A 57,671-nucleotide genomic window follows, 5' to 3' on the forward strand; every position below is an offset into this window, starting at 1 on the left:
CACGCCGCCAGCGTTCGTCCTGAGCCAGGATCAAACTCTCCAAACAAAACCTCAAAAAGGCAATCAGGAAAATCCGACCACAACCAGAAACAACATCTCTGGCAAAAAACAACCACACCCCTAAACGGGAAAAAGAGGCATGGCACAACAAAAAAACAACAAACAAAAACCACCAAACACACTATTGAGTTCTCAAACAACACACCCACCCGACCCGCGCAGCGATACCGCGGCGAAAAGCCGCGTCATCGTAGTGCGGACGGTCAGGAACCCACCGAAGTGAGTTTCCCTCTGGGAGTCTGCCGCGCTCCCCGGCCCGGAGGCCGTGTCGCGGCGACGTGGAATAAGTTACGTCAGTGGAAACTCGGAGTCAAATCCCCAGCTAGAAGCGGGTTTTCGGCTGTTTTCGGCGAGCCCACAGTCGTACGACCGTGCCAGATCACCCAACGCGCTGCACGCCGGCGATATTCCGCTTGCCGCGCCGCAGCACCAGCCACCTGCCGTGCAGAAAGTCCGACGCCTGCGGCGCCCACTCGTCGCTGTCGATCTTGACGTTGTTGACCGACACCCCGCCCTCGGCGATCGTCCGGCGCGCGGCGCCCTTGCTCGCCGACAAACCGGTGGCCACCAGCAGGTCCGTGATCAGCTCCGGCCCACTCGGGGTGAGTTCGGCCACCGAGGCCTCACGCAACGCGGCGGCGAGGGTCGGCTCATCGAGTGCGGTGAGCTCGCCGCGGCCGAACAGCGCCTGACTGGCGTGCTCCACCGATTCCGTCGCCTTCTCACCGTGGACCAGCGTGGTCAACTCGCGGGCCAAGCGCCGCTGCGCGGTGCGCTGGTGAGGTCGGTCACGCGTCGCCTCCTCCAACTCCGTCAACTCCTCGGCCTCGAGGAACGTGAACCACCGCAGGTAATTCACCACGTCGGCATCGGCGGTGTTGATGAAGTACTGGTACCAGGCGTACGGGGTCGTCATCTCGGGGTCGAGCCAGAGGTTCCCGCCACCGGTGGACTTCCCGAACTTCTTGCCTTCCGAGTCGGTCACCAGCGGCGTCGTCATCGCATGCACGGTGTCGCCGAGCTTCTGGCGCACCAACCGGACCCCGGCGACGATGTTGCCCCACTGATCGGAGCCGCCGATCTGCAGCGCGCAGCCGTGCCGCTTGCGCAGCTCCACGTAGTCGTTGGCCTGCAACAGCATGTAGCTGAACTCGGTGTAGGAGATCCCCTCCCCTTCCAGGCGCCGCCGCACGGTGTCCCGATCGAGCATCACGTTCACGGAGAAGTACTTGCCCACGTCACGCAGGAACTCGATGGTCGACAGCGGGCCGGTCCAGGAGAGGTTGTTCTCCACGATCGCGCCGGTGGGCGACTGGTCGAACTCCACGAACCGCTCGAGCTGACCGCGGATCCGGCCCGCCCAGTCCGCGACCGTGTCCGCGGTCTGCAGGGTGCGCTCACCCGTGTCGCGGGGGTCGCCGATCATCCCCGTCGCGCCGCCGGCCAGCACGATCGGCCGGTGTCCGGCCTGCTGGAAGCGGCGCAGCGTCAGCAACGGCACGAGATGGCCGGCGTGCAGGCTGGGAGCGGTGGGATCGAAACCGGAGTACAGCGTCATCGGACCGGCGGCGAGTTCGCCGGCCAGTGCGTCACGGTCGGTCGACTGCGCGATCAGCCCGCGCCAGTCCAACTCGTCGAGGATGCTGCTCATACCTCGATCTTTCCGTACGCGCCGAGGTCAGTCGCTGCCGCCCGGCGCCGGAGCCCGTGGGCTGCGCCGGTAGGCCGACACCTCAGGGCGGCCGGCCAGCCACAGTCGCCACGGCCGGTCGGCCGCCTTGCTCACCCCGACCCGGGGCCCCGCGACGTACGGCTGCTCCTCTCTCAGCCGGAGGTGCACGGGGCTGTCGTCGCCGAAGACGTCGATTCCGTTGTCCGCCATGGTGATCCCGAGCGCGGAGCACAGATTCCCCGGCCCGCGGGCCAGGGCCGTCTCCCGTACCGACTCCCCGCGGCGACGCTGGACGATGTCGTGGCCCGTTTCGACGGCGGCGGCGCGTAGCAGGACCGCCGCGGCCACCCCGTCGTCGGCGCAGGCCACGTTCGCGCACACGTGGATGCCGTGACTGCGGTAGGTGTAGAGCCTGCCCGCAGGCCCGAACATCACCTGGTTTCGCAGGCCGGGGCCGCGGTAGGAATGGGCGGCGGCGTCGGGCCACGGCCCGTCGGGCGGGCCGCCGTACGCCTCGACCTCCACGACCGTCGCGCTGACCCCTCGACAGGTCAGCACCGCCCCGAGTAGCCGACGGGCCGCCGTGAGCGGGTCGACCCGCAGCATCTCGACACTCACCGCCGCGATTCTGCCTTCACCCGTTGACAGCGCCCCGACCGGGGAGAACTATTCATCACATGATGACTTCATCATCCGATGAATTGATCGGTTCGCCTGCCGTCGAGACCGACCACCTCCGGGTGGTGCGGGGCGGGAGGGTCGCCCTCGACGACGTGTCGGTGTGCTTCGCGCGGGGCACCATCACCGGCATCCTCGGCCCGTCTGGGTGCGGCAAGACCACGCTGATGCGGTCGATCGTGGGCACGCAGATCATCGCGGGCGGGTCGGTCACCGTGTTGGGCCTGCCCGCCGGATCCCCCGAACTGCGCCACCGCGTCGGATACGTCACCCAGGACCCGACCATCTACCCCGACCTGCGGGTGATCGACAACGTCCGGTATTTCGCCGCCCTGTACGGCGCCGACGCCCACGCCGCCGACGAGGCTGTCGACGCGGTCGGACTCGGCGACCACCGCACCGCGCTGGCCGCCGACCTGTCCGGCGGGCAGCGCACGCGGGCATCCCTGGCCTGCGCGCTGGTCGCGTCCCCCGAGTTGTTGGTCCTCGACGAACCGACCGTCGGCCTCGACCCGGTGCTGCGGGTGGACCTGTGGGCGCGATTCGACGACCTGGCCCGTCGGGGCACGACGCTCGTGGTGTCGAGCCACGTCATGGACGAGGCCGACCACTGCGGCGAACTCCTGCTCATGCGCGAGGGCCGTGTGCTGGCCCATTCGACTCCGGACCGACTGCGGAAGGACACCTCATGCACCTCCCTCGAGGAAGCGTTTCTCTCGGTCATCAGGCACAGCACCGCGGCGTGACCGCACGTCGCCGCAGCGGCCCGCACGCCTACGTCGCCACCACCGGCCGGATCCTGCGCCAACTGGCCGCCGACCATCGCAGTGTCGCGATGATCCTCGTGGTGCCCAGCGCGGTCATCGCGTTGATGTACTTCCTGTTCGTCGACATCCCGCGCCCGCCGGGGGCACCGTCGCCGTTCAACAACGCGTGCCTGGTCATGCTGGGCGTGTTCCCGCTGATCGCGATGTTCCTCATCACCTCGATCACCATGCAGCGCGAACGGGTCTCGGGGACGCTCGAGCGGATACTGACCACTCCCCTGCGCCGGGTCGACCTGCTCGCCGCCTACGGCACCGCCTTCTCCGTCGCCGCTGCCGCCCAGGCCAGCCTGGCGTGCGTGGTCGCGTTCTGGCTTCTGGGCTTCGAGACCGCGGGCAGCCCGCTGCTGGTGATCGGGATTGCGATCATCAACGCCGTGCTCGGCGTCGGTCTGGGCCTGCTGTGCAGCGCCTTCGCCAGGACCGAGTTCCAGGCCGTCCAGTTCATGCCGCTGGTGATTGCCCCGCAGCTCCTTCTGTGCGGGATCCTCGTGCCGCGTGCGGCCCTGCCCGGGTGGCTGCAGTGGATCAGCAACGCGATGCCGGCCAGTTACGCTCTGGAGGCGCTGCGCGAGGTCGGCGCACACCCGGCGCTGACGGGAACCGCACTGCGTGACATCGCCGTCGTGGTGGTCTTCGCGGTGGCCGCACTCTGCCTGGCCGCGGCCACCCTCCGACGAAGGACCCCCTAGAAGACGTGACGACAAGCGCCGAACGCAAACGTCCCGGGCGCCCGCCCGGGACGTCCGACAATCGCGACCGCATACTGGACACCGCCCGGGAACTGTTCGCGCGCAACGGCATCGACAAGACGTCGATCCGCTCCATCGCGGCGGGTGCCGGCGTCGACCCGGCGCTGGTGCACCACTACTTCGGCACCAAACGGCAGTTGTTCGCCGCGGCGATCCGGGTACCCATCGACCCGATGACCGTCATCGGACCGCTGCGCGAGGTCCCGGTCGAGCGCATCGGGTACGTACTGCCCACCCTGCTGCTGCCGATCTGGGACTCCGAGATGGGCAGGGGTTTCATCGCCACGCTGCGGTCGCTGCTGGCCGGGTCGGACGTCACGCTGATCCGGTCGTTCCTGCAGGAGATCATCGCCGCCGAGATCGGCCCGCGGATCGACAGCCCGCGCGGAAGCGGCAGGCTGCGTGTGCAATACGTCGCCTCGCAACTTCTGGGCGTGGTGATGGCTCGCTACATCCTGGAGCTCGAACCGTTCGCGTCGCTGCCCATCGAGCAGATCGCCGAGACCATCGGCCCGACCCTGCAGCGCTACCTGACCGGCGAACTGCCCGGCCCGGCCTAGGACTGCCCGCGCTCGAGCAGGCGCTGATGCTCGGCGTCGTCGGTGACGGCGACCGCCTCGTCGATCAGCAGAACCGGGATGCCGTCGTCGATGCGATAACCCCGCCGCAACCGCGGGTTGTACAACATCTCGTCGCCCACCAGCAGCAGTGGACCCCGGTCCTGCGGGCAGACCAGTATCGCCCGCAACTTCTCGTCGAGCACGGCGTGCCGGCTAGTCGTAGGGGTTGATGTCGTATTCGGGGCCGACCCAGGGATTTTCGTCACCCGGCGGCACCCACGCGGGAGCCTTGACCGCCGGGCCGCCACCGCCCGACAGCTGCGACTGCATCTGCACCTTGCGCTGATAGGCCACGGTCGACTTGAGCGCGTCCAGCAGCCGGCTCTGGTTGGGCAGGAAATCCCAGCCCTCCTGCAGCGCGGCGAGATTCTCCTGGGAGGGCCGGAAGCCCTGCGCGCGCAGACTCAGCGACTGTTCGGCGAACACCGAGATCTGGCCGCCGCCGGCACCCTGCATGTATTTGGCGCCGATCTGGTCGAGCACGTCGGCCTGCGAGGCGGGCGCGGTAACCAGCATCGCCGCGGCCAGCGCACCGCTGGCGAGCGTGCCGGTCAGGGCGCGACGCCAGCTCGAGCGGTTCTTCCGGCTCTGCGAATTCATCAATCCTCCAGTCGAAGCGACGCCAGCGGGAGCCTATCAGTGCAACCGCGACACGGCGCGGCGTCACTGTTGGGCGCGGGGCGGCATCTGTGAGTCGTCCAGCGAAGAGTCACGGTCCTGCCCTCCGGTGATCTCGGCACGCGCGGCCACGGTCAGCCGCTTGTAACCATTGGTATCGGGATCGAGGTACCAAGAGTTACGCCGCGACGGCCGCGGCACCCCCGCCGCGCGCAGCGGACTGATCAACGGGCGGTAGGACGCGCTCAGTTCGATGTCCGGGACGACGTGGACCAGGTCGGGCGGGATGCCGACCGGCAGCTCGGCCAGCGCCTCGGACAACTCGGCCGTGGTGATGCTGCCGCCCGGGCACAATGCCAGCGCCGTGACCGCCAACTGCCTGCCGCGCGCCTCGACGCCGTAGGTGACGGCGACGTCCACCGCACCGATGCGGCCCACCGCATCGCCGATCGGCGTCGCGAAGACGGGCCCGCGTGGGGTGTGGATCACCGAACCGCGGTTGTCCACCAGCCAGTAGTCGCCGTCCTCGTCGCGGCGGAAGAGGTATTCCGAGGACACCCAGGTGTCGGCCGGCGCGAACACGCCGCGCTTCACCGACGCGGTGGGATCGACCGGTCCGCGGGGGCGGGCCAGCAGCACACCCACCTCGTTCTCGGCCGCGCGGCGCACAAAGCCCCGGTTGTCCTCGAGGATCAGGTCGTCGTCCGCGTCGTAGGCGGCCAGTTCCACCTGGCCACCGCCGGGCAGCGCACGGCCCTTGCTGCCGACCTTGGCGCCGGAGACGTTGGCCAGCACGGCCTGACCGTCGGTGGTCGCGAAGAACTCGACGACATGGGCCGGCGCGAAGATGTCGATCACGCGCTCCCACAGTCCGGTGGGCATGCCGGATCCGATGAACAGCCGCACCGGGTGGCCACCGGACAGCCGGAACGACGGGTCGTCGATGACCTCGCGCAGCATCGCCCAGGTGTAGGAGACCACCGAGACGCCGTACTGACGGATCTCCTGCAGGAAGCGGTCCGGACGCAGTCCGCGGGACAGGGCGATGCGGGTGCCACCGACGACCGCGCCGCCCAGGCTGACCAGCAGGCCGGACTGATGGTGCAGCGGGGTCAGGCAGTAGACGGTGTCGGTGCGGCCGAGGTTGGCCGCCGACGCCGTCCCGAACGCCGACAGCGCCCACCGGTAGTTGGTGATCTGCCGGGCGACGAGGTCGCCGTTGACCGAACTGAACGCGATGAACGCCAGGTCGCGGGCCAGCCCGGGATTGGGGCGATACCACCCGGGCAGCGCGACCTGGTCGGGGTCGATCTGTTCCATGTCGATGACGTCGGCGTCGTCGGGCACGTGGAGGTCGCGCACGTCGCCGCCGCCGAGCACCAGGACGCGCATCGGCAGGCTGCGCGCCGCCTCGAGGTGGGTGGGGTCGGCGATGATCTCCGACACCGCGCCGAGGCGGGCCGCGGCGGCCAGGTCGACGTCGGGCGGCATCAGCACCGCCACCGCACCGAGCCGCGACAGCGCCGCGATGGCCACCAGCGCGCTGGGGCGGGTCTCCATCAGGACGCCGACGCGGGTGCCTTGGCGCACCCCGACGTCGATGAGCCCGCGCACCACGTTGTTGATGCGACGGTCGACCGCCTCGTAGGTGTGGACCCGGCCGTCGTAGAGAAGGAATTCGCCGTCCGGCGCGCCGCGGGCCTGCTCGGACAGAATCCGGCCGAGCGAGATCCTGGTGTGGTCGTTGATCTGCCCCAGCCGGGCCAGCCGCGGCAGCGTGCGGGCGGTCTCCACGGCGAGGGTCCGTGCCGACTTGTTCGCCGAGACCAGCGCACCGGCGGCCGAGCGGGCCACGCCGAACGCCATCTCGGTCGCGGCGGTGGCGCCGTGCGCGACACGCGACGTCAGCGAGACGCCGCCCTCGGCGTGCTCCTCGGGTTGCAGCGCCATCGGCTCGACGTGGTCGGGCATGTCACCGCCGCCCTCGAGCCACTTGACCCAGCCGGCGACCGTCGGCCACGTCTGCTGTGACGCCTTCGACCCGACGACCAGACCGAAATGTCCTGCGCGAATGAGGTATTCGTACACATCGGCCTGGGGTGCCGCCCGTTTGATCCCCCGCACCGACGGCGGTTGACCGATGTCGTCGACCTCACCCACGACGGCGAGCACCGGGCAGGTGATGTCCGACAGCGTGACGAGCTGACCGCGGATGGCGAAACCGCCTGTCATCATGCGGTTGTGGGCGATGAACTGTTTGAGCAGTTCGGAGATGGCCGGGCCCGACCAGGCGATCCAGCCCTCCGACGCCAGGAACCGCCGCTGCTGCTCGCGCGGTAGCAACGCCTCGCGGTCGTGCAACTGCAGCAGGAACTCGACGCGAGCTTGAGCGGTCTTGACCGGGTCGAGCATCTGAAATCCCGTGCGCGCCAACCATCCCGGGATGTCGATGCGGCTGAACACGTGGTCGGCCATGAAGTCGGCGGCGCCCACCGCGACACCGGCGGGCAGGTTCAGCGGCAGGGCCGCGAGGGTGTCGACCGGGGCGCCGAATGCGATGATGCTGGCCAGGTCACGGGACTGGCGGTAGGCGGCGGTCTGGTAGCAGAACATACCGCCCTGCGAGTAGCCGGCGAGGTGGACGTCATGGCCGGAGACCTGCTTGACGGTGTCGATCGCCTCGGACAGCGCCACCACGTGGTCGGCGAGATTGCGCTGCATCCCGCCCTCGACCTTGTCGGGCGAGCCGAAGTCGATCACCCACGGGTCCAGCCCCGCGCGGTACAGGATGCCGACGGCGCCGTCGTCGCGGGTGACGTCCCACATGTCGGCCGACATCATCATCGGGTGCACCATCAGCACCGGCGGACCCGGTGGTTTGGCGCCCGGACGGACGTCCGGCGGGAAGTACCGCCGCAGCTTGTACATCGGCACGCTCTGCACGATCTGGAACGGTGACGGCACAGCGCCGGTCTCCAGGCCGCCGTAGCGCAGGACCTCCAGACCGTTCTGCGCCGTCGCCACCAAGCGTCCGACCGGCCCGGTGATCGCCGAGAGGTCCACCACCTACTGCTCCCCTCCACGTCGACGTCGCGCCGGGCTCACCGGCTCCCCTGCCGTGATGCCTCGTCATCATGGCATAGCGTTGCTGGTCGGCCGCCATGAATGTCGGGCACCGCACCCGCATAGCCTTGAGGGGACATGGCGCATCTTCTCGGGGCTGAGGCCCTCCATCTGGAATACCCGACCAAAGTCGTGTTCGACGGGGTCTCGCTGGGCGTGAACGAGGGCGATCGCATCGGCATCGTGGGCCGCAACGGTGACGGCAAATCCAGCCTGCTGGCCATGCTCGCGGGTCGGCGCAGCCCCGACTCGGGCCGGGTGACGGTACGTGGCGGGGTGCGGATCGGGGTGCTCGAGCAGGCCGACAACCTGGACGACGAGGACACCGTCGGGCATGCGGTGGTCGGTGATCTGCCGGAACACGAGTGGGCCGGGGATCCGCGCGGCCGTGACGTGATCGCCGGCCTGCTCGGCGATCTGGCGTGGGACGCAGTGCTGGGCACCCTGTCGGGCGGACAGCGCCGCCGGGTGGCGCTGGCCGCGCTACTGGCCGGCGACCACGACGTGCTGGCCCTGGACGAGCCGACCAACCACCTCGATGTGGAGGCCATCACCTGGCTGGCCGAGCATCTCAAGCGACGCTGGTCGCCGTCGGCCGGCGGATTGCTGGTGGTGACGCACGACCGCTGGTTCCTCGACGAAGTGTGCACCGCGACGTGGGAGGTGCACGACCGGATCGTGGAACCGTTCGACGGCGGATACGCGGCCTATGTGCTCCAGCGGGTGGAGCGCGACCGCCAGGCCGCCACGATCGAAGCACGCCGCCAGAACCTGGCCCGTAAGGAGTTGGCCTGGCTGCGCCGTGGCGCCCCGGCCCGGACGTCGAAGCCCAAGTTCCGGATCGACGCAGCGAACGCCCTGATCGCCGACGTCCCCGAGATCCGCGACAAGGTGGCACTGCAGTCGTTGGCCGTGTCGCGGCTCGGAAAGCAAGTGGTCGACCTGCTCGACGTGTCGGTGTCCTACGGCGACCACGAGGTGCTCCACGGCGTCGAGTGGCGGCTCGCCCCCGGCGAACGCACCGGCATCCTCGGCGTCAACGGGGCCGGCAAGTCGACACTGCTGGGGCTCATCGACGGTTCGGTGCAGCCGACCGCGGGCCGGGTCAAACGCGGTAAGACGGTCAAGATCGCGACGCTGACGCAGACGCTCGACGAACTCGCGCCGCACCTCAACGATCCCGTCCGTATCGTCCTCGAAGGTCTGCGCACCACATACACAATCGGCGCCGGCTCCAAGGCTCAGGAACTCACACCGGGTCAACTGCTGGAGCGGCTCGGGTTCTCCAGCGCGCAGTTGTCGACTCCGGTCAAGGACCTCTCCGGCGGGCAGCAGCGTCGCCTGCAGCTGCTGCTCATCCTGCTCTCACAGCCCAACGTGCTGATCCTCGACGAGCCGACCAACGACCTCGACACCGACATGCTGGCCGCCATGGAGGATCTGCTGGACTCGTGGCCCGGCACCCTCATCGTGGTCAGTCACGACCGGTACTTCCTGGAGCGGGTCACCGATCAGCAGTACGGCATCCTCGGTGGCCGTCTCCGTCACCTCCCCGCGGGCGTCGACGAGTACCTGCGGCTGCGCGCGGCGCACGCCGCCGAGACCGGACCCGCTCCCGCCGCCCCTGCAGAGGAGTCGACGGAACTGTCCGGAGCCGAATTGCGGGCGGCGCAGAAAGAAGTCGCCGCCCTGGAACGCCGGTTGGAGAAGCTGCAGGGCCAGATCGACCGGTCCCGTACGGCGCTCGCCGATCACGACCAGTCCGATTTCCAGGGACTGGCCACCAAGGTGGCCGCCATCAGGGCGATGGAGGACGAGGTCGCCGAGGCCGAGGGCCGCTGGTTCGAACTGACCGAACAGATCGGCTAGCTGAGACAGTCCGGGAGTAGCGTCGACCCATGGCCGACCTCGCGGAGTTCACCGGACTGATCTCTCGCGACCACGGCCTGTGCGTGTTCAGCACGCTGCGGCGCGACGGCAGCATCCAATCGACAGTCGTAAACGCCGGCGTCCTGGGACATCCGGTCACGGGGACACCGGTGGTCGGGCTCGTCGCGGTCGGTGGCTCGCTCAAACTGCGCAACCTGCGAGCCGATCCGCGCGCCACCATCGCCGCGCGCGCCGGTTGGCAGTGGGCGAGCGTCGAGGGGCGTGCCGAGTTGATCGGGCCCGACGACCCGCACCCCGAGATCGACGGCGAAGGCCTGCGGATCCTGTTGCGCGACGTGTTCACCGCCGCCGGCGGCCGCCACGACGACTGGGACACCTACGACCGGGTGATGGCCGAGGAACGACGCACCGCGGTGCTCGTCGCCCCGCACCGCGTGTACTCCAATCCGGGTTAGTCAGCGGCGCAAACGCAGCCTCAACCGGTCGGCGGTGTCGCGGACGACGTTGAGCTGTTTGGCCACCTGTACCGGTGCGGTGCCGCCACGCGCGTCGCGGGAGTCGACGGACCCCTCGATCGTGAGCACCTCGCGCACCTTGCCGGTCAACTCCGGAAGGATGCCCGTCAGTTCGGCGTCCTCGAGGTCCTCGAGACCGACACCGCGGGCTTCCGCCGCGCGCACGGCGGCACCGGCGGCCTCATGTGCCACCCGGAACGGAACCCCGCGGCGCACCAGCCATTCCGCGACGTCGGTGGCCAGGGTGTATCCGAGCGGCGCCAGTTCGGCCATCCGGTCGACGTCGAAGCGCAGCGTCGACACCAGTCCCGCGACGGCGGGCAGCAGCAGTTCGAGCTGCGCCACCGAGTCGAAGACCGGTTCCTTGTCCTCCTGCAGATCGCGGTTGTACGCCAGCGGCTGGGCCTTGAGCGTCGCGAGCAGCCCGGTCAGGTTGCCGATCAGCCGGCCGGATTTTCCGCGCGCCAGTTCGGCGATGTCGGGGTTCTTCTTCTGCGGCATGATCGAGCTGCCCGTCGACCAGGCGTCGTGCAGGGTGATGTAGCCGAATTCGGTTGTGCTCCAGAGGATGATGTCCTCGGCCAGCCGGGACAGGTCGACACCGATCATCGCGAGGACGAACGACGCCTCGGCGGCGAAGTCGCGGGCGGCCGTCGCGTCGATCGAGTTGTCGGCCGCCGAGTCGAAGCCCAGTTCGGCGGCGATCGCGTCCGGGTCGAGGCCCAGCGACGAGCCGGCCAGTGCGCCGGCACCGTACGGCGACACCGCGGCCCGCTTGTCGAAGTCGGCGAGTCGCTCGACGTCGCGCAGCAGCGGGTGGGCGTGGGCGAGCAGATGGTGCGCGAGCAGCACCGGCTGCGCCGACTGCAGGTGCGTCTTGCCGGGCATGATCGCGGTCGGGTGGGCGGCGGCCTGGGTCGCCAGGGCGCCCACCACCTCGAGCACCCCGTCGGCGACGCGGCGGATCGCATCGCGCAGCCACGCCCGGAACAGGGTGGCGACCTGGTCGTTGCGGCTGCGCCCGGCACGCAGCCGGCCCCCCAGTTCGGCCCCCACGCGGTCGATCAGCCCGCGTTCGAGCGCGCCGTGCACATCCTCGTCGGTGGCCAGAGGCCCGAAGGATCCGTCGGCGACGTCGGATCCCAGGCTGTCCAGCCCGGCGAGCAGCCCGTCACGCTGCTGCTCGGTCAGCAGTCCGGCCGAGAACAGCACCCGGGCATGGGCTTTCGACGCCGCGATGTCGTACGGGGCGAGCACCCAGTCGAAATGGGTCGACTTGCTCAACGCGGCGAGCGCGTCGGCGGGGCCGTCGGCGAACCGGCCACCCCACAGCGAACCCTCGTTGGTGCCGCCCCGCTCGGTCACTTGATGCCCAGGTCGCGGCGGGCGGAGATGCTCGACGACAAGCCGTGCACGTGCACGAAGCCCTTGGCCGACGACTGGTCGAAGGTGTCGCCCTCGTCGTAGGTGGCCAGGTTGAAGTCGTACAGCGACTCCGCGCTGCGCCTGCCGTTGACGGCGATGTGACCGCCGTGCAGCACCAGCCGGACCTCGCCGCTGACGTGTTCCTGGGTCTTGGCCACGAACGACTCCAGCGCGGTCTTGAGCGGCGAGAACCACAGGCCGTCGTACACCAGCTCGCCCCACTTCTGGTCGGTGGTCCGCTTGAAGCGGCCGAGCTCGCGCTCCAGCGTGACGTGCTCGAGTTCGGTGTGCGCGGTGATCAGCACCATCGCCCCCGGCGCCTCGTAGATCTCGCGGCTCTTGATGCCGACGAGGCGGTCCTCGACGACGTCGAGCCGGCCGACGCCCTGAGCACCCGCGCGCCGGTTGAGTTCCTCGATCGCCTGCAACACCGTGACGTCCCGACCGTCGATGGATACCGGCACACCCTTGTCGAAGCCCACGATCACCTCGTCGGGGGTGCTCCAGTTGATCGTCGGGTCCTCGGTGTAGTCGTAGACGTCCTTCGTCGGCGCGTTCCACAGGTGCTCGAGGAAACCGGTCTCCACAGCGCGGCCCCACACGTTCTGGTCGATCGAGAACGGCGACCGCTTGGTGACGTTGATCGGGATGGCGTTCTCCTCGGCGAACGCGATCGCCTTCTCCCGGGTCCACGCATAGTCGCGGACGGGCGCCAGCACCTCGAGATCGGGTGCGAGCGAGGCGAATCCGACCTCGAAACGAACCTGGTCGTTGCCCTTGCCCGTGCAGCCGTGCGCGACGATACCGCCGCCGTGCTCACGCGCCGCGTCGACGAGGTGCTTGACGATCAGCGGCCGGCTCAGCGCGGAGACCAGCGGATAGCGGTCCATGTAGAGCGCGTTCGACTGGATGGCGGGCAGGCAGTACTTCTCCGCGAACTCGTCGCGGGCGTCGACGACGACCGCCTCGACGGCACCGCAGTCGAGGGCACGCTGGCGGACCACGTCCATGTCCTCGCCGCCCTGACCGAGGTCGATGGCGACGGCCACCACCTCGCGTCCGGTCTCCTTGCCGATCCAGCTGATGGCCACCGAGGTGTCCAGACCGCCGGAGTACGCCAGGATGACGCGTTCGGACATGACCAATCTCCTCTTACTTCAGGTTCTCAAGGGTGGCGGCCAGTTCGGCGCCCGTCATGGGCTCACGGGCCACCACCATGATGGTGTCGTCGCCGGCGATGGTGCCGACGACGTACGGCAGCGCGGCCCGATCGAGCGCGCTGGCGAGATAGTGTGCCGCCCCGGGCGGCGTGCGCAGGACGGCGAGGTTGCCGCTGGCGTCGGTCGACACCAGCAGATCCCCGAGCAGGCGGGTCACCCGCTCGGTGCCGCCGGACACTCCGCGCACCGGGCTGCCGTCCTCGGGGACGACGTAGACGCCGACGCCGCCGTCGGCGCCGCGGAGTTTGACCGCACCGAGTTCCTCCAGATCGCGCGAGAGCGTGGCCTGGGTGACCTCGATGCCCTCGTCGGCCAGCTTCGCGGCCAGTTCACCCTGGCTGCGCACGGAGTGCGACGACAGGATCGCCACGATGCGCGCCTGCCTGCCGGCGCGGGTCGCCGCCGAGGTCATGGGCCCGACCGCTCCATCAGCCACACCAGCAGGGCCTTCTGCGCGTGCAGCCGGTTCTCGGCCTCGTCCCACACCGCACTGTGCGGGCCGTCGATGACCTCGTCGGTGATCTCGTGTCCGCGATGGGCCGGAAGGCAGTGCAGCACAACCGCATCGCCGTCGGCACGGTCGAGCAGGCCGGAGTTGACCTGGAACGGCCGGAACGGCCGCACCCGGTCGAGTCCGTCGTTCTCCTGCCCCATCGACGTCCACGTGTCGGTGACCAGGACGTCGGCGCCGTCGGCGGCCTGATGCGGATCTGCGGTGACGGTGACCGACGCGCCGGTCTGCTGCGCGCGTTCCTTCGCCGCGGCGACGAACATCGGGTGCGGTTCGAAGCCGCGCGGCGCCGCGATGGTCACGTGCATGCCGGCGGTGGCACCGCCGAGCATCAACGAGTGCGCCATGTTGTTGGCGCCGTCGCCGAAGTAGGACATCCGCAGGCCGGGCAGGGCGCCCCGGCGTTCGATCAGGGTCTGCAGATCGGCGAGCACCTGGCAGGGGTGGAACTCGTCGGACAGCGCATTGATCACCGGCACGGTGGCCCCGGCGGCCATCGCGGTCAGCCGCTCCTGGGCGAAGGTGCGCCACACGATGGCGTCCACGTAGCGCGACAACACCTTTCCGGTGTCCTCGAGGGTCTCCTCGCGGCCCAGCTGGGTGCTGCGCCCGTCCACCACGACTGCGTGCCCGCCGAGCTGGGCGATACCGACCTCGAACGAGAACCGGGTGCGGGTCGAGTTCTTGTCGAAGATCACCGCGACGCCGCGGGGCCCGGCGAGCGGGCGGTGCAGCAGCGGATCCTTCTTCAGCTCGGCGGCCAGGGCCAGCACCTCGGCCTGCTCGTCGGGGGTGAGGTCGTCGTCGCGCAGGAAATGTCTCATGAGCCGGCCACCTCCGCGGCCGCGGTGTCGAGTACGCCGGGCAGCGCACCGAGGAAGTCGTCGATCTGGGCGTCGGTGACGATCAGCGGCGGAGCCAGCCGGATGACGTCGGGTGCGGCCGCGTTGACCAGGAATCCGGCATCGCGGGCGGCGTTCTCCGCGGACTTGGCGGCGGCGGCACGCAGCGCGATGCCGATCAGCAGACCGCGGCCGCGGACGTGGTCGACCAGCGGGTGGTCCAGCTCCTCGATCCCGTGGTGCAGCGTCTTGCCGAGCACGCCGGCGCGGGTGATGAGATCCTCCTCGGCCAGCGTCTTCAGCACGGCCAGCGCGGCGGCGGTGCAGACGGGGTTCCCGCCGAACGTGCTGCCGTGCAGGCCCGGTGTCAGCAGGTCCCCGACGGGGCCGACGGCCAGGCAGGCGCCGATCGGCAGACCGCCGCCGAGCCCCTTGGCCAGTGTCACGATGTCGGGGGTGATGCCGTCGTGCTGGTGGGCGTAGAAGATACCGGTGCGGCCCACCCCGGTCTGCACCTCGTCGACGACCAGCAGTGCACCGTGACGGCTGGTGATCTCGCGGGCGGCGACCAGGTAGCCGGCGGGCGGCACCACGACACCGCCCTCCCCCATGATCGGTTCGAGGAACACCGCCGCGGTCTCCGAATCGACGGCGCGCTCGAGTTCGTCGATGTCGCCGAACGGCACGTGGGTGACGTGGCCGGGCAGCGGTTCGAACGGCGCCTGTTTGGCCGGCTGGCCGGTCAGCGCGAGCGATCCCATCGTGCGGCCGTGAAAGGCGTTCTGCGCGGCGACGATCCGGGTGCGGCCCGTCAGCCGGGTGATCTTGAAGGCGACCTCGTTGGCTTCGGTGCCGGAGTTGCAGAAGAACGCCCGCGCGGGCGCGCCGAGATGCCCGACGAGCGCTTCGGCCAGCGCGACGCCCGGTTCGGTGGCGTACAGGTTCGAGGTGTGGCCCAGCGTGTTGAGCTGTCGCGTCACGGCCTCGATGACGGCGGGATGGCGGTGGCCCAACAGGTTGACCGCGATCCCGCCGAGCAGGTCGACGTAGGACTTGCCGTCGGCGTCGGTGACCACGGCGCCGTCACCGCTGGTGAGCGACAACGGCGGGGTGCCGTAGTTGTTCATCATCACGGCCTGCCACCGGTCCTGGAGCGTCACGTGCTCACCACCTTGGTGCCGGTCCCCTCGTCGGTGAACAGTTCGACCAGCACGCAGTGCTCGACGCGGCCGTCGATGACGTGGGCGCTGGGCACACCGTCTGTGACGGCGCGCAGGCATGCCTCGATCTTGGGGACCATACCGGCCTCCAACGTCGGCAACAGCGCCGTCAGGTCGGCGGTGTTGATCTGGCTCACCAGCGAGTTGCGGTCCGGCCAGTCCGTGTAGAGCCCTTCGATGTCGGTGAGCATCAACAGCTTCTCGGCGTGCAACGCGGCGGCCAGCGCAGCCGCGGCGGTGTCGGCGTTGATGTTGTGGACGACGCCGTTGACGTCGGGCGCGATCGTCGACACCACGGGGATGCGGCCCGCCGCGATCAGGTCGAGAACCGCTTCGGTGCTGACGTGCTCGACGTCGCCGACGAGGCCGATGTCGGTGGCCACGCCGTCGACCACGACGTCCCGGCGCACCGCGGTGAACAGATGGGCGTCCTCGCCGGTGATGCCGACGGCGTACGGGCCGTGCGCGTTGATCAGCCCGACGAGTTCGCGGCCGACCTGGCCGAACAGCACCATCCGGGCGACGTCGAGCACTTCGGGGGTGGTCACCCGGAAGCCGCCCCGGAAGTCGCCCGCGATGCCGAGGCGCTTGAGCATCGCGCTGATCTGCGGTCCACCGCCGTGGACGACGACGGGATGCACCCCGCAGTTGCGCAGGAACACCATGTCGGCGGCGAACGCGGCCTTGAGGGTGTCGTCGGTCATGGCGTTGCCGCCGTATTTGACGACGACGATCTTGCCGTGCAGTTGCTTGAGCCACGGCAGTGCGGCGGCGAGCACCTGCGCCTTGGTCGCGGTCGTGTTGGACTCGGTGCCGGCGCTCATGAGCTGTAGGCCGAGTTCTCTTCGACGTAGGCGTGCGACAGGTCGGTGGTGCGTACCGTCGCCTCTCCCCTGCCCAGCGCGAGGGCGACTGTCACGTCGATGTCCGCGCCACTGAGGTCGACGTCGCGGGCGCCGGGCGCCCCGGCGCCGTCGGCGTAGGTCGGTGAGCCGTTGAACGACACCGTGATCCGGTTCGGGTCGATGGTGAAGGGCACCATCCCGACCGCGGCGAGCACCCGGCCCCAGTTCGGGTCGGAACCGAACAGCGCGGTCTTGACCAGGCTGTCGCGGGCCAGCATGCGGGCCGCGGTGAGCGCGTCGTCCTCGGTCGGCGCACCGGTGACGGTGATGGCGATGCGTTTGGTGACGCCTTCGGCGTCGGACTGCAACTGCGCGCAGAGGTCGTCGCACACCCGCAGCACGGCGTCGTCGAGGTCCTCCTGGCTGGGCGTGATCTCGCTGGCGCCCGAGGCGAGCAGCAGCACGGTGTCGTTCGTCGAGCAGCTGCCGTCGATGTCGAGCCGGTCGAAGGTGCGCTTCGCCGCCCGGCGCAGCGCCGTGTCGAGCGCCTCGGCATCGGCCACCGCATCGGTGGTGAGCACGCAGAGCATGGTGGCCAGTGAGGGCGCCATCATGCCTGCGCCCTTCGCCATCCCGCCGACGGTCCAGTTGCCGGGATGGTGCAGCGCAACCTGTTTCGGCACGGTGTCGGTGGTCATGATGGCGCGCGCGGCCTCCTCGCCGCCCGACAGGCCGCCGGCCATCTCGTGCACCACCTCGGTGGCACCGGGCAGCACCTTGTCCATCGGCAGCCGGTCGCCGATCAGACCGGTCGAGCAGACGGCGACCTCGATGGCGCCGGTCTCCGAACCCCAGTCCGACAGTGCTGCGGCGACCGCTTCGGCGGTGGCGTGGGCGTCCTGGAATCCGAGTGGACCGGTGCAGGCGTTCGCCCCGCCGGAGTTGAGGATGACGGCACGGAGCCGCCCGGTGGTGAGCACCTGCCGGCTCCACAGCACCGGCGCCGCCTGAACCTGGTTGCGGGTGAACACTCCGGCGGCGGTGTGATCGGGACCTTCGTTGAGCACCATGGCGAGGTCGAGCGCGCCGGATGCCTTGATCCCGGCGGCGATCCCGGCGGCCCGGAAGCCGGCGGGTGCGGTGACGCCCTGGGTGCGGATCAGCGGGGCGGTCACGGGGCGACCCCCACGACCGACAGCCCCTCGGTCTCCGGCCAGCCCAGCGCGAGGTTCATCGACTGCACGGCGGCGCCACCGGTCCCCTTGGTCAGGTTGTCGATCGCGGCGATCGCGACGAACGTCTGCGCGTCGTCGTCGACGGCGATGGCGATCTGCGCGGCGTTGCTGCCGATCACCGAGCCGGTCTTGGGCAGCTGTCCTTCGGGTAGCAGGTGCACGAACGGTTCGGCGTCATAGGCCTTTTCGTAGGCGGCGCGCAGCTGCGACAGCGACGCCGACGTGCGGGCGGTGCAGGTGGCGAGAATTCCGCGCGAGGTCGGGATCAGCACCGGGGTGAACGACACCGTGACCTCTTTGTCGGTCACGGCCCGCAGGCCCTGCGCGATCTCGGGTGTGTGCCGGTGTTTGCCGCCGACGTTATAGGCGCGTGCCGATCCGATGACCTCCGCTCCGAGCAGATCGGTCTTGGCGGCCCGGCCCGCGCCGGACGTGCCGCTGACCGCGACGACGGTCACCGCCGGTTCGACGAGGTCCTCGGCGACGGCGGGCAGCAGCGCCAGCAGTGCCGCGGTCGGATAGCAGCCGGGCACGGCGATGCGCTTGGACCCGGTCAGCTTCTCCCGGGCGCCGGGCAGTTCGGGGAGGCCGTACGGCCAGCTGCCGGCGTGCTCGGAGCCGTAGAACCGCGCCCAGGCCTCGGCGTCGGTGAGCCGGAAATCCGCACCACAGTCGATGATCAGCGTGTCGTCGCCGAGTTGTTCGGCCAGCGCGGCGGAGTGCCCGTGCGGGAGGCCGAGGAAGACCACGTCATGGCCGGACAGTGTCTCGGCGTCGGTGGCGTCGAGCACGCGGCCCGCCAGCGGAAGCAGGTGCGGGTGGTGTTCACCGAGCATGGTGCCGGCGCTGCCCGCCGCGGTGAGCGCGCCGATCGTCAGCCGGCCGTCGGCGTAGGCGGGATGCCCGAGGAGCAGGCGCAGGATCTCCCCACCTGCGTATCCGCTGGCTCCGGCGACCGCGACAGAAGTCATGCGCAAATTCTGCATGTTTATGCAGTCAATTGCAAACTCATTGATCATGGGTGGCGCGAGCAGACAGAGAATCGCGTTCGGGCCGGTCCGAGCACGCGATTCTGTGTCTGCTCGCGAGAGGAAGTCAGCGGCGCTGTTCGGCGCCGACGCGTTCGAAGGCGGCCCGGACCGCTGCCTCCCGTGCGGCGCTCGCCTCGTCCTCGGTCAGGGTGCGGTCCGCGGCGCGGAAGCGCAACGCCAGTGCCAGCGACTTGCGCCCCTCTCCGATCTGCGGACCGGTGTACACGTCGAACAGCCGCACGTCCTCGAGCAGGTCCCCGGCGCCGTCGCGCACCGCGTCGACCACGCTCTGCGCGGCGACCTCGTCGTCGACGACCAGGCTGACGTCCTGGAAGACGGCGGGGAACGGCGACACGCGTGGCGCCGGCAGGCGCTCGGTGATCGGCACCGCGTCGAGGTCGAGTTCGACCGCGCACGTCCCCTTCGGCAGACCGGCCCGCTCGACGACCGCCGGATGCAGTTGTCCGGCATACCCGACGACCGTGTCGCCGAGCAGCACCTCGGCGCATCGCCCGGGATGCCACGGCAAGTGCCGGGCGGAGCGCAACACGAAATCGACCCCGGCCGCCCGGCCCACGATGCGCACCGTCTCGAACGCGTCGGCGGCCTCGACCGGCCGGCCCCGGCCCCACGGCCCGGCCGGTTCGCGCAGGCCCGTCAACACCGCGCCGACATGCTGCGGCTGACGCGGCAGCGAGGCGTCGAGGGTGGCGATCTCGTCCTCGGTCGGGCGGCGGTCGTTGGGGATCCGCTCGACGGCGCGGGTGTTCTCGGTCGGTTCGACGACCTGCGCGATGGCGAACAGCGCGGTATCGGCCGCACCGCGGGAGACGTTGCGGGCCAGCGCCTCCAGCAGTCCCGGCAGCAGGGTCGTGGCCAGATGCGGGCGGTCGGCCTCCAACGGGTTGAGCACCTGAGTGGTGGCGCGGCGGGGATCGTCGGCGTCGAGACCCCACACGTCGAAGACCCCGGCGGGCAGGAACGGGGTGGGCAGGATCTCGACATAGCCGCTGAGGGCCAGCGACTTGCCGATCGCGCGGCGACGTTTCTGGCCGGCGGTCAGGCCACGCCCGGCGGGCGCGGCGGGCAGCACCGACGGGATGCGCTCGAGACCTTCGAGCCGCAAGACCTCCTCGACCAGGTCGGCCGGCTGCCTGAGGTCGGGGCGCCAGCTCGGCGGGACGGCCGTCAGGCGGTCGCCGTCGACGCGCACCGTGGCGCCGACCTGGCGCAGCCGCCGCTCGGTGGTGCCCGGCGGGTAGTCGATGCCGGCCGTGCGGTCGGGGCGGTCGAGGGCCATCGACACCGGCGGCGGCGACCAGCCCTCGCGCGGCGGGTCGCCGCGCCAGTCGGTCAACCGGGGTTCGACGGCGCCGCCCGCGATGTCGGCGAGCAGGGTGGCGCACCGGTCGAGCGCCGCGACCGAGATGGCCGGGTCCACGGTGCGCTCGTAGCGGCGGCCGGCCTCGCTGGCCAGGCGCAGCCTGCGCTGCGTGCGCGACACCGCGGCCGGATCCCACACCGCCGCCTCCAGCAGCACATCGGTGGTCGTCTCGCGAACCTCGGTCGTGCCCGCTCCCATCACGCCGCCGATCGCGGCGGTGGCCGCGTCGTCGACGATCAACACGTCCGCGGGGTCGAGTCGGCGTTCGACGTCGTCGAGCGTGACGACCGTCTCGCCGGGTTCGGCGAAGCGCACCCGGAAGCCGCCGGTGATCAGGCCGCGGTCGTGCGCGTGCATCGGGTGACCGAATTCGAGCATCACGTAGTTGGTGACGTCGACGGCAGGTGAGATCGCGCGGATACCCGACAGCAGGAGTCGGCGCTGCAGCCACCACGGGGACACCGCGACGGGGTCGATGCCAGTGACGGGCCGCAGCCCGAACCGCAACACCCCGGTGCCCGGGTCGATCGCGACCGGCAGCGCCTCACCCTCGACCGGGAGGGCCGGCACTCGCGCCGGATCGAAGGCCGGGTCCACGAAGTCGAGGTCGTAGGCGCACGCGATCTCGCGTGCCATACCGCGCACCGACAGGCAGTAGCCGCGGTCCGGAGTGATCGCCAGGTCGAATACGACGTCGTCGAGGCCGAGCACCTCCGCGGCAGGTGCGCCGGGCGCGGCGGTCCCGGGCGGCAGCACGAGGATTCCGGAGTGGTCGGCGCCGAGGTTGAGTTCGGACGTCGAGCAGATCATCCCGTCCGAGGTGCGGCCGTAGGTCTTGCGCGTCGCGATCGTGAAGTCGCCGGGCAGGACAGTGCCGGGCAGCGCCACGACCACCAGGTCACCGACCACGAAATTGGTGGCGCCGCAGACGATGTCACGGAGTTCGGCTTCGCCGACGTCCACTTTGACCGCACGGATCGGCTTCTTGAACTCGGTGAGCTCCTCGATCTCGGCGACCCGGCCGATGGTCAGGGGTCCGGTCACCGGGCCGACAGGGTGCACGCCCTCGACCTCGTGACCGATGCGGATCAGGGTCTGCTCGAGCTCGTCGGCGGACACGCCCCAACCGGGCGAACCGGCCGCCACCACCTCGCGCAGCCAGCTGTACGGCAACCGCATCAGGCGCCCACCCCGAAGGGCAGGGAGAACCGGACGTCACCTTCGACCATGTCGCGCATATCGGGAATCCCGTTGCGGAACTGCAATGTTCGCTCCAAACCCATGCCGAACGCGAAGCCGGAGTACACGTCGGGATCGATCCCGCAGGCCCGCAACACATTCGGGTTGACCATTCCGCAACCGCCCCACTCCACCCAGCCGGGACCGCCCTTCTTGCCGGGGAACCACACGTCGACCTCGGCCGACGGCTCGGTGAACGGGAAGAAGTGCGGCCGGAACCGGGTGCCGCCCTGCGGACCGAACTGTGCGCGCGCGAACGCGTCCAGCGTGCCGCGCAGGTGCGCCATGGTCAGGCCCTTGTCGACGGCCAGCCCCTCGACCTGGTGGAACACCGGCGTGTGGGTGGCGTCGAGTTCGTCGGTGCGGAACGTGCGGCCGATCGAGATGATGTACACCGGCAGATCGCGTTCCAGCAGCGCGCGGATCTGCACCGGCGAGGTGTGCGTGCGCAGCACCTGGCGCGAACCGTCGGGTGCGACGTGGAACGTGTCCTGCTCACTGCGGGCCGGGTGGTCCGGCGGGAAGTTCAGCGCGTCGAAGTTGAACTGTTCGGTCTCGACCTCGGGCCCCTCGGCGAGTTCCCAGCCCATCGCGACGAAGGTGTCGGCGATGTTCTCCGCCAGGATCGTGATCGGGTGGCGGGCGCCGACCGGTTGGCGCGTCGACGGCAGCGTGACGTCGATGCGTTCGGCGACCAGCACCGCCGCGTCGCGTTCTGCCCGCAGCGCGGCGAGGCGCGCGTCGTAGGCGTCCTGGGCGGCCGACCGCGCCACGTTGACCCGCTTACCCGCATCGGCGCGCTCGGTCTTGGGCAGGCTCCCCAGCGACTGACGGGCCACCGCGATCGGCGACCGGTCACCGAGGTGCTCGGTCTTCGCGCGGGCCAGCGCGTCGAGATCGGCGGCCGAATCGAACGCACGGCGGGCCCCGTCGACCGCTTCGGTCAACGCCTCTTCGGACAGGTTTCCGGCCATTCCGGGCTGCTCAGCCACCCGGCGATCATAGGTGATCGCCCGACCCGGCCTCGCGGCCGTTTCCCCTAGGAGTCGTCGTCGCCGGCGTCCTCCTCCGGCGGCCTGCCCCTGCGCAACCGGTACATGGCCAGATCCGGGGGCACACCGTCGGGTTTGAGGCTGAACACCTGCCTGCGCTGACGCTTCGGGGTCACGTTCAGCGCGGCGAGATCCTCGGCGGGAATCTGATCGAGCGTGCTCTGCGAGACGATCAGCCCGCCCCGGGTGGCCCGCTCCATCACCCGCGCCGCGATGTTGACGTCCACCCCGAGCCAGTCCGAGCCGATCCGCTGCGGCCGGCCGGTGTGTACGCCCACCCGCATCCGCGGGCAGTACCCGTCGACCTCGACCGACCGGACGGCGGACATCGCGTCGAGCACCGCCCGCACCGCGGTGCCGGGGTCGGTGAACACCGCCATGGACCCGTCGCCCATCCGCTTGACGATGCGTCCACCGGCTTCGAGCAGCGGCGGTTCGTACGCCTGGGCCACGCGGCGCAGCAAGCGCAGGGTCGCGTCGTCCCCGACGGTCAGCGACCACGACGAGAAGCCGACCAGGTCGCTGAACACGAGCGTGACCTCGGCATTGGCCGGTTTGCCCGAGACCCGTTCGGTGACCGCCTGCCAGATCTGCAGCGCACCGAGGCTGACCTCGCGCGAGACGGCCTCGCGGTCGAGCAGCCGGTCCGCCACGCGCGCGGCGGCGCGTGGCCCGCCCACCCCGTCCGCGGACAGCGGGTCCCCGAAGTCCGGGTCGCCCGGCAGCGCCCGGCGGGCGCGGCGCAGGAGCTCGACCATGCCGGGACTGTGATTGGCGCTGTAGAACCAGCCGAGGGGTCCGGCCGCTCCACGCGACGGCAGGCGCTCCGCGTCGTCCGTACCGCCGGTCCGTTCACCGAAGGGCTCGACCTCCACGTCGCCAGCGTAGGCGGCGGCCCGGGGCCCGGCCAACGAGTGTCCGTGGCGCGCCGGGCGCTTCATAGACAACACCTGTTGTCATCACTATGGTGAAGATCACAGTGAGCATCGATTCAGCGAGGACCCGATGACCGCGAGGACCACCCCGACGACTCCGCCGAAGACCCTTCACTCATGCGAGACGCGGCCGGACCCGCTGGGACCGGAGTCCTTGACCTGGAAGTACTTCGGGGACCTGCGCACCGGCATGCTGGGCGTCTGGATCGGCGCGATCCAGAACATGTACCCCGAACTCGGCGCCGGCGTGGAGGACCATTCGGTGCTGTTGCGCGAACCGCTGCAACGCGTCGCGCGGTCGGTCTACCCGATCATGGGCGTCGTCTACGACGGCGATCGCGCCGCGCAGACCGGTGAGCAGATCAAGAGCTACCACACGACCATCAAGGGCACCGATAACGCCGGGCGGCGATACCACGCGCTCAACCCCGAGACGTTCTACTGGGCTCACGCCACGTTCTTCATGCTGATCATCAAGACCGCGGAGTACTTCTGCGGCGGGCTCACCGAGGCCGAGAAGCGCCAGCTGTTCGACGAGCACGTGCAGTGGTACCGGATGTACGGGATGAGCATGCGGCCCGTGCCCGAGTCGTGGGACGAGTTCTGCGAGTACTGGGACCGCAAATGCCGTGAGGAACTCGAGATCAACCAGGCGACACTGGACATCTTCTCCATCCGCATCCCCAAGCCGTGGTTCGTGTTGATGCCGACACCGGTGTGGGACCAGATGTTCAAGCCGATGGTCGGTGCTCAGAGGTGGATCGCCGCCGGACTGTTCGACCCCGCGGTGCGCGAGCGCGCCGGCATGCGGTGGACTCCGGGCGACGAGGTGGTGCTGCGGCTGTTCGGCAAACTCGTGGAGCTGGCGTTCGTCGCCGTTCCCGACGAGATCCGCCTGCACCCCCGCGCGCTGGCCGCCTATCGCCGTGCCGAAGGCAAACTCCCCGCCGACGCTCCCCTGGTCGAGGCGCCCGCGTTCATGGGCCCGCCCGCCGACCGCCGCGGCCTACCGATGCACTACGTTCCCCGCCGCAGGACGCTGCTCGACAAAGCGGGGTCGCTGGTGCACACGACGTTCTCTTTGGCGGGCCTCCGTCCGGCGCGCGGACGCGATAAGGCAGCCTGAAGGGCATGCTCGAGTGGTCTGATGTCGATCTTGCCGTGCGCGACGCCGTCCGGGAGTTCGTCGACAAAGAAATCCGTCCGCATGTCGACGCTCTGGAGAGCGGCGAGATGGAGCCCTATCCCATCATCCGAAAGCTGTTCAGCACCTTCGGGATCGACGCGATGGCCAAGGAGTCGCTGGAGAAGCGGCTGGCCCGCCTCCGCGACGGGGACACCGGCGCGGCGAAATCCTCCGGCGGCGGTGGCATGTTCGGCGGCGGCCCCGACCAGGCGGGCATGGGGTTCGTCTTGGTCAGCGAGCTCTGCCGGGTGTGCATGGGCATCGTCGCGGGGATGGGTGTCAGTCTCGGGCTGACCGTGCCGACGATCATGGGCCGCGGCACCCTCGCCCAGCAGGAGCGGTGGCTGCCGGGTCTGGTGACCTACGAGAAGGTGGGCGCCTGGGCGATCACCGAACCCGACTCCGGTTCGGATGCGTTCGGCGGCATGAAGTCCTACGTCGTCCGCGACGGTGACGACTACATCCTCAACGGCCAGAAGACGTTCATCACCAACGGTCCCGACGCCGACGTGGTCGTCGTCTACGCGAAATTGGACGAGGGTGACGGTGCGGACAAACGGGATCGCAAGGTCCTCACGTTCGTGCTCGACCGCGGCATGGAGGGCTTCGTGCAGTCGAAGCCGTTCCGCAAGATGGGGATCCACTCCTCCCGCACCGGCGAGCTGTTCTTCAACAACGTGCGGTTGAGCCGCGACAGGCTGCTCGGCGAGACCGAGGACAACAAGGCCGGCGACGGACGCGACAGTGCGCGGTCGAGCTTCTCCGCCGAACGCATCGGCGTGGCGGCGATGGCCCTCGGCGTCATCGAGGAATGCCTGCGCCTGTCGGTCGACTACGCGAGGTCCCGCACGCTGTGGGGCAAGGAGATCGGCCAGTTCCAGCTCATCCAGCTCAAGCTCGCGAGCATGGAGGTGGCGCGGATGAATGTGCGCAACATGCTGTTCCGGGTGATCGAGGCGTCCCAGACCGGCACCCCGATCTCGCTCGCGGAGGCGTCGGCCATCAAGTGGTACTGCTCGCAGGCCGCCACGGACGTCGCGATGGAGGCGGTCCAACTCTTCGGCGGCAACGGCTACATGACCGAGTACCGCGTCGAGCAGCTGGCCCGCGACGCGAAGTCACTGATGATCTACGCCGGCAGCAACGAGGTGCAGATCACCCACGTGGCGAAGGGTCTGCTGCGCGACTACTAGGCCTCCGACTGCACCGAGCGTGAGCGCATGGCGCGGGCGCTCTGATAAAGGCAGATCGCCGCGGCCGCGGCCACGTTGAGGCTCTCGGCGCTGCCCGCCATCGGGATGGTCACCCGCGCGTCGGCGAGCGCGGCCACCTCGGGTGCGAGTCCGTGCGCCTCGGCGCCGAACAGCCACGCCGTCGGCGCGTCGAGGTTCGCGTCGTCGAGGCTCACCTCGCCGTCGAGCGTGGTGGCCAGCACGGTCAGCCCGGCGCCGTGCAACGACGCCACCAACGCCGCGGTGTCGGGCGCCTCGACGACGGAGACCCCGAAGATGCTGCCCGCAGAGGCCCGCAGGCACTTCCCGTTGTAGGGGTCCACGCTGTTGCCTGCCAGGATCACCGCGTCGGCGCCCATCGCGTCGGCGAGCCGGATCACCGTGCCCGCGTTCCCGGGCTCCGACGTCTCGACCGCGACCGCCACGAGGCGCGGGGAGGCACCCAGGACCTCGTCGAGCGACACCTCGGGCATCCGGCACACCGCGACGAGGCCGACCGGGGTCACGGTGTCCGACAACGCCTTCGCCGCACGCTCGGTGACCAGCTGGACGTCGGTGCCGGCGAGCATCGCCGCGAACCGCGCCGCGGCCTCCTCGGTGACGAAGACCTCGGATACGACACCGCGCCGCAACGCGGCCTCGACGAGGTTGGGTCCCTCGGCGAGGAAGCGTGCGGCGCGGCGGCGACCGACGTGTCGGTGGAGTTTGACCGCTGCCGCCACCCGGGCGGAGCGCTCGCTGAGCAGGCTCAGGCGGCCTCTCCGGACGGCGCATTCACATCGGCGGGCAGTGCGGCTTTGGCCACCTCCACCAGGGCGGTGAACGCGGCGGCATCGCTGACGGCGATCTCGGCGAGGTTCTTGCGGTCGACCTCGACGCCGGCGGCCTTGAGGCCCTGGATCAGCCGGTTGTAGGTGATGTCGTTCGCGCGGGCCGCGGCGTTGATCCGCGAGATCCACAGCTTGCGGAACTCACCCTTGCGCGCCCGCCGGTCGCGGTAGGCGTAGGTGAGTGAGTGCAGCTGCTGCTCTTTGGCCTTGCGGTACAGGCGTGACCGCTGACCGCGGTAGCCCTTGGAGGCCTTGAGTACTGTGCGGCGCTTCTTCTGGGCGTTGACTGCGCGCTTGACGCGTGCCATGGGTGGTTCCTATCTCGTGCGGACTGTGAAGGGTCGGTTCGTCGCTCAGCCGTTGAGCATCTTGTTGATGCGCGGGGCGTCGTTGGCCGACACCTGGGTGCGGCCGGCGAGACGACGGGTGCGCTTGGTGGGCTTGTGCTCCATCAGGTGGCGCCGATTGGCCTTCTGGCGCACGATCTTTCCGGTGCCGGTGCGCCGGAAGCGCTTGGACGCGCCGCTGTGGGTCTTGGCCTTGGGCATGGGTGTCCTCTTGATTCTGTTCGGTGTCGGGCAGTACTACGTGGCGTCCGGGCCGGGGGCCGACTCGCGGGGACGCTCTGCTTGCTCCGCCGCTTTGGCGCGAGTCTTCGCGCCGCGGTGCGGGGCCAGCACCATCGTCATGTTGCGTCCGTCCTGCTTCGCCGACGTCTCGACGAAGCCGTATTCGGCGACGTCGGCGCCCAGGCGCTGCAGGAGCCGGAAGCCCAGTTCGGGCCGCGACTGCTCGCGTCCGCGGAACATGATCGTCACCTTGACCTTGGACCCGGCCTCCAGGAAGCGGATGACGTGACCCTTCTTGGTCTCGTAATCGTGCGGGTCGATCTTGGGACGGAGCTTCTGTTCCTTGACGACGGTCTGCTGCTGGTTCTTGCGAGACTCGCGCGCCTTCTGTGCCGTCTCGTACTTGAACTTTCCGTAGTCCATGATCTTGCAGACGGGCGGCTTGGCGTCCGGTGCAACTTCGACGAGGTCGAGATCGGCATCCGCGGCGACGCGGAGTGCATCTTCGATGCGCACGATACCTACCTGCTCACCGCCCGGTCCGATCAGGCGAACTTCAGGTACGCGGATGCGCTCGTTGACGCGGGTCTCAGTGCTGATGGGGCCTCCTATGTTGTGTTCTCCTGGGAGTCCACTGGCCCATTCCGCACCTGCCCGTCAGAGCAGGAAGGCCCTGCACCGCAGGGCCCGTTGCCGACCGATCACGGCATCCGCCGCCCGCGCCGACAGCGCAGAACCGGCATACTCGATGCCGGTGACCGGACCGCTGCGCCGAGGTGGCCAGCGGTGGGAGTGGGACTCCACTTGCTGTCCTGACGTCAGCCAGGACGGTCGCGCATGCCAGTCTAGCAGGCATGACCGATGATCCAAGCACGCGCGAGCTCGCCGATATTCCCGCCGTCGAGGTGATCACCCGTTCGGCGGTGATGCTGATGAGCGCGGCGGCCGAGAAGCTGGGGCTGTCGGACCCCGATCCGGACGACAGCCCCCACCGCGACCTCGACGAGGCCCGCCGGCTGATCACCGCGCTGGCCGGCCTGGTGACGGCCTCGGCGGAGTACCTGGGCCCGCATGCCGGACCCGTGCGCGACGGTCTGAAGACCCTCCAGTTGGCGTTCCGGGAAGCCAGCGCCGCCCCCGACGAACCCGGCAAGGGGCCCGGCGAGAAATACACCGGTCCGGTGTGGTGATCACGTCCCCACATTCGGGCCCCTGAGCGAATAATGTCCCGGCCTATGACGCTCACCAGTCCGCCGAGGACGCGCGCCGCCTCCCGCTACTCCTGGGTCCCCGCGGCCGCCGGGTGGACCGTCGGGGTGATCGCCACCCTGTCGCTCATCGCCAGCGTCTCGCCGCTGGTGCGGTGGATGATCCGGGTGCCGCGGGAGTTCGTCAACGACTACATCTTCAACTTCCCGGACACCAGCTTCGCGTGGGCGTTCGTGCTGGCGCTGCTGGCCGGCGCGCTCGCCGCCCGCAAACGCATCGCCTGGTGGGTCCTGCTGCTCTACATGGTGGCCGCGGCCGGGTGGAACGTCGGCGATCTGCTGACCGGTGACGAATCCATCGTCGAGGAGACGGGCGAGGTCATCGGGCTCGTGTTCCACCTCGCGGCGATCGCCTTCCTGCTGCTGGCGCGCCCGCTGTTCTGGGCGCGCGTGCGCCGCGGTGCGCTGTTCAAGGCGGCCGGTGTGTTGGCCGCCGGGATGGCGATCGGCGTACTCGTCGGCTGGGGTCTGCTCGAACTGTTCCCCGGCACCCTCGAACGCGACTACCGGCTGGCCTACGCCGCCAACCGGGTGTTCGCCTTCGCCGGTGTCGACCCCGACGCGTTCGACGGTCAGCACCCGCACGTGGTCGTCAACGCGCTGCTCGGACTGTTCGGCGCGCTGGCGTTGATGGCCGCGGCGATCGTGCTGTTCCAGTCGCAGCGCTCCGAGAACGCGCTCACGGGCGAGGACGAATCGGCCATCCGCGGTCTGCTCGAGCTCTATGGCAAGAACGACTCGCTGGGGTACTTCGCGACCCGCCGGGACAAGTCGGTGGTGTTCGCGCCCAGCGGGCGCGCTGCCATCACCTACCGGGTCGAGGTCGGGGTCTGTCTGGCCAGCGGTGACCCGGTCGGCGACCCGAAGGCCTGGCCGCAGGCGATCGACGCGTGGCTGGCGCTGTGCGAGACGTATGGATGGGCGCCCGGAGTGATGGGGGCCAGCGTGGGCGGGGCCGAGGCGTTCCGCGCGGCCGGACTCAACGCGATCCAACTCGGCGACGAGGCCATCCTGCATCCGGACAGCTTCCGCCTCTCGGGGCCGGACATGCGGGCCGTGCGCCAGGCGGTGACGCGGGCCCGCCGCGCCGGCGTGACCGTGCGCATCCGCCGACACCGGGAGCTGTCGACCGAACAGATGGCCGAGGTGATCGCCCACGCCGACGCCTGGCGCGACACCGAGACCGAACGCGGTTTCTCGATGGCGCTGGGCCGGCTGGGCGATCCGGCCGACAGCGACTGCCTGCTGGTCGAGGCCGTGGAGGGCGATCAGGTCGTCGCGATGCTCTCGCTGGTTCCGTGGGGCAGCAACGGCGCCTCGCTGGACGTCATGCGGCGCTCCCCGCAGTCCCCCAACGGCACCATCGAGTTGATGGTCAGCGAGCTGTGCATGCAGGCCGAGGACATCGGCGTCACGCGGATCTCGCTCAACTTCGCGATGTTCCGGTCCGCGTTCGAACAGGGCGCGCAGCTCGGCGCGGGCCCGGTGGCCCGGTTGTGGCGCTGGCTGCTCGTCTTCTTCTCCCGCTGGTGGCAGCTCGAGACGCTCTACCGGTCGAACATGAAGTACCAGCCGCAGTGGGTGCCGCGGTACGCCTGCTATGAGGACGCCCGGCTCATCCCCCGCGTCGGGGTGGCGTCGGTGATCGCCGAGGGCTTCCTGGTGCTGCCGTTCTCGCGGCGCAACAAACAGCACACCGGCCATCACATCTCCGCGCCGCAGGACCTGGTCGCCAGCGGTCTGCTGCACCACGACGGGACAGCTCCGGACGTGTCGGGACTGCGCGCCGACACCGCCGACGACGATCCGCCTCGGCTGCCCGAACAGGTGCGGGTCCGGATGGCGAAGCTGAAAGCGTTGCAGGCCAACGGCGTCGACGCCTATCCGGTGGGTCGGCCGCCCAGCCACACGGCCGCAGCGGCCGTCGACTCCGCCGACGACGTCGAACTCAGCGTCGCCGGCCGGGTGCTGCGCATCCGCGATTACGGCGGTGTGCTGTTCGCGCAGCTGCGGGACTGGTCGGGCGAACTCCAACTCCTGCTGGACAACTCGACCCTCGATCAGGGCAGCACAGCGGACTTCACGGCGGCCGTCGACCTCGGCGACCTCGTCGAGGCGACCGGGACGATGGGGTACAGCAAGAACGGCACCCGCTCGCTGCTGGTGCGGCACTGGCGGCTGACCGGAAAGTGCCTGCGCCCGCTGCCCGACAAGTGGAAGGGCCTGACCGATCAGGAGGCCCGGGTCCGGGCCCGCTACGTCGACCTGGCGGTCAACACCGAGGCGCGAGACCTCATCCGGGCGCGCAGCGGCGTGCTGCACGCGATCCGGGACACGCTGTACCACAAGGGTTTTCTCGAGGTGGAGACGCCGATCCTGCAGCAGATCCACGGCGGCGCCAACGCCCGGCCGTTCCTGACCCACATCAACGCCTACGACCTCGACCTGTACCTGCGCATCGCCCCCGAGTTGTACCTCAAGCGGCTCTGCGTCGGCGGGGTGGAGCGGGTCTTCGAACTCGGCCGCGCTTTCCGCAACGAGGGTGTCGACTTCTCCCACAACCCCGAGTTCACGCTGCTCGAGGCCTATCAGGCCCACGCCGACTATCACGTGTGGATCGACGGGTGCCGCGAGCTGATCCAGAACGCCGCGATGGCCGCCAACGGTGAGCACGTGTTCCTGCGCCCCCGTGACGACGGCGTGCTCGAACCCGTCGACATCTCCGGACCGTGGACCGTCAAGACCGTCCACGACGCGGTGTCCGAGGCACTGGGCGAACACATCGAACCCGGTACGGAACTGCCGAGGCTGCGCAAGCTCGCCGACGCGGCAGGCATTCCCTACCTGACCCACTGGGACGAGGGCGCGGTGGTGCTCGAGATGTACGAGCACCTGGTCGAGGACCGCACCGAGCGGCCGACGTTCTACAAGGACTTCCCGACCTCGGTGTCGCCCCTGACGCGCCCGCACCGCAGCATCGCCGGTGTGGCCGAGCGGTGGGACCTGGTCGCGTGGGGCGTCGAATTGGGCACCGCCTACAGCGAACTCACCGATCCGGTGGAGCAGCGCCGCCGGCTGCAGGAGCAGTCGCTGCTGGCCGCGGGCGGCGATCCGGAGGCGATGGAGCTCGACGAGGACTTCCTGCAGGCGATGGAGTACGCCATGCCGCCGACCGGCGGGCTGGGCATGGGTGTCGACCGGGTCGTCATGCTCATCACGGGCCGCAGCATCCGTGAGACGCTGCCGTTCCCGTTGGCCCGGCCCCGTTGACAGGCGCGAGTACCGTGACGGCATGGCCGACGAACCGCAGCCAGCTCCTGAACCCGCTCCCGCGCCGCCGCCCCCACCCGCCGAGGCGCTCGACACCGGATACACACCGGGTGGCGTACCGACCTTCGAGTCGGTGCGCGAGAAGATCGAAGGCCGGTACGGCACCGCGATCGGCGCCGCGGAACTGGCCGCCGAGACGCCGGAGGGCCGCTCCGCCGACGAACAGTACGAGGAACGGCAGCGCGCGGCCGCCCAGCGGCTGGCCGAGATCCGCGAGCAGATGCACGAAAAGGATTGAGCGCTGCGCTCTTTCACGCCCGCCGAGCGGCGGGCCAGGCTTGCACGCCGCCACTTCCTCGCCGGTGAGGGGCGCGCCGCCTCGCTCGAGGCGGTGGTCACGGCGATGGTGGCACTGCACGCCACCGATCCGGCGACCCCGTACCTGACATTGTGGGCCCGCGTACCGGGGTTCGGCCTCGGCGACCTCGATGCCGCCCTCTACGACCGCAGGACCGTCGTGAAGCACCTCGCGATGCGCCGCACCCTGTGGGTGGTGCGCAGCGACGAACTCCCGATGATCCAGTGCGTGGCCAGCGACCGAGTCGCCGCCAACGAACGCAGGCGCCTGATCGCCGACGCCGAGAAGGCGGGGGTGGCTGCCGACGGCGCCGCGTGGCTCGACAACGCCTGCGTCGCCGTCCTCGACCATCTGCGTCGGCACGGACCGACCGGTGCCCGGGAGCTGCGCGCGGCGCTTCCCGAACTCGCCGGAAGCCACGACCCGGCGCCCGGCAAGACCTGGGGTGGCGCCACACCGCTGAGCCCGCGGGTGTTGACGGTGCTGGGGGTGCGCGGCGACATCGTGCGCGGCCCCAACGACGGGGGCTGGACGGTCAGCCGGCCACGGTGGACGCTGCGCAGCGACTGGCTTCAGGACGCCTCCGGTCCGGTTTCCCCCGACGAGGCCGCCGTCACCGCCGTCGGTCGCTGGCTGCGGGCGTTCGGCCCCGCCACGGTGACCGACGTCAAATGGTGGTTCGGCCACACCCTCACGTGGGCGCGGCAGGCCCTGACGTCCCTCGGCGCCGTGGAGGTCGACCTGCACGGAACGCCGGGATTCGCGTTGCCCGACGACCTCGACCCTGAGCCGGAGCCCGAACCGTGGGCGGCGCTGCTGCCGGGGCTCGACGTGACCACGATGGGGTGGGTCGACCGCGCGTGGTACGTCGGTGAGCACCGCGCCCAGGTCTTCGACCGCAACGGCAACGGTGGTCCGACGGCGTGGTGGAACGGCCGCATCGTCGGCGCGTGGAGTCAGGACGCCGACGGCCGGGTGGTGGTGCATCTGCTCGAGGACGTCGGCCGAGACGGCGCGGCGGCGCTCGAGCAACGCGCCCATGACCTGAGCGGATGGTTGGGCGGTGCACGGGTGAGCCCGCGGTTTCCCTCCCCGGTGATCAAAGCGTGATTCGGATGCGGTGGTCTTGGCTAACCTACGCCCACCGACGGAAGGAATTGCGATGAAGATCGCGATCATCGGCAGTGGGTTCTCCGGCCTCGGCGCCGCGATCCGACTGCAGGAGGCAGGCCACCGCGACTTCGTCGTCTTCGAACGCGGTCCCGACGTCGGCGGAACGTGGCGCGACAACACGTATCCCGGTGCGGCGTGCGACGTGCCGTCGCATCTGTACTCGTATTCCTTTGCGCTGAACCCGGATTGGACGCGCTCCTTCTCCGCCCAGCCCGAGATCGAGAACTATCTGCGCCGGCTCGCGCAACGCTACGGCGTCCTCGACCGACATCGGTTCGGGTGCACCGTCAGCCGCGCCGCGTGGAACCCCGCGGCGTCACAGTGGGAGTTGTCGACCAGTGCGGGACCGGTCACCGCCGACGTGCTGATCACCGCGTTCGGCTCGCTGGCCGAACCGTCGCTGCCGGACATCCCGGGCATCGAGTCCTTCAGCGCTTCCGGTGGCGAGATGTTCCACTCCGCGCAGTGGAACCACGAGGCGGATCTGTCGGGCAAGCGCGTCGCGGTCATCGGCACCGGGGCGTCGGCGATCCAGATCGTCCCGGCCATCGCCGACCAGGTCGCGCACCTCGACGTGTACCAGCGGACCGCGCCATGGCTGCTGCCGCGGTTCGACCGCCCGTTCACCCGCGTCGAGAAGTGGGCGTTTCGCAACGTGCCCGGCTTCCTGAAGGTCGCGCGGGCCGGCATCTACGCCGGCCGCGAGGTCCAGGTCGTCGGCCTGGCGAAGAACCCGAACCTGATGAAGGGGTTCGAATTGCTCTCGCGGATGAAGATCCGCACCGAGATCAAGGATCCCGCGTTGCGGCGCAAGGTCACGCCGAACTTCCGCATCGGCTGCAAGCGGATGCTGATCTCCAACGACTGGTACCCCACCCTGGACCGCGACCACGTCGACCTGGTCACCGACGGCATCCAGGAGATCGACGGCCGCCGCGTCGTCGCGACCGACGGCACCGCACGCGAGGTGGACGCCATCGTGGTGGCCACCGGATTCCACGTGACCGACTCGCCGATGTTCGAGACGGTGTGCGGCGCCGACGGGGCCAGCCTGACCCAGCGGTTCGCCGACAAGGGCATGCGCGCCTACAAAGGCACGACGATCGCCGGCTACCCCAACATGTTCGTCCTCGTCGGTCCGAACACCGGTCTCGGACACAGTTCGATGGTGTACATGATCGAGTCGCAGCTCAACTACGTCGTCGACGCGATCACCACGATGGACAAACAGGGGCTACACACCGTCGAGGTCAAACAGGACGCGCTCGACGTCTACAACGAACGGTTGCAGCGGGCGCTGAACGGTTCGGTGTGGATGACAGGCAAGTGCGCGAGCTGGTACCTCGACGCGCACGGCAACAACACCACCCTGTGGCCGGACTTCACGTTCCGGTTCCGCAATCAGACGCGTCGCTTCGACCTCGACGCCTACGAGGTGACGCGCACGGGCGAGCCGTCGCTCACGCGCTGACCTTGCGCCGCTTGCGGGTCGGTGCGGGCACGTCGAGCATCTCCGCCAGGAAGTGCCCGGTGTAGCTGTCGGTGTTGGCCGCCACGTCCTCGGGTGTCCCCTGCGCGACGACGGTGCCACCGCCGGCGCCGCCCTCCGGACCCATGTCGATGATCCAGTCGGAGGTCTTGATCACGTCGAGGTTGTGCTCGATGACGATCACGGTGTTGCCCTTGTCGACCAGACCGTTGATAACCTTGAGCAGCTTGCGGATGTCCTCGAAGTGCAGGCCGGTGGTCGGCTCGTCGAGGATGTAGACCGTGCGGCCGGTCGAGCGCTTCTGCAGCTCGGCGGCCAGTTTGACCCGCTGGGCCTCACCGCCGGACAGCGTCGGCGCGGGCTGGCCGAGCCGCACGTACCCCAGCCCGACGTCGACCAGCGTCTTGAGGTACCGGTGGATGGAGCTGATTGGTTCGAAGAACTCCGCCGCGTCCTCGATCGACATGTCGAGCACCTCGGCGATGGTCTTGCCCTTGTAGTGGACCTCCAGCGTCTCGCGGTTGTACCGGGCGCCGTGGCACACCTCGCACGGGACGTACACGTCCGGGAGGAAGTTCATCTCGATCTTGATGGTGCCGTCGCCCGAACAGGCCTCGCAGCGGCCGCCCTTGACGTTGAACGAGAAGCGGCCGGGCTGATACCCGCGGACCTTGGCCTCCGTGGTGGCCGCGAACAGCGACCGGATCTTGTCGAACACGCCGGTGTAGGTCGCGGGGTTCGAACGGGGGGTCCGGCCGATCGGTGACTGGTCCACCCGCACCAGCTTGTCGAGCTGGTCGAGCCCGTTGATGCGGGTGTGCCGGCCGGGCACCTGCCGCGCGCCGTTGAGCTTGTTGGCCAGCACCGAGGCCAGGATGTCGTTGACCAGGGTGGACTTACCCGAACCCGACACGCCGGTGACCGACGTCAGCACCCCGAGCGGGAAGGCGACGTCGACGTCCTTGAGGTTGTGCTCGCGCGCGCCGATGACGGTGAGCTGGCGTTTGCGGTCGACGGGGCGCCGGATGGCCGGCACCTCGATGTTCTCGCGGCCCGACAGGTAGGCGCCGGTCAGCGAGTCCGGGTTGCGCAGCAGATCCTTGTACGTGCCGCTGTGCACGATCCGCCCGCCGTGCTCCCCGGCGGCCGGACCGATGTCGACCACCCAGTCCGCGTGCGCGATGGTGTCGAGGTCGTGTTCGACGACGATGAGCGTGTTGCCCAGCTCCCGCAGCCGCACCAGGGTGTCGATGAGGCGGCGGTTGTCACGCTGGTGCAGCCCGATCGACGGTTCGTCCAGGACGTAGAGCACGCCGACCAGACCGGACCCGATCTGGGTCGCGAGCCGGATGCGCTGCGCCTCCCCGCCGGAGAGGGTGGCCGCCGCGCGCGAGAGCGACAGGTAGTCGAGTCCGACGTCGAGCAGGAACCCCAGCCGCGACTGGATCTCTTTGAGCACCTGTCCGGCGATGGCCTGTTCACGGTGGCCGAGGGTGAGCGCGTTGAGGAAGTCCGCACAGTCGGCGATGGACAGCTCGGCGACCTCGGCGATCGACTTGGCGCCGTGGTCGCCCGCGGCGAGCGTGACCGCCAGGATCTCGGGTTTGAGGCGGGTGCCGTCGCACTCGGGGCACGGCACGTCCCTCATGAAGCCCTCGTAGCGTTCCTTCATCTGCTCGGAGTCGGTCTGCTCCATGCGGCGCTGCAGGAACGCCATCACGCCCTCGAAGTCGGCGTAGTACGAGCGGGTGCGGCCGTAGCGGTTGCGGTATTTGACGTGCACCTGCTCGTCACAACCCTCGAGGATGGCGCGGCGCACCTTGGCGGGCAGCTTCTTCCACGGGGTGTCGACGTCGAAGCCCATCGACTCGCCGAGCCCGGTCAGCATGCGGGTGAAGTACTCCGCGGTCTGGCCCATGGACCACGGAGCGATGGCGCCCTCGGCCAGCGTCAGGTCGGGGTCGGGGATGACGAGTTCGGGGTCGACCTCTTTCCGGATGCCGAGACCGGCGCATTCCGGGCAGGCGCCGTAGGGCGAGTTGAACGAGAACGACCGCGGTTCGAGGTCGTCGACGGCAAGGGGGTGGCCGTTCGGGCAGGCGAGCTTCTCGGAGAACCGCTGCTCGCGGTGCGGGTGATCGTCCTCACGGTCGACGAACTCGAGCACCACGATGCCGTCGGCCAGTGTCAGCGCCGTCTCGACCGAATCGGTCAGCCGCTGCTTGGCGGTGGCCTTCACGGTGAGCCGGTCGACGACCACCTCGATGTCGTGCTTCTCCTGCTTCTTGAGCTTGGGCGGGTCGGTCAGCGGATACACCACCCCGTCGACGCGGACGCGGCTGTAGCCCTGGCTGTTCAGTTTCTCGAACAGGTCGACGAACTCACCCTTGCGGGTGCGGACGACCGGTGCCAGTACCTGGAAACGCAGGCCCTCGTCCATGGCGAGGACCTGGTCGACGATCTGCTGCGGGGTCTGGCGCGCGATGCGCTCCCCGCACACCGGGCAGTGCGGCGTGCCCGCGCGTGCGTAGAGGAGCCGCAGGTAGTCGTAGACCTCGGTGATGGTGCCGACCGTCGACCGCGGGTTGCGGTTGGTCGATTTCTGGTCGATGGACACCGCCGGGGACAAACCCTCGATGAAGTCGACGTCCGGTTTGTCCATCTGCCCGAGGAACTGCCGGGCGTAGGCCGACAGCGACTCGACGTAGCGGCGCTGACCTTCGGCGAAGATCGTGTCGAACGCCAGTGAGGACTTCCCGGAACCGGAGAGACCGGTGAACACGATCAGGGCGTCGCGCGGTAGGTCAAGGTCGACGCTTCGCAGGTTGTGCTCGCGCGCACCCTTGACGATCAGGCGGTCAGCCAACTCGGTCCTTCCCTGGCTCAGACATGGTCAACACACTTCGCTCCATGCTAGGTGCCGTCACCGACAAGCCCGATACCTTGGCTGTCATGACAGTCGTCGACGACAACTACACCGGCCATGTCGAACCCCGGACCGCGGCCAGGCGCACTCTTCCCGGCGCGACGATCGTCAAGGTGTCGGTGGGCCCCATGGACAACAACGCGTACTTGGTGACCTGTTCCCGAACCGGCCAGACGCTACTCATCGACGCCGCCAACGATGCGGAGGTCCTGCTGGAACTCGTCCGGGACCTGGCGCCGACAGTGACGCTGATCCTGACCAGCCACCAGCACTTCGATCACTGGCAGGCGCTGTCGGCGCTGGCCGAGGCGACCGGCGCGCCCACGGCCGCACACGAACTCGACGCCGAACCGCTGCCGGTCACCCCGGACCGCTACCTCGCCGGCGGGGACACACTCCGCATCGGTGACCTCACCTTCGACGTCATCCACCTGCGTGGCCACACCCCGGGCTCGATCGCGCTGGCGCTGCACGGTCCGGCCGCGGGCGACGCCGTCCACCTGTTCACCGGGGACTGCCTGTTCCCGGGCGGGGTGGGCAAGACGTGGCAGGAGGGTGACTTCGAGAAGCTGCTGACCGACGTCACCACCCGGGTGTTCGACGTCTATCCCGATTCGACCGTCGTCTATCCCGGCCACGGCGACGACACCACCCTGGGCGACGAACGTCCACACCTCGGCGAGTGGCGCGAGCGTGGCTGGTAGACCGGTCCCGCAGAAACCCGGGCCGGGTCAGGAGTCGGTGTGGGACTACCCGCGTCCGCCACGGCTCGAGCCGTTCCGCGGATCGATCACCGTGCAGTTCGGCGGTCGCACCGTCGCCTCGACGACAACGGCCTGGCGGGTGCTCGAGACGAGCCATCCCCCGACGTACTACCTGCCCGCGGACTGCTTCACGCCCGGCACCCTGCGCCCGGCGGAAGGCGGCTCGTGGTGCGAGTGGAAGGGGCAGGCCGGCTATTACGACGTCGTTGTTCATGACAGCGTCGCCGGTGACCGGGTCGCGCCGAGGGCGGCCTGGACGTACGCGCATCCCACGCGTGGCTTCGAGGACATCGCCGGTGCGGTTGCGGTGATGGCCGCGCAGATGGACCGCTGCACCGTCGACGACGAGCAGGTGATCCCGCAACCCGGAGGCTTCTACGGCGGCTGGATCACCAGCCGTGTCGTCGGACCCTTCAAGGGTGTGCCGGGCTCGATGGGCTGGTGACGGTCAGGCCGGCTCACACCGTCCAGGCGACCGGCAGTCTCTTGATGCCGTGCACGAACGCCGACCGCAGGATCGCCGGCTCGTCGACCGCCACGATGTCCGGCACCTGTCGGCGCAACTCCGAGTAGAGCACCCGGATCTCCCGCCGGGCGAGGTTCGCGCCGAGGCAGAAATGCGCCCCGCCGGCGCCGAACCCGATCTGCGGGTTGGGGTTCCGGGTCACGTCGAACAGCCAGGGATTGTCGAACTTGGTTTCGTCGCGGTTGGCGGAGTTGTACCAGAGCGACACCTTGTCCCCCGCCTTCATCTGCACGCCCCGCATTTCCACGTCCTCGGTGAGGTTGCGGCGCATGAAGATGATCGGCGACCCCCACCGCACGATCTCCTCCACCGCCGTCGGCGCGACGGCCTCGAAGTCGTCCCACCACCGCTGCCGCTGCTCGGGATAACGGGTCAGGGCGACGAGGCCGTGGCTGATCGCGTTTCGGGTGGTCTCATTGCCCGCCGCGGACAGCAGGATGAAAAACGACGCGATCTCGGCCGAGGTGAGCCGTTCGCCGTCGACCTCGGCCTGCACCAGGTTGGTGGTGAGGTCGTCGGTGGGCCGGGCGCGGCGGGCCTCGGCGAGTGCGAGCCCGTACTCCCCCAGCGACAGCACCGCTCCGACGACGGTGTCGTGGTCGATCGCGATCTCCTCATCGGCACCGCTCAGCACGATGGAGGTCCAAGTGAAGATCTTCTCCTCGTCCTCCTCGGGGATGCCCATCATGTCGCAGATGATCTGCAGCGGGAACGGTCCGGCGACGGTCTTGACGAAGTCCGCACACCCGTCGGGGTGTCGGGCGACGAGCTCGGCGACCAGGTGTCGGGCACGGTCGCGGACACTCTCCTCGATGCGGGTGAGCATCTTCGGGGTGAACGCCCGGTTCACGATCGAGCGCAGCCGCAGATGCCGCGGATCGTCCAGCGAGATCATCGACCCGACGTACTCGGCGATCTCGACGGGAACGTCGTTGAGCGCGGTGCTGGTCGGGATCGAGCTGAACACCTCGGGGTGCCTGCTCGCGTGATGCACGTCGTCGTAGGTGGTCAGCGCCCAGTGTCCGCGGCCGCCGGGAAATCCGGCGAATTCGGGGACCTCGAACCACGAGATCGGGGCTTCTCGACGAAGCGTGGCGAACGCCCCGTCGCGGCGGTCGTCATCCCACTCCCAGAATTCGAGAGTGCCCAGGTCGATGTCGCCGAGCGCCACATCCGGTGGCGGTGCACCGTTCTCACGAGGGGCGATGCCGGTCGGGTGCAGGGTTGTCGTCATGGCTGACCTCCACGTCAATCCCGAGTGTGGCACTCGGGACGGTCGCGGTGTCAGAAATGACCGACCTCGGGCGCGCCGTCTACGGCGTGGTGTGCACGATCAGGACGTCGGTCTTCGACCGGCGCGCCACGTTGGCGGGCACGGATCCGAGCAGGCGTCCGGCGATGGTGCTGAGGCCGACGTTGCCGACCACGAGCAGGTCGGCCTTGACCTCTTCGGCCAGCTCGACCAGGGCGTCGACCGGTGCTCCGACGATGGCCTTCTCCTCGACGTCCTCGGCGCCTGCGGCCTTCGCGCGGTCACGGGCCTCCCGCAGGATGGAGTAGATCGGGGCGTTGCCCGACATCTTGTAGCCCTCGTCCTTCAGGACGTCGGCGGCGCGCTGATCCTCGCTCTGGGGGAAGTAAGCGGTGGTGACGATGAGCTTTGCGCCCGAACCCGCAGCGATCTGGCCCGCGCGGTCGACTGCCCGCAACGACGAATCCGATCCGTCGGTGCCGACCACCACGGTGCGATAGGCGCTCATCCATACCCTCCCAGAGTCATTTGCAAGGCCAACCGAGACAGTAACGCGTCGCCCGACGAACCCGGGTGCTAATCGCAACACCCGGCGGGTCCGCTCGGTGCGGCCAACGGCGTTCTACCGGCACTGATGTTAACGCTCGGCGAAGGCGTCCCAGCCGTCACAGTGACGCAATCGACGGATCGCGCCACGATAGGGCACCGTCGCATCGGAATCCCAGGGTGACCCAGATCAAGCCGCTTGCAGCGAATTCCGCCCCGTCCGAGGGCGCATGACCGGCCCGTCGCGCGGGTAGTCCATCGTCATGCCGACGAAAGTGCCCGGCGCAGAGGATTTCGTCCCCGACACCCGCGACGTGTCCATCCTCGCCGACGCGGTGCAGGCGTGCCGAGGGTGCGGGCTCTACCACGACGCCACCCAGGGCGTGTTCGGCCAGGGCAGCGCGGACGCGACGGTCATGTTCGTCGGAGAACAACCGGGGGATCAAGAGGACCGCGCCGGGGAGCCGTTCGTGGGCCCCGCGGGCAAGTTGCTCGACAACGCGCTTGTGGCGGCGGGCATCGACCGCGACGCGGTCTACGTGACCAATGCGGTCAAACACTTCAAATTCACCCTGCCCGAACGCGGCAAGCGGCGCATCCACAAGACCCCGAGCCGCACCGAAGTCGTCGCCTGCCGGCCCTGGTTACTCGCTGAAATGGACGCCGTACGACCGGAAGTCGTGGTACTCCTCGGCGCGACAGCCGCAAAAGCATTACTGGGCAACGATTTCCGGTTGACCGCGCACCGCGGGCAGGTGCTGTCGCTGCCGCCGATCGGTGACCTGGGCATCGACCCTGCGGTGGTGGCGACCGTGCACCCGTCCTCGGTGCTGCGCGGACCGGCCGACAACCGGCAGGAGGCGTTCGACGCCCTGACCGAGGATCTGCGCGTCGCGGCCCGGCTGATGCACGGCGAGCAGCGGTAGCGCCCGGAGTCAGTCGCGGCGGTCGCGGCCGAAATAGACCTCCTGGGTGGCGGTGCAGACCAACCCACCGTCGCGGTTGTACATCGTGGCGGTGGCCAGGGCGCGGCCGTGCACACCGCTGGGTGTCACCGCATCCGAGAGCACCCAGTCCGAGAAGTCGGCCGGCCGGTGAAACCAGACCGCGTGGTCGATCAGCGCCGAGAAGGCCGTCACCGGCGTCGTCCGGCGCACCACCATGGCCGTCTCCAGCAGTGCGGTGCCCGAGACATACGTCAGCAGGCAACTGTTGAGAATCGGATCGTCGGGCATGGGTTCGGCGGGACGCCACCACAGCCTGATGCGCGGTGAGGGGTCGGGCCGCTCGAGCGCCAGACGCGACGGCGGGTCGACGTACCGCAGATCGAGCGGCTGCGGCCGGACCCAGTGCCCGCCATGCTCCTCCGCGTACGGGGCCATCTGTTCCTGCAGCGACGGCAGCGACTCCGGGGTGGGAACCTCGGGGATCGGCTGCTGGTGTTCGAAGCTGTCGAGCGGTGCGGTGAACGACACCAGCGCCTCGAGCAGCACCTGGTCGTCCTGGCGTGCGAGCACTCGGCGCGAGGACAGCATGCCGCCGTCGCGCAACCGGGTGATCTCGAAGTGCACCGGTCGGCGCGCGTCGCCGGCCCGGAGCAGGTAGACGTGCATGCTGTGCGGGGTGCGGTCGGCGGTGACGGTGCGGCTCGCCGACATCAGCGCCTGCGCGGCGATGTGGCCCCCGACGATGTGATGTGCGGCGTTGTCCAGCTGTGTCGCGATGAACTCGTCAGCCGCGATCTGTTCGACGTCCAGGGTCGTCAGGATGTCCGAGAGTGTCCGCGCTACCACCGGGGCATCATGCCGGACGCCGCCGCGCCCAGCCGAACCGGTCAGGCAAGATGTGCGTCGTGGACAGCGCTGCGACACTTCCGCGCCCGCCGGGCGTCGTGCGGCCAGCCCGATAGTGCGCGTCGACGAGCGGCTACGGCGCTTCATGCCGATGCCGATGCCGATCGTGTCGCTGCGCACCATCGTGATCGTGGCCGCGCTGTCGGTGGTCGTGCTGGTGCTCACTCTCGGCACGTGGGTGTGGGTCGGCGTGACGAACGACCAGTACAGCCAGCTGGACCGGCAACTCGATTCGGTGACCAGCCTCGGCGACTTCGGAACCTTGCTGAACGCGGCGAACGCCGCGGAATCCCAGGACGACCCGCTTCCCGACAGCACGCTTGTGCGGACGGCGCGGATCGGCGGCGTGACGATGTCGGTGCCCAAGGACATCGTGTTGCCGCAACTCGGTGCCGGGTACGCCAACACGACCATCGACGGTGTCGAGTACCGGGTGCGCACCTTCGCGGCGGGACCGGCGACCATCGCGCTGGGGGCACCGCTGGCGGAGACACAACGCCGGATCGACCAATTGCACCTGCGAGTCGTGCTGATCTGCGGTGGGGTGATCGCAGGCACCGTGGTGGTGGGCTGGGTGATGTGGCTGATCATGATCAACCCGTTCCGCCTGCTGGCGCAGCAGGCCCGCGCCATCAACGCGCAGTCCAGACCGGAGGAAGTCCAGGTCGGCGGGGTGTGGGAGGCGGCCGAGATCGCCGAGGCGGTCGAGGGCATGCTGGCGCGCATCGGTGAGGAGCAACAGCGGACCAAGGCGGCGCTGGAGTCAGCGCGCGATTTCGCCGCGGTCGCATCGCATGAGCTGCGCACGCCGTTGACGGCGATGCGCACCAACCTCGAAGTGTTGTCGACCCTCGACATGACCGACGAGCAGCGCAAAGAAGTCATCAACGACGTGGTCCGCACACAGAGCAGAATCGAGGCGACGTTGACCGCGCTCGAACGGTTGGCCCAGGGGGAATTGACCACCGCTGAGGATCACGTCCCGGTCGACGTGACCGAACTGCTGGACCGCGCCGCGCACGACGCGCTGCGGAGCTACCCCGGACTGGACGTCTCGCTGGTGCCGTCGGCGCCCGTCCGGATCCTGGGCCTTCCCGCGGGACTACGCCTGGTGATCGACAACGCCATCGCCAACGCGATCAAACACGGTGATGCCACGCAGATCCGGTTGAGCGCCATCCGGTCCGGTGAGGATGTGGAGATCGCGGTCGACGACAACGGCAGCGGGGTGCCCGAGCAGGAGCGCAAGCTGGTGTTCGAGCGGTTCTCCCGCGGGTCGACCGCATCGCGTTCGGGATCGGGGCTGGGCCTGGCGCTGGTCGCCCAGCAGGCCGCGTTACACGGCGGGACAGCGTCTTTGGAAACCAGTCCGATGGGCGGAGCACGGCTGCTGTTGCGGCTTCCCGTCACCCGCTGAACACGTCGGGCCCGGCGTGAGCACGCCGGGCCCGATCGCGGTTCTCACCGAGGGCAGATCACCAATCGTCGCGACGGTCCGTGGCCGGGCGACCCGCCGGCGTGGCGGCCGGTGCGGCGCTCGCCGACCAGAGCCCGCCGGTCCCGGCGCAGATACCGTCACTGGGCGGCCCGATCTCGGTGGGCAGCGGAACCGGCAGCCCCGGGATCTGCGGAACCGAGATCGTGGGGATGAAGTCCCACGGGCCGTTGGCCGCGGCACCCGGCGCACCGGGCGTCGGAGCTCCCGGCAGCAGGCGGTCGAACACCGCTGCTGCACCCTCGAGCGGCGGGAACACCCCGGGGGGCGTGCCGCCTGCACCGCTGGCCGGCGCACCGGGCGCGGCAGGGTACGGAGGTGTCGGGATGTTGACCGCGGTGGAGCCGCCGGCCGGCGGCGCCGGAGGCGCGGGCGGCGCGACCACGTTCACTGCACCGGAACCACTGGCGGGCGGCGCCGGAGGCGCAGGCGGGGTCACGGCGGGCACCGAAGCCGCTGCCGGCACACCCGGAGCCGGAGGCGCGGGCGGAGCGACGGCGGCAGCCGGTTGCACCACCGCGGCAGGCGGGGCAGGCGGAGCCGGAGGCGCCGCAGCAGCAGCAGGGGCAACCACCGCAGCCGGCGGAGCCGGAGGCGCAGGCGGAGCGACCGCAGCAGCCGGTTGCACCACCGCGGCAGGCGGGGCAGGCGGAGCCGGAGGCGCCGCAGCCGGCTGAACCGCAGCAGCCGGAGGGGCCGGAGGTGCGGGCGGGGCACCCGCTCCACCGGAGCCACCACCCGCAGCGCCCGCGTCACCCGGGGCCGGAGGCGCAACACCCGCAGCTGGCTCAACCACCGCAGCCGGAGGAGCCGGCGGACCCGGAGGCACCGCACCCGCAGCAGGCTCAACCACCGCAGCCGGAGGAGCCGGCGGACCCGGAGGCACCGCACCCGCAGCAGGCTCAACCACCGCAGCCGGAGGAGCCGGCGGACCCGGAGGAGTCACGGCCTCGACGGAATTGGCCGCCGGAACAGCTGACGCCGGCGGAGCCGGAGGCGAGAACCGCTCAACCGTGCTCGTCGACCCACCACCCGGAGCCGGAGGCGCCGGAGGCGTAACGGCCTCGACCGAATTGGCAGCCGGAACAGCCGGCGCCGGCGGAGCCGGAGGCGAGAACCGCTCAACCGTGCTCGTCGACCCACCACCCGGAGCCGGAGGTGCGGGAGGAGTCACATTCTCCACCGAACTCACCGCCGGACCACCCGGAGCCGGAGGCGCCGGAGGAGCCACATTCTCCACCGAACTCACCGCCGGACCACCCGGAGCCGGAGGCGCCGGAGGAGCCACGCCGCTCGAAGAATCGACTGTGGCAGCCGGAGGGGCCGGAGGAGCAGGAGGTGTCACACCCGAAGCAGGCTCCACCACAGCCGCCGGCGGAGCCGGAGGACCAGGAGGCGTCACGCCCCCACCCGAACCACCAGCCGGACCACCCGGAACCGGCGGAGCCGGAGGAGCCACACCCGAAGCAGGCTCCACCACAGCCGCCGGCGGAGCCGGAGGAGCCGGTGGAGCTACACCTGAAGCCGGCTGAACGACACCAGCAGGCGCGGCGGGGGGACCAGCAGGCGCACCCGCCCCACCCGGGCCGCCAGCAGGAGCGCCCGGCGCGGGCGCTGCCGTGCCGGCAGCCGGCTGGACCACACCGACAGGCGGACCAGCAGGCGCACCCGCCCCACCCGAACCGGCCGCCGGGCCGTCACCCGGGGCGCCCGGCGCCGGAGCTGCCGTGCCGGCAGCCGGCTGGACCACACCGGCCGGCGGAGCCGCGGGCGCGGGCGGCGCGCCTGCCCCACCGGAGGTGGCCACCGGAACACCAGGCGCGGCGGGCGCCGGAGGAACTGCGCCGCCCCCGGCGCCGGCCGTGGGCACACCCGGCGCGCCGGGGGCCGGCGGTGTTGCGCCGCTGGCGGTGTCGACACGCGCCGCCGGGGGCACCGGACCGGACGGCGGAGTGAGGCTCTGCGACGAGGTCGTCACCGGCGCACCCGGGACGGGCGGACGAGGCGGTGTCGCGGCGGCGGTGCCGTTGAGCGATCCGGCTGGCGGGATCGCAACCGACGGCGGCCTCGCCGACGCGGTGCCGTTCAACGACCCGGCCGGCGGGATCCCCACCGACGGCGGCGTCGCGCTGGCGATGCCGTTGGTCGATCCGGCCGGTGGGATGGGACCCGCCGGCGGTGCGGTGTTGGTCAGAGCGGAGTTGGCCCCCGGCAGCGTCTGCGGCAGCCGCCCCGGAACGGTCAGCAGCTGCTGCATGATGTTCACGCACGGAACGCCGGGGCTCACTCCCCCAGGCTCAGCGATCGCCGTCGCAGGATTGAACAGCTGAACAATCCAGCAGGCCCCTGCGGTAGCCAGGGCGGTCAAGCCCAATCGGTTCGTGGTCCGCGACATGTTCCCTCAGTTCTCTGTGCGCTTCCTACTGACGCTTGCGTCGGGGGGAACGTATGCCGGTTCAGCGAATTGGCCGTTGCGACAATTCTGGCGTTTATCGAACTGTTGCAAATGAGAAGTGCTTCGGTGACCGGACGCGGGTCAACGCAGGTGAGCAGGGCATCTGCTTCGCAAAGGAAAGGATGTGCTCGAACTCCAGGCCTGGCCATGGGAATTCGTAGACGTATCTCGGCAACGGTTTTGGACGCCAAACGCGCGTCGTGCCGCCCGAACAGCGCGCAACCGTGTACGCGCTACCCGGGTGCGCGCTGAAGGAGGCGGATCACCTGATGCAACGGCTCAGACGACGTCGCGACCTCCCCGACGAATGGATGCGACAACTCCAGCACCAGGAACAGTTGTGCCCCCACGAGTACGCCCAGAATGGCGACCATCGTGTAATGCGTGGCGGCCTTCTCGACGCTGTAGATGATCGCGCACCCCAGGAGCAGGCCGCTCGTGAGGAAGATGACGGCCCACAGGGACCACGGCGGGCCGGTGTCGGTCCGCGCTTGCAAAACACGCTCGGAGCGGGCCTTGCTCATATCGTTGAGGTTGCCGAACGAGGCGGACAAAAGCGCCTTCTGCGCGTCGGCACGGGCTTCGACCTGCTCGTACGCGGCGTAGAGGCGGGTGAGCGCGTCGTCGGCATCAGTCGAGGAACCGCCCTTGGCCGCTTCGTCCCACTCGGTGATCGCGGCCTGCTGGTAGGCCAGCAGACTCTGCCGGATCCGGCTCCGGTCAGGCTCGTCGAACACATGCAGATCCTGGGCGAGTTGAGCGCCCGCGGACCCTTCGGCACGCGCCCTGCTGTCCGCACCGTTGATCTGACCCCAGGTCGCCGACACCACGAAGCCGATGAAGAAGGCGAAGACGAAACCGACGACTCCGAAGGCGAACTTGGTGACATCGTTGTGCTCGTCGCCTCGCAGGTGCGCTGCGAAACGGCGGCGGACGATCCTCTGGACGCCGACTGCCAGGCAAGAGGTGAGCGCTACCATCCCGAGGAGCAGAAGCCACGACGGCACATGACTGACCAACCACAGACTCACCCAGGGCCGCCCATCTCGTCAGGCCCGATCATTCGGCTGACACGGGCTTTTCGACTCTAGGTGCGTGGCGTTGTGCGCGGAGACGAATGGGCGCTTCTCCCGCGCTGTCTCCCCTGCTCACAGGGCGCGGCCCCGCAAGCTGTTCATCGCTTGCGCGGCGCCGGCTCCGACCCTCCGGGCTCAAGCGAGAGACGCTTGCGGGCAGAGCTTTTGAGAGACCATGGCCGTCTGGGAGCGGCCGATGTAGTGCGTGCACTCGTGCCCGCACCGCAACGGCCGGCGGTTTCATCGGAGCGGATGACGGGATTCGAACCCGTGTAAACGGCTTTGCAGGCCGGTGCCTAGCCACTCAGCCACACCCGCGTCGCCATCGACAATGCCGGACGACCGCAATCCTGCCCATCTTTTCGCTCGCCGTGATTCCGACTGCCTCCGTCGAGTGAGCCGTTCGGTCAACGGGTTCGACAACTCCGCGCGGACGCGATGACGCCGATGGCCACGAAGGCCGCGAACACCGCGAACAACCAACGGGCCGCCGTCGCGTTTCCGGCGTCGGTCAGATTGACGACCACACCCGCCAGCCCCGCTCCGAAGGCGCCGCAGATGAGTTGGACGGTGTTGATCGCCGCGGCAGCCGCGGGCCCTTCGTCCGGGTCGTCGACGCGACTCATCGCCCACGCGGACAGATGGGGCCAGGCAATCCCGATGCCGGTACCGGTCACGAGCAGTCCGATCGCCCACAGCGCAGCCCAACCCGGCGACATCTCGTCGCGCAGCGCGACCATGCCGAGCGTCAGACCCGTGGCCATCACGAGCGGAGCCAGAGCGACGGTGCGCACGATGACCCGGGTGCGGCCCAGCGAGGCACTCGCGATCTCGCCGCCGGTCCACCCCACGGAGAGAACCGCGCCGAAGAATCCGGCGACCACCGGCGCCATACCGGCGAGACGCTGCCCGAACAGCGGCACGTACATGTCGACCATGGTGGCGGCCATCAACAGCCCCAGCGTCGCGTAGATCCATTTCAAGGGGCCGCGGCCGAAGGTGCTGGGCGGCAACACCGCAACGGCGGCGCGCCGGTCCACGAGTACGAACACGACCACGATCGCAACCCCCGCCGCGAGCAACCCGGCCGTCGCGCGGATGTCGTGCGGGATTCCCGCCGTGCTGACCACCAGGGCCGCCGCTCCCAGCAACAGCAACGACCACAACGGAATACGCAGGCGTGGTCGATCCGCGTCCGGGCTGTCGACGCGGCCGGGCAGCGCGAACGGCACCAGCACTGCCATCGCGACGGTGAGCGCGACCAACACTCCGAACGCCCACCGCCAACTGCCGAACTGCGCGAAGAGCCCGCCCGCGGCGGGCCCGACCAGGGTGCCCACGCCCCACATGGCGGACACCAATGCCGATGCGCGCGTCCACAATCGGCTCGGCAGCGCGGTGTTGATCACCGCGTACCCGAGGCCGGCGAGTAGCCCACCGGCCGCACCCTGCACCGTGCGCCCGACGAGGAGCAGCTCCATGGTGGGGGCCAGGGCACACCCCAGGCTCCCGGCTGCGAACACGCTCAGACCCGACCAGTACGCCCGCCGCGGACCCAGACGCATCAGCAGCGGGTGAACCGTTGTCGCCGCGATCACCGAGGCGACCAGATACACCGTCGTCACCCACGCGTAGAACCGCTGACCGCCGATGTCGGCGACGGCGCTCGGCATCAGGCTGATGGTGAGGAACTCGTTCGTCGCGTACAGCGCGACACCGCCCGCCAGCACGGTCGACGTACCCAGGTGGGCCGGGCCCAGCAGGTCCCGCCAGGTCGCCACCGAGACGCGCGAGGTGTCAGTCACGCCGCCACGCTAGGAGCTCAAGGGCGGTTGAGGTCAACCCCGCGTCACTTCAGGCCCGCGGCGTCCATACCGCGCAACTCCTTCTTGAGATCCTGGATCTCGTCGCGAATCCGGGCGGCGAGTTCGAACTGCAGGTCGCGCGCCGCAGTCATCATCTGGTCGGTCAGATCCTTGATCAGGTCCGCCAGCTCGGCCCGCGGCATGTTGGTGGTGTCGCGACCCTCGACGATGCCGGCACTGACGGCGCGGCCCGGCTCACCTTGAGCACGCCTGCCTCGTGAGGCGTTGCGGCCCGACCCGCCCACCTCGACGGTCTCGCTGTCGTCGGCTTCGCGGTACACCTGGTCGAGGATGTCGGCGATCTTCTTGCGCAGCGGTTTGGGGTCGATGCCCCGTTCCTCGTTGTAGGCGATCTGTTTGGCCCGGCGACGTTCGGTCTCGTCGATCGCCTCGCGCATCGAGTCGGTGATCTTGTCGGCGTACATGTGCACCTCACCCGACACGTTGCGGGCGGCGCGGCCGATGGTCTGGATGAGGCTGCGCGTCGATCGCAGAAACCCTTCCTTGTCGGCGTCGAGTATCGCCACCAGCGAGACCTCGGGCAGGTCCAGCCCCTCACGCAATAGGTTGATGCCGACCAGGACGTCGTATTCGCCGAGCCGTAGCTGGCGCAGCAACTCGACGCGACGCAGCGTGTCCACCTCGGAATGCAGGTAGCGAACCCGGATCCCCAACTCCAGCAGGTAGTCGGTGAGGTCCTCGGCCATCTTCTTGGTCAGCGTGGTGACCAGCACCCGTTCGTCGAGTTCGGTGCGCTTGCGGATCTCGCCGATCAGGTCGTCGATCTGCCCCTTGGTGGGTTTCACCACCACCTTCGGATCGACCAGGCCCGTCGGGCGGATCACCTGTTCGACGAACTCGCCGCCGGACTGGCTGAGCTCGTAGGGACCCGGTGTGGCCGACAGGTACACCGTCTGGCCGATCCGCGACGCGAACTCCTCCCACGTCAGCGGCCGGTTGTCCACCGCCGACGGCAACCGGAACCCGAAGTCCACCAGGTTGCGCTTGCGCGACATGTCCCCTTCGTACATGCCGCCGATCTGTGGCACCGTCACGTGTGACTCGTCGATGACGAGCAGGAAATCCTCCGGGAAGTAGTCGAGCAGCGTCGCCGGGGCCGATCCGGCGGGACGCCCGTCGATGTGGCGCGAGTAGTTCTCGATGCCGGAGCAGAACCCGACCTGGCGCATCATCTCGATGTCGTAGTTGGTGCGCATCCGCAGCCGCTGGGCTTCGAGCAGCTTGCCCTGGCCCTCGAGCTCGGCCAGCCGGTCCTCGAGTTCCTTCTCGATCGTCGAGATGGCCTGCGCCATCCGTTCCGGGCCGGCGACGTAGTGGGTCGCGGGGAAGATCCGCAGCGAATCGACCCTGCGGACGATGTCGCCGGTCAGCGGGTGCAGGTAGTACAGCGCCTCCACCTCGTCACCGAAGAACTCGATGCGCACCGCGAGCTCCTCGTAGGACGGGATGATCTCGACGGTGTCCCCGCGCACCCGGAAGGTCCCGCGGGTGAACGCCATGTCGTTGCGGGTGTACTGCACGTCGACGAGGAGCCTCAACAGCCCGTCGCGCGGCACCTCGTCGCCCACCTTCAGCTCGACCGACCGGTCCATGTAGGACTGCGGCGTGCCCAGACCGTAGATGCAGGACACCGACGCGACCACGACCACGTCACGCCGCGACAGCAGGCTCGACGTCGCGGAGTGCCGGAGCCGCTCCACGTCGTCGTTGATCGAGCTGTCCTTCTCGATGTAGGTGTCCGTCTGGGCGATGTACGCCTCGGGCTGGTAGTAGTCGTAGTACGACACGAAGTACTCGACGGCGTTGTGCGGCAACATCTCCCGCAGTTCGTTCGCGAGCTGGGCGGCCAGTGTCTTGTTGGGCGCCATCAGCAGTGTCGGCCGTTGCAGCCGTTCGATCAGCCACGCGGTGGTCGCCGACTTGCCGGTACCGGTCGCGCCGAGGAGGACGACGTCACGCTCCCCCGCCCGGATGCGCCGCTCCAGCTCGTCGATCGCCGCGGGTTGGTCACCGGCGGGCTGGTAGGGACTGACCACCTCGAACCGGTTGCCGGTACGCACCATCGCCTCGACAGGGCGGTACTCGGAGTGCGCGAGCACTGGGTGTTCGGTAGCGAAAGCCATTTCACCAGGGTAGAACCAGCCACCGACAACCTCTTGTTCCCGGTTCTATGCTGAGGTATCCACCCACCCAAACACGAGACGTTCGACCTGCTCGCCTGCACGAACACCGACCCCAAGGGCATCGTGCGGGCCGTCGACGTCTATTCGGTGGAACCCTGGGGGCTCTACATGGCCCGTCCGACACCCGGTCGCGCGCAGTTCCACTATCTCGAGTCGTGGCTGTTGCCGTCGCTGAACCTGCGGGCCTCGGTGTTCCACTTCAATCCGGGGTTCGAGAAAGATCAGGACTTCTACCTCGACGTCGGCAGCTACTCGCCGGGCCCACACCGGTGGACGGCAGAGGACCACTACCTCGACCTCGTGCTGCGGACCGGTGTCGGGGCGGAGTTGTGCGACGTCGACGAACTCCTCACCGCGGTCCGGCACAACCTGCTCAGCGCAGAGGTGGGCGAACGGGCCGTGCAGACGGCCGTGAGCACCGTCGACGGACTGGCGCGGCACGACTACGACCTGCACCGCTGGCTTGCCGGCAACGGTATGGTCCTGTCGTGGCGGACATTGTAAGGTCATCTACATGAACTCCGGAATGCGCGGATTGGCCGCGGGCGCCGTGGCCGCGGCCGTCGTCGGTGGCTTTCAGTTAAGTCCCGCCGTCGCCGTCGCCGACCCGGATGTTCAGCCGCAACCGGTCGCCCAGGAGAGCCCGCAGGTGCTCCGCAACGTCGTCTACCGGGCCCGGATCGACGGCGTGTCCCGCGGCGCCACCATCACCTACAGCGCCGAGAACGACCAGACGCTGACGGCCAACCCGACGATGGTGCCGGGCCGGGTGTTCGAGGTGAACACGGTCCTGCCGGAGACCGGTGTCGCCACGATGAAGGTGTCGGTGCAGTGGCCGTACTCGGCGAACCTGCACTGCGAGATCCTCGTCGACGACCAGATCGTCGCTCAAGCCGACGATTTCATCGCCCCGCGCTTCCTGCCGCAGGATCCCGATTACGCCGCGCTGACGTGTGAGGCGCCGGTCGCGATGCAGGCGCCCGCGCCGGCCGACCCCGCTGCCCCGGTCGATCCCGCCGCACCCGTCGAGCCGCCTGCCCCGGTCGCCTGACCGCTCAGGGCCGCCAACCGGTCGCCTCCGCCCACGCCAATGCCTTCGGGTACGCCTCGGCGAACCAGGGTTCCTTGGCGTCCGCGTAGTCCGGCGCACTCAGCGCCGCCCGCTTCACCTGCGCATAGTCCTCCCGCGCCTCGGGATTCGCGGTCAACCACGCCGGGAACAGCAGCGCGAACCGCTGATTCGGCCAACCCTCGACGCGCAGATGAACGTAGGCGGGACGGCCCGGATCGGCCGCGCCGTGCACCCGCTTACCCCACCGTCCGGTGTCGTCGTGCGCCGCGTCGGAGTCATGGTCCGGAATGTGCGGGTAGCCCACGGCGGTCAGCGCCCCGGCCATCTCGTCGGCGTCCTCGAGCGAGGCCACCGTCACCTGGATGTCGATGACGTCCTTGGCGTCGAGTCCGCCGACCGAGGTGGATCCGACATGGTCCGCCCGCAGCACCCTCGCCCCGGCCGCCGCCTTGACGCGGTTGATGATCCGCTGTGCGTCGGCCGCCCAGGCCGGGTTGTGCGGCACCAACCGGGGCGCGGGACGCACCACCTTCCCGGTGCGGATGTTCTCCGCGAGCGGCAGGACCCGGTCGAACCAGAGCTGCCTCGCCTTCTCGACGAGTTGGTCCTGGGTGCCCGAATTGTCCAGCAGCACATCGGCGATGGCGCGTCGCTGCTCATCGGACGCCTGTGCCTTCATCCGCGCCCGGGCGTCATGCTCGGGCAGTCCGCGGTTGATGAGGCGGGTGACGCGGGTTTCCTCGTCGGCCCACACCACGACGACGAGCGGGAAAAAGGGCGCCATCCCGGTTTCCACCAGCAACGGGATGTCCTCGACCACGACGGTGCCGTCGGCGACCGAGTCGATGATCTCCTGCCGGCGCTTGCCCACCAGCGGATGCACGATACCGTTCAGGATGGCGCGCTGTTCGTCGTCCTGAAAAGCCTTGGCGGCCAGGGCGGGCCGGTTCAGGGCACCGTCGGGCAGCAGGATGTCCTCACCGAACGCCTCGACGAGTGCCGCCAGGCCCTCGGTGCCCGGCGCGACGACCTCCCGGGAGATGACGTCACCGTCGACGATGACCCCGCCGCAGTCGGCGAAGGTCGAGGACACGGTCGACTTGCCCGCCCCGATGCCGCCGGTCAATCCAATTCTCAGCACCGCACCAGTCTGTCAGGGCCCGGATACGGCGAACGCCCCGGCTCGCGGTGAGCCGGGGCGTTCGTCGAGATGGCTGCTAGGCGTTGCCGGCCAGCTTCTCCCGCAGTGCGGCGAGCTGGGCGTCGCTGGCGAGCGTGCCGCCGCTGGATTCACCCTCCGAGCGCGACGAGCCGTTCGACACCGGACGCGCGGCCTCTTCGGCCTCGGCCGCGGCGAACTTCTCCATCTGCGCGGTGTGCATCTTGTGCCGGCGCTCGGCCTCGGCGTAGCGGGACTCCCACTCCTCACGCTGCTTCTCGAAACCCTCGAGCCATTCGTTGGTCTCGGAGTCGAAGCCCTCGGGGAAGATGTAGTTGCCCTGCTCGTCGTAGCTGTCGGCCATGCCGTACTTCGAGGGGTCGAACTCCTCGGTGTAGTCCTCGTTGGCCTGCTTGAGCGACAGCGAGATCCGGCGACGCTCCAGGTCGATGTCGATGACCTTGACCATCGCGTCGTCGCCGACCTGGACCACCTGGTCCGGAACCTCGACGTGGCGCTCGGACAGCTCGGAGATGTGCACCAGGCCCTCGATGCCCTCCTCGACGCGGACGAACGCGCCGAACGGCACCAGCTTGGTGACCTTGCCCGGCACGATCTGGCCGATCGCGTGGGTGCGGGCGAAGTGGCGCCACGGATCTTCCTGAGTCGCCTTGAGCGACAGCGAAACCCGCTCGCGGTCCATGTCGACGTCGAGCACCTCGACGGTGACCTCGTCGCCGACGGTGACGACCTCGGACGGATGATCGATGTGCTTCCAGGACAGCTCGGAGACGTGCACCAGGCCGTCGACGCCGCCGAGGTCGACGAACGCGCCGAAGTTGACGATCGACGACACGACACCCTTGCGGATGGCGCCCTTCTGCAGCTGGTTCAGGAACTCGCTGCGCACCTCGGACTGGGTCTGCTCCAGCCAGGCGCGGCGGCTCAGCACCACGTTGTTGCGGTTCTTGTCGAGCTCGATGATCTTGGCCTCGATCTCCTTGCCGATGTACGGCTGCAGATCGCGGACCCGACGCATCTCGACCAGGGAGGCGGGCAGGAAGCCGCGCAGGCCGATGTCGAGGATCAGGCCGCCCTTGACGACCTCGATGACGGTGCCCTTGACGGCCTCGTCCTTTTCCTTGAGCTCTTCGATGGTGCCCCAGGCGCGCTCGTACTGCGCCCGCTTCTTGGACAGGATCAGGCGGCCTTCCTTGTCCTCCTTGGTGAGGACCAGGGCTTCCACCTCGTCGCCGACGGACACAACCTCATTGGGGTCGACGTCGTGCTTGATGGAGAGCTCGCGGGAAGGGATGACGCCTTCGGTCTTGTAACCGATGTCTAGGAGTACTTCGTCGCGATCGACCTTGACGATCGTCCCCTCGACGATGTCGCCATCGTTGAAGTATTTGATGGTCTTGTCGATGGCGGCGAGGAAATCCTCAGCCGAGCCGATGTCGTTGACGGCTACTTGCGGCGAGGTGACGGAGGGACTTGGCATGTGGTGGGTTGCTCCGGACAGGTTTACTCGTAGGTACAGGTGATTGGTTGGTGACCTGAGATCGCGCACACAGGTACCTGTTGAGCCTACTCGACTCGGTCCATGCAGGACAAACCCGGATCATCGCCGCCCGCCTGTTCCGGCTAACCTGCTGTGGTGTCCCCGGTCGGCACCCCGCCTCCCCCGCATCTGCCCGTTTCGCCGTGGGCCCGGCAGGTCCGCAAGGTCGGCGCCCCGCTGGGGCTGCTCATTGCGCTCGGGACCCTCGCCGGCCTCCTCGTCATCCTGCTGACCGCGGTCAACCCGGTCGGCACGGCGGTCGGGTTCGTCCTGTCGAGCATCGCGATGGCCGTCGTCGTGCTCGCGTACCTGTGGCTGGACCGATGGGAGCCCGAACCACCACGACTCTTGGTGTTCGCGTTCATCTGGGGGACGTCGGCGGCCGTCGTCATCTCCGCGGTGCTGCAGGTGTTCCTCGAGGTATGGCTCAACCCCACAGTCGGCACCGCCGACTCCGGCACCAGCCCGCTGACGCTGGTTTTGGGCGCCCCGCTCACCGAGGAGGCCGCCAAGGGCCTGTTCCTGCTCATCATGATGACCGGCGCGCGCCGCAACGAGATGAACTCGCTGACCGACTGCCTGGTGTACGCCGGCCTGGTCGGCGCGGGTTTCGCGTGGCTCGAGGACATCCTCTACATCGCCAACGGCGAATCGCTGGCCGATTCGCTGCTGACCGCCGCGCTGCGGTTGATCATGGCGCCGTTCGCGCACTCGCTGTTCACGACGGTGTTCGCGATCGGGGTGTGGTTCGCCCTGCACCGCCGCGACGCCGCCGCGCGAGCCGGCTTCCTTCTGCTCGGCTACGCCGGGGCGGTGCTGCTGCACGCCATGTGGAACGGTTCGTCGCTGCTCGGTGTCCAGGCGTACTTCGGCCTGTACGTGTTCTGGATGATGCCGATCTTCGGGCTGGCGATCGTGCTGGCGGTCCGGAGCCGCCGCCGGGAACAGCGGATCGTCGCGGCCAAACTCCCCGGCATGGTGGCCGCGGGACTGGTGACGCCCGGTGAGGCGGCATGGCTGGGTTCCCTCCGCAGCCGCAACCTGGCCATCGCGGAAGCGAGGCGGTTCGGTGGCAAACAGGGCGGCGAGTCGGTGAAGCGGTTCGCCCATCAGGTCGTCGAGCTGGCGTTCGTCCGCGACCGCATCGACCGCGGTTTCGGTGACCCCCGCGTGATCGGACTCCTGCACGAGGAGACCTACGCGCTGTACGCGGCCAGGGCCGCATCGCCGGCGCTGCAGTCGATGGCCGGCTACCGCTCGACACTCAGGCCTTGAAGTACACCAACTGGTGCGTGGTGACGAGCAGTTCGCCCGTCCTGCTCCACAACTCGGCCGACTGATCGAAGTACCCGCGCGCGAACCGGTTGGCGCGGGCGCTGGCCAGCACGTAGTCACCACCGACCGCGTCGAGGGCCTCGGAGTCGGCGTGGAAGTACGTCGTCAGCGTGATCGTCCCGGCGGGCGAGACCGCGCCGCGCCGCAGGAACACCCGGGGATAGAAGATGTCGCTCATCGCCGCCAGCGACGCGAAGTCCAGCCCGCGCCCGCGGCGGTCGCGCGCCCACAGCGTGGTCATCGACGATGGCGCCGTGCCCGCCCCGGCGCCGGGGACCCCACCGTCGACGTAGCGCATCTCGTAGTTTCGCGCCCAGACGATCATGTCGGGCAGTCCGGATTCGGCGACCCCGTCGGGCTCCGGCACGGTCGGCATCGTCTGTTCGGTGTCCGACCAGGTGTCGCGGCGACTTCCGAAGACCGCGGTCGCGTTGGTCGTGACCACCCCGTCCTGCCAGAGCTCGATGAGCCAATGCTGGTTCGTCCTGTTGGTCCGGATGCACCGCACGCCGACGT

The 57,671-nt window shown here is 69.3% G+C and carries 53 protein-coding genes and 1 tRNA gene (1 of these 54 running past the window's edge); 20 read left to right on the forward strand and 34 right to left on the reverse strand.

Annotated features, from left to right (window positions below):
- Positions 1-439: 439 nt before the first annotated feature.
- Complete coding sequence (gene tyrS / locus AU196_RS08610) at positions 440-1,711, reverse strand: tyrosine--tRNA ligase (protein ID WP_059094699.1); 1,272 nt, start codon at positions 1,709-1,711, stop codon at positions 440-442.
- A 27-nt stretch (positions 1,712-1,738) separates the two neighbouring features.
- Positions 1,739-2,338 carry a DNA-3-methyladenine glycosylase gene (locus tag AU196_RS08615; RefSeq protein ID WP_059094939.1) on the reverse strand — a complete coding sequence of 200 codons (600 nt, stop codon included), beginning with the start codon at positions 2,336-2,338 and terminating at the stop codon, positions 1,739-1,741.
- A gap of 71 nt (positions 2,339-2,409) precedes the next feature.
- Here AU196_RS08615 and AU196_RS08620 point away from each other — a divergent pair, with 71 nt between their 5' ends.
- Genes AU196_RS08620 through AU196_RS08630 form a run of 3 tightly spaced genes read left to right on the forward strand, consistent with a single transcriptional unit; the run spans position 2,410 to position 4,546 of the window.
- On the forward strand, positions 2,410-3,156 hold the full coding sequence (locus tag AU196_RS08620) for an ABC transporter ATP-binding protein (protein WP_059094700.1): 747 nt from the start codon (positions 2,410-2,412) through the stop codon (positions 3,154-3,156).
- Positions 3,099-3,926, forward strand: coding sequence for an ABC transporter permease (locus AU196_RS08625; RefSeq protein WP_082695652.1), 828 nt, complete (start codon positions 3,099-3,101; stop codon positions 3,924-3,926). Before AU196_RS08620 ends, AU196_RS08625 begins: the two co-directional genes overlap by 58 nt.
- Before the next feature lie 5 nt (positions 3,927-3,931).
- The gene (locus AU196_RS08630) at positions 3,932-4,546 is read left to right on the forward strand and encodes a TetR/AcrR family transcriptional regulator (protein ID WP_059094701.1); all 615 of its coding nucleotides are present in this window, start codon (positions 3,932-3,934) and stop codon (positions 4,544-4,546) included.
- Here the strand turns inward: AU196_RS08630 and AU196_RS08635 are convergent.
- From AU196_RS08635 to AU196_RS08645, 3 genes are all read right to left on the reverse strand, one after another.
- Positions 4,543-4,749 (reverse strand): Trm112 family protein, encoded by a 207-nt coding sequence (locus tag AU196_RS08635; RefSeq protein WP_059094702.1) that lies wholly within the window; start codon positions 4,747-4,749, stop codon positions 4,543-4,545. The genes AU196_RS08630 and AU196_RS08635 overlap by 4 nt on opposite strands.
- Before the next feature lie 10 nt (positions 4,750-4,759).
- Positions 4,760-5,206, reverse strand: a complete 447-nt coding sequence (locus AU196_RS08640) for a hypothetical protein (RefSeq protein ID WP_059094703.1) — start codon at positions 5,204-5,206, stop codon at positions 4,760-4,762.
- A gap of 63 nt (positions 5,207-5,269) precedes the next feature.
- The gene (locus AU196_RS08645) at positions 5,270-8,287 is read right to left on the reverse strand and encodes an acyl-CoA synthetase (RefSeq protein WP_059094941.1); all 3,018 of its coding nucleotides are present in this window, start codon (positions 8,285-8,287) and stop codon (positions 5,270-5,272) included.
- Positions 8,288-8,425: 138 nt separating this feature from the next.
- On the opposite strand from AU196_RS08645, the gene AU196_RS08650 reads away from it, so the two are divergent.
- Together AU196_RS08650 and AU196_RS08655 are read left to right on the forward strand one after the other, a co-directional pair.
- Positions 8,426-10,216 carry an ABC-F family ATP-binding cassette domain-containing protein gene (locus tag AU196_RS08650; RefSeq protein WP_059094704.1) on the forward strand — a complete coding sequence of 597 codons (1,791 nt, stop codon included), beginning with the start codon at positions 8,426-8,428 and terminating at the stop codon, positions 10,214-10,216.
- Between the two features lie 29 nt (positions 10,217-10,245).
- Positions 10,246-10,692, forward strand: coding sequence for a TIGR03618 family F420-dependent PPOX class oxidoreductase (locus AU196_RS08655; RefSeq protein WP_059094705.1), 447 nt, complete (start codon positions 10,246-10,248; stop codon positions 10,690-10,692).
- On the opposite strand, the gene argH is transcribed toward AU196_RS08655, so the two are convergent.
- The 11 genes from argH to AU196_RS08710 form a co-directional block, all read right to left on the reverse strand.
- Entirely contained in the window at positions 10,693-12,117 is a 1,425-nt protein-coding gene (gene argH / locus AU196_RS08660) for an argininosuccinate lyase (protein ID WP_059094706.1), read from the reverse strand.
- Positions 12,114-13,316, reverse strand: coding sequence for an argininosuccinate synthase (locus tag AU196_RS08665; protein ID WP_059094707.1), 1,203 nt, complete (start codon positions 13,314-13,316; stop codon positions 12,114-12,116). The genes argH and AU196_RS08665 overlap by 4 nt, the downstream gene beginning before the upstream one ends.
- Before the next feature lie 13 nt (positions 13,317-13,329).
- A complete protein-coding gene (locus AU196_RS08670) occupies positions 13,330-13,809 on the reverse strand; it encodes an arginine repressor (protein ID WP_059094708.1) in 480 nt (159 codons plus the stop codon).
- Positions 13,806-14,732, reverse strand: coding sequence for an ornithine carbamoyltransferase (gene argF, locus AU196_RS08675; protein WP_059094709.1), 927 nt, complete (start codon positions 14,730-14,732; stop codon positions 13,806-13,808). Before argF ends, AU196_RS08670 begins: the two co-directional genes overlap by 4 nt.
- Positions 14,729-15,880 (reverse strand): acetylornithine transaminase, encoded by a 1,152-nt coding sequence (locus AU196_RS08680; RefSeq protein ID WP_231737491.1) that lies wholly within the window; start codon positions 15,878-15,880, stop codon positions 14,729-14,731. The genes argF and AU196_RS08680 overlap by 4 nt, the downstream gene beginning before the upstream one ends.
- A 26-nt stretch (positions 15,881-15,906) precedes the next feature.
- Positions 15,907-16,794 (reverse strand): acetylglutamate kinase, encoded by an 888-nt coding sequence (argB, locus tag AU196_RS08685; RefSeq protein WP_059094711.1) that lies wholly within the window; start codon positions 16,792-16,794, stop codon positions 15,907-15,909.
- Positions 16,791-17,990 (reverse strand): bifunctional glutamate N-acetyltransferase/amino-acid acetyltransferase ArgJ, encoded by a 1,200-nt coding sequence (gene argJ / locus AU196_RS08690; RefSeq protein ID WP_059094712.1) that lies wholly within the window; start codon positions 17,988-17,990, stop codon positions 16,791-16,793. The genes argB and argJ overlap by 4 nt, the downstream gene beginning before the upstream one ends.
- Entirely contained in the window at positions 17,987-19,021 is a 1,035-nt protein-coding gene (argC, locus tag AU196_RS08695; protein ID WP_502687231.1) for an N-acetyl-gamma-glutamyl-phosphate reductase, read from the reverse strand. Before argC ends, argJ begins: the two co-directional genes overlap by 4 nt.
- A gap of 124 nt (positions 19,022-19,145) precedes the next feature.
- Complete coding sequence (gene pheT / locus AU196_RS08700) at positions 19,146-21,644, reverse strand: phenylalanine--tRNA ligase subunit beta (protein ID WP_059094714.1); 2,499 nt, start codon at positions 21,642-21,644, stop codon at positions 19,146-19,148.
- The gene (pheS, locus tag AU196_RS08705; RefSeq protein WP_059094715.1) at positions 21,644-22,678 is read right to left on the reverse strand and encodes a phenylalanine--tRNA ligase subunit alpha; all 1,035 of its coding nucleotides are present in this window, start codon (positions 22,676-22,678) and stop codon (positions 21,644-21,646) included. The genes pheT and pheS overlap by 1 nt, the downstream gene beginning before the upstream one ends.
- Before the next feature lie 65 nt (positions 22,679-22,743).
- Positions 22,744-23,631: an adenylate/guanylate cyclase domain-containing protein gene (locus AU196_RS08710; RefSeq protein WP_059094942.1), complete on the reverse strand. Its 888-nt coding sequence runs from the start codon at positions 23,629-23,631 to the stop codon at positions 22,744-22,746.
- A 130-nt stretch (positions 23,632-23,761) separates the two neighbouring features.
- Between AU196_RS08710 and AU196_RS08715 the strand changes: the two genes are divergently transcribed.
- Positions 23,762-24,817, forward strand: a complete 1,056-nt coding sequence (locus AU196_RS08715; RefSeq protein WP_059094716.1) for an oxygenase MpaB family protein — start codon at positions 23,762-23,764, stop codon at positions 24,815-24,817.
- 5 nt (positions 24,818-24,822) lie between these two features.
- The gene (locus AU196_RS08720) at positions 24,823-26,070 is read left to right on the forward strand and encodes an acyl-CoA dehydrogenase family protein (protein WP_059094717.1); all 1,248 of its coding nucleotides are present in this window, start codon (positions 24,823-24,825) and stop codon (positions 26,068-26,070) included.
- Here AU196_RS08720 and AU196_RS08725 read toward each other — a convergent pair.
- From AU196_RS08725 to infC, 4 genes are read right to left on the reverse strand one after another with little or no spacing between them, the layout of a single operon-like run.
- Positions 26,067-26,831: a TrmH family RNA methyltransferase gene (locus AU196_RS08725; RefSeq protein ID WP_059094718.1), complete on the reverse strand. Its 765-nt coding sequence runs from the start codon at positions 26,829-26,831 to the stop codon at positions 26,067-26,069. The genes AU196_RS08720 and AU196_RS08725 overlap by 4 nt on opposite strands.
- Before the next feature lie 26 nt (positions 26,832-26,857).
- Positions 26,858-27,247 (reverse strand): 50S ribosomal protein L20, encoded by a 390-nt coding sequence (gene rplT / locus AU196_RS08730; protein ID WP_059094719.1) that lies wholly within the window; start codon positions 27,245-27,247, stop codon positions 26,858-26,860.
- A gap of 45 nt (positions 27,248-27,292) precedes the next feature.
- A complete protein-coding gene (gene rpmI, locus AU196_RS08735) occupies positions 27,293-27,487 on the reverse strand; it encodes a 50S ribosomal protein L35 (RefSeq protein ID WP_011560373.1) in 195 nt (64 codons plus the stop codon).
- A 36-nt stretch (positions 27,488-27,523) separates the two neighbouring features.
- Positions 27,524-28,108, reverse strand: coding sequence for a translation initiation factor IF-3 (infC, locus tag AU196_RS08740; RefSeq protein WP_167535206.1), 585 nt, complete (start codon positions 28,106-28,108; stop codon positions 27,524-27,526).
- A gap of 254 nt (positions 28,109-28,362) precedes the next feature.
- Between infC and AU196_RS08745 the strand changes: the two genes are divergently transcribed.
- The 5 genes from AU196_RS08745 to AU196_RS08765 are packed head-to-tail and all read left to right on the forward strand — an operon-like array spanning position 28,363 to position 35,048.
- Complete coding sequence (locus AU196_RS08745) at positions 28,363-28,698, forward strand: DUF1844 domain-containing protein (RefSeq protein ID WP_059094720.1); 336 nt, start codon at positions 28,363-28,365, stop codon at positions 28,696-28,698.
- Between the two features lie 45 nt (positions 28,699-28,743).
- Positions 28,744-32,046, forward strand: coding sequence for a bifunctional lysylphosphatidylglycerol synthetase/lysine--tRNA ligase LysX (gene lysX / locus AU196_RS08750; RefSeq protein WP_059094721.1), 3,303 nt, complete (start codon positions 28,744-28,746; stop codon positions 32,044-32,046).
- 22 nt (positions 32,047-32,068) lie between these two features.
- Complete coding sequence (locus AU196_RS08755) at positions 32,069-32,344, forward strand: hypothetical protein (protein ID WP_059094722.1); 276 nt, start codon at positions 32,069-32,071, stop codon at positions 32,342-32,344.
- Between the two features lie 3 nt (positions 32,345-32,347).
- Positions 32,348-33,514 carry a winged helix DNA-binding domain-containing protein gene (locus tag AU196_RS08760; protein WP_059094723.1) on the forward strand — a complete coding sequence of 389 codons (1,167 nt, stop codon included), beginning with the start codon at positions 32,348-32,350 and terminating at the stop codon, positions 33,512-33,514.
- Between the two features lie 52 nt (positions 33,515-33,566).
- Positions 33,567-35,048: a flavin-containing monooxygenase gene (locus AU196_RS08765; protein ID WP_059094724.1), complete on the forward strand. Its 1,482-nt coding sequence runs from the start codon at positions 33,567-33,569 to the stop codon at positions 35,046-35,048.
- Here AU196_RS08765 and uvrA read toward each other — a convergent pair.
- Entirely contained in the window at positions 35,038-37,932 is a 2,895-nt protein-coding gene (gene uvrA / locus AU196_RS08770) for an excinuclease ABC subunit UvrA (protein WP_059094725.1), read from the reverse strand. The genes AU196_RS08765 and uvrA overlap by 11 nt on opposite strands.
- Positions 37,933-38,018: 86 nt before the next feature.
- Here uvrA and AU196_RS08775 point away from each other — a divergent pair, with 86 nt between their 5' ends.
- Both AU196_RS08775 and AU196_RS08780 read left to right on the forward strand, forming a co-directional pair.
- The gene (locus AU196_RS08775) at positions 38,019-38,696 is read left to right on the forward strand and encodes an MBL fold metallo-hydrolase (protein WP_059094726.1); all 678 of its coding nucleotides are present in this window, start codon (positions 38,019-38,021) and stop codon (positions 38,694-38,696) included.
- Positions 38,686-39,201: a DUF427 domain-containing protein gene (locus AU196_RS08780; protein ID WP_059094727.1), complete on the forward strand. Its 516-nt coding sequence runs from the start codon at positions 38,686-38,688 to the stop codon at positions 39,199-39,201. The genes AU196_RS08775 and AU196_RS08780 overlap by 11 nt, the downstream gene beginning before the upstream one ends.
- Before the next feature lie 13 nt (positions 39,202-39,214).
- Here AU196_RS08780 and AU196_RS08785 read toward each other — a convergent pair whose 3' ends face one another.
- Entirely contained in the window at positions 39,215-40,516 is a 1,302-nt protein-coding gene (locus AU196_RS08785; protein ID WP_059094728.1) for a cytochrome P450, read from the reverse strand.
- Positions 40,517-40,595: 79 nt separating this feature from the next.
- A complete protein-coding gene (locus AU196_RS08790) occupies positions 40,596-41,042 on the reverse strand; it encodes a universal stress protein (RefSeq protein ID WP_059094729.1) in 447 nt (148 codons plus the stop codon).
- Positions 41,043-41,343: 301 nt separating this feature from the next.
- On the opposite strand from AU196_RS08790, the gene AU196_RS08795 reads away from it, so the two are divergent.
- Positions 41,344-42,006: a UdgX family uracil-DNA binding protein gene (locus tag AU196_RS08795; protein ID WP_059094730.1), complete on the forward strand. Its 663-nt coding sequence runs from the start codon at positions 41,344-41,346 to the stop codon at positions 42,004-42,006.
- Positions 42,007-42,015: 9 nt separating this feature from the next.
- Here the strand turns inward: AU196_RS08795 and AU196_RS08800 are convergent, their stop codons facing one another.
- The gene (locus AU196_RS08800; RefSeq protein ID WP_059094731.1) at positions 42,016-42,873 is read right to left on the reverse strand and encodes an acyl-CoA thioesterase; all 858 of its coding nucleotides are present in this window, start codon (positions 42,871-42,873) and stop codon (positions 42,016-42,018) included.
- Positions 42,874-43,018: 145 nt separating this feature from the next.
- Here AU196_RS08800 and AU196_RS08805 point away from each other — a divergent pair, with 145 nt between their 5' ends.
- Positions 43,019-44,350: a sensor histidine kinase gene (locus AU196_RS08805; protein ID WP_231737496.1), complete on the forward strand. Its 1,332-nt coding sequence runs from the start codon at positions 43,019-43,021 to the stop codon at positions 44,348-44,350.
- Positions 44,351-44,408: 58 nt separating this feature from the next.
- On the opposite strand, the gene AU196_RS26055 is transcribed toward AU196_RS08805, so the two are convergent.
- From AU196_RS26055 to AU196_RS26065, 3 genes are all read right to left on the reverse strand, one after another.
- Positions 44,409-44,813, reverse strand: coding sequence for a hypothetical protein (locus tag AU196_RS26055; RefSeq protein WP_231737503.1), 405 nt, complete (start codon positions 44,811-44,813; stop codon positions 44,409-44,411).
- 50 nt (positions 44,814-44,863) lie between these two features.
- A complete protein-coding gene (locus AU196_RS26060) occupies positions 44,864-45,334 on the reverse strand; it encodes a hypothetical protein (protein ID WP_231737504.1) in 471 nt (156 codons plus the stop codon).
- A gap of 606 nt (positions 45,335-45,940) precedes the next feature.
- Positions 45,941-46,129, reverse strand: a complete 189-nt coding sequence (locus AU196_RS26065) for a hypothetical protein (RefSeq protein ID WP_231737476.1) — start codon at positions 46,127-46,129, stop codon at positions 45,941-45,943.
- 26 nt (positions 46,130-46,155) lie between these two features.
- Here AU196_RS26065 and AU196_RS26070 point away from each other — a divergent pair, with 26 nt between their 5' ends.
- Positions 46,156-46,758 carry a hypothetical protein gene (locus AU196_RS26070; protein WP_231737479.1) on the forward strand — a complete coding sequence of 201 codons (603 nt, stop codon included), beginning with the start codon at positions 46,156-46,158 and terminating at the stop codon, positions 46,756-46,758.
- Positions 46,759-47,116: 358 nt separating this feature from the next.
- On the opposite strand, the gene AU196_RS08815 is transcribed toward AU196_RS26070, so the two are convergent.
- The 4 genes from AU196_RS08815 to uvrB all read right to left on the reverse strand — a co-directional run bounded on the left by AU196_RS08815 (position 47,117) and on the right by uvrB (position 51,968).
- On the reverse strand, positions 47,117-47,914 hold the full coding sequence (locus tag AU196_RS08815) for a bestrophin-like domain (RefSeq protein ID WP_197415735.1): 798 nt from the start codon (positions 47,912-47,914) through the stop codon (positions 47,117-47,119).
- A gap of 292 nt (positions 47,915-48,206) precedes the next feature.
- Positions 48,207-48,277: transfer RNA gene (locus AU196_RS08820), tRNA-Cys, on the reverse strand.
- A gap of 89 nt (positions 48,278-48,366) precedes the next feature.
- Positions 48,367-49,764, reverse strand: a complete 1,398-nt coding sequence (locus AU196_RS08825; RefSeq protein WP_059094733.1) for an MFS transporter — start codon at positions 49,762-49,764, stop codon at positions 48,367-48,369.
- A 44-nt stretch (positions 49,765-49,808) separates the two neighbouring features.
- Positions 49,809-51,968 (reverse strand): excinuclease ABC subunit UvrB, encoded by a 2,160-nt coding sequence (gene uvrB, locus AU196_RS08830; RefSeq protein WP_059094734.1) that lies wholly within the window; start codon positions 51,966-51,968, stop codon positions 49,809-49,811.
- Positions 51,969-52,025: 57 nt separating this feature from the next.
- Between uvrB and AU196_RS08835 the strand changes: the two genes are divergently transcribed.
- Both AU196_RS08835 and AU196_RS08840 read left to right on the forward strand, forming a co-directional pair.
- Positions 52,026-52,532 carry a ribonuclease FAU-1 family protein gene (locus AU196_RS08835; RefSeq protein ID WP_197415743.1) on the forward strand — a complete coding sequence of 169 codons (507 nt, stop codon included), beginning with the start codon at positions 52,026-52,028 and terminating at the stop codon, positions 52,530-52,532.
- 10 nt (positions 52,533-52,542) lie between these two features.
- Positions 52,543-53,079 carry a hypothetical protein gene (locus tag AU196_RS08840; protein ID WP_059094736.1) on the forward strand — a complete coding sequence of 179 codons (537 nt, stop codon included), beginning with the start codon at positions 52,543-52,545 and terminating at the stop codon, positions 53,077-53,079.
- 4 nt (positions 53,080-53,083) lie between these two features.
- On the opposite strand, the gene coaE is transcribed toward AU196_RS08840, so the two are convergent.
- Both coaE and rpsA read right to left on the reverse strand, forming a co-directional pair.
- Entirely contained in the window at positions 53,084-54,241 is a 1,158-nt protein-coding gene (gene coaE / locus AU196_RS08845; RefSeq protein WP_059094737.1) for a dephospho-CoA kinase, read from the reverse strand.
- 76 nt (positions 54,242-54,317) lie between these two features.
- Positions 54,318-55,760 (reverse strand): 30S ribosomal protein S1, encoded by a 1,443-nt coding sequence (gene rpsA, locus AU196_RS08850; RefSeq protein WP_059094738.1) that lies wholly within the window; start codon positions 55,758-55,760, stop codon positions 54,318-54,320.
- 156 nt (positions 55,761-55,916) lie between these two features.
- Between rpsA and AU196_RS08855 the strand changes: the two genes are divergently transcribed.
- A complete protein-coding gene (locus AU196_RS08855) occupies positions 55,917-57,095 on the forward strand; it encodes a PrsW family intramembrane metalloprotease (RefSeq protein ID WP_059094945.1) in 1,179 nt (392 codons plus the stop codon).
- Here the strand turns inward: AU196_RS08855 and AU196_RS08860 are convergent.
- On the reverse strand, positions 57,085-57,671 hold the 3' portion of the coding sequence (locus AU196_RS08860) for an acyl-CoA thioesterase (RefSeq protein ID WP_082695655.1). The gene runs 223 nt beyond the window's last position; only the last 587 of its 810 coding nucleotides appear in the window; its start codon lies off the right edge, out of view; it ends in the stop codon at positions 57,085-57,087. The genes AU196_RS08855 and AU196_RS08860 overlap by 11 nt on opposite strands.

This window comes from Mycobacterium sp. IS-1742 (genome assembly GCF_001500125.1).
Taxonomy (GTDB): domain Bacteria; phylum Actinomycetota; class Actinomycetes; order Mycobacteriales; family Mycobacteriaceae; genus Mycobacterium.

Excerpts from the sequence above, each read along its gene's own strand:
- tyrS (WP_059094699.1), bottom strand. The coding sequence starts at position 1,711 with ATGAGCAGCATCCTCGACGAGTTGGACTGGCGCGGGCTGATCGCGCAG.
- AU196_RS08615 (WP_059094939.1), bottom strand. The coding sequence starts at position 2,338 with ATGCTGCGGGTCGACCCGCTCACGGCGGCCCGTCGGCTACTCGGGGCG.
- AU196_RS08620 (WP_059094700.1), top strand. The coding sequence starts at position 2,410 with ATGATGACTTCATCATCCGATGAATTGATCGGTTCGCCTGCCGTCGAG.
- AU196_RS08625 (WP_082695652.1), top strand. The coding sequence starts at position 3,099 with ATGCACCTCCCTCGAGGAAGCGTTTCTCTCGGTCATCAGGCACAGCAC.
- AU196_RS08640 (WP_059094703.1), bottom strand. The coding sequence starts at position 5,206 with ATGAATTCGCAGAGCCGGAAGAACCGCTCGAGCTGGCGTCGCGCCCTG.
- AU196_RS08650 (WP_059094704.1), top strand. The coding sequence starts at position 8,426 with ATGGCGCATCTTCTCGGGGCTGAGGCCCTCCATCTGGAATACCCGACC.
- AU196_RS08655 (WP_059094705.1), top strand. The coding sequence starts at position 10,246 with ATGGCCGACCTCGCGGAGTTCACCGGACTGATCTCTCGCGACCACGGC.
- AU196_RS08665 (WP_059094707.1), bottom strand. The coding sequence starts at position 13,316 with ATGTCCGAACGCGTCATCCTGGCGTACTCCGGCGGTCTGGACACCTCG.
- AU196_RS08670 (WP_059094708.1), bottom strand. The coding sequence starts at position 13,809 with ATGACCTCGGCGGCGACCCGCGCCGGCAGGCAGGCGCGCATCGTGGCG.
- argF (WP_059094709.1), bottom strand. The coding sequence starts at position 14,732 with ATGAGACATTTCCTGCGCGACGACGACCTCACCCCCGACGAGCAGGCC.
- AU196_RS08680 (WP_231737491.1), bottom strand. The coding sequence starts at position 15,880 with ATGATGAACAACTACGGCACCCCGCCGTTGTCGCTCACCAGCGGTGAC.
- argB (WP_059094711.1), bottom strand. The coding sequence starts at position 16,794 with ATGAGCGCCGGCACCGAGTCCAACACGACCGCGACCAAGGCGCAGGTG.
- argC (WP_502687231.1), bottom strand. The coding sequence starts at position 19,021 with ATGACTTCTGTCGCGGTCGCCGGAGCCAGCGGATACGCAGGTGGGGAG.
- pheT (WP_059094714.1), bottom strand. The coding sequence starts at position 21,644 with ATGCGGTTGCCGTACAGCTGGCTGCGCGAGGTGGTGGCGGCCGGTTCG.
- pheS (WP_059094715.1), bottom strand. The coding sequence starts at position 22,678 with ATGGCCGGAAACCTGTCCGAAGAGGCGTTGACCGAAGCGGTCGACGGG.
- AU196_RS08715 (WP_059094716.1), top strand. The coding sequence starts at position 23,762 with ATGACCGCGAGGACCACCCCGACGACTCCGCCGAAGACCCTTCACTCA.
- AU196_RS08720 (WP_059094717.1), top strand. The coding sequence starts at position 24,823 with ATGCTCGAGTGGTCTGATGTCGATCTTGCCGTGCGCGACGCCGTCCGG.
- rplT (WP_059094719.1), bottom strand. The coding sequence starts at position 27,247 with ATGGCACGCGTCAAGCGCGCAGTCAACGCCCAGAAGAAGCGCCGCACA.
- rpmI (WP_011560373.1), bottom strand. The coding sequence starts at position 27,487 with ATGCCCAAGGCCAAGACCCACAGCGGCGCGTCCAAGCGCTTCCGGCGC.
- AU196_RS08745 (WP_059094720.1), top strand. The coding sequence starts at position 28,363 with ATGACCGATGATCCAAGCACGCGCGAGCTCGCCGATATTCCCGCCGTC.
- lysX (WP_059094721.1), top strand. The coding sequence starts at position 28,744 with ATGACGCTCACCAGTCCGCCGAGGACGCGCGCCGCCTCCCGCTACTCC.
- AU196_RS08755 (WP_059094722.1), top strand. The coding sequence starts at position 32,069 with ATGGCCGACGAACCGCAGCCAGCTCCTGAACCCGCTCCCGCGCCGCCG.
- AU196_RS08765 (WP_059094724.1), top strand. The coding sequence starts at position 33,567 with ATGAAGATCGCGATCATCGGCAGTGGGTTCTCCGGCCTCGGCGCCGCG.
- AU196_RS08775 (WP_059094726.1), top strand. The coding sequence starts at position 38,019 with ATGACAGTCGTCGACGACAACTACACCGGCCATGTCGAACCCCGGACC.
- AU196_RS08785 (WP_059094728.1), bottom strand. The coding sequence starts at position 40,516 with ATGACGACAACCCTGCACCCGACCGGCATCGCCCCTCGTGAGAACGGT.
- AU196_RS08790 (WP_059094729.1), bottom strand. The coding sequence starts at position 41,042 with ATGAGCGCCTATCGCACCGTGGTGGTCGGCACCGACGGATCGGATTCG.
- AU196_RS08795 (WP_059094730.1), top strand. The coding sequence starts at position 41,344 with ATGCCGACGAAAGTGCCCGGCGCAGAGGATTTCGTCCCCGACACCCGC.
- AU196_RS08805 (WP_231737496.1), top strand. The coding sequence starts at position 43,019 with ATGCCGATGCCGATGCCGATCGTGTCGCTGCGCACCATCGTGATCGTG.
- uvrB (WP_059094734.1), bottom strand. The coding sequence starts at position 51,968 with ATGGCTTTCGCTACCGAACACCCAGTGCTCGCGCACTCCGAGTACCGC.
- AU196_RS08840 (WP_059094736.1), top strand. The coding sequence starts at position 52,543 with ATGAACTCCGGAATGCGCGGATTGGCCGCGGGCGCCGTGGCCGCGGCC.
- rpsA (WP_059094738.1), bottom strand. The coding sequence starts at position 55,760 with ATGCCAAGTCCCTCCGTCACCTCGCCGCAAGTAGCCGTCAACGACATC.